The organism is Sphaerothrix gracilis Ecp01 (genome assembly GCF_030405905.1).
In the GTDB taxonomy this organism is placed as follows: Bacteria; Cyanobacteriota; Cyanobacteriia; order Phormidesmidales; family Phormidesmidaceae; genus Sphaerothrix; species Sphaerothrix gracilis.
Window position 1 is genome coordinate 115344 of the sequence record NZ_JASATW010000014.1, and the last position, 42624, is coordinate 157967.

A 42624-nucleotide genomic window follows, 5' to 3' on the forward strand; every position below is an offset into this window, starting at 1 on the left:
GACTGCTGCTGAATCTTACCTGCAGGTACGTCTACCACCAGCGTGCAGCCTAACCCAGGCCGACAGATTACCTGGCGCTGAGCCACCCCAAAAACCGAAGCCGTTACAGTTTGAGCCTGCCAGTCAATCTGAGTCTGGACGTATTTCAGCAGAGCCAGATTATCAACGGCAAGGTCTTCGGCTAAAACCGCTTCCGGCTGGCGCTGAGCTACGAAAATGCTAGAGGCCAGCACCTTTGCCTTGTACGCTGCCGCTAGCAAGGCTGTGCGCCACAGAACATACAGAACTGCCCAAACTAGCAGAATGGCTAGAATGCTCAGCCCAGCTAAGATTGGAGCGGATAGAGTCGCCATTCATTTCAGTCCACACATCAGTTAAACCTTTTAGCAAATCCTCGCCTGAATTTTACCTGTCTATCGATACAAACCACGATATTGGGCTGATTTCCGCTTCAAGGTAGACCAATAAAATCACAAACCTTTTTACGATGAAAGGCGTGCAGCTAGGCAAATTCCTCAAAAAGGAGTGTTAAAAGCGCACTTAGGCTTAAAAAATAACGGAGATCTTATGCAGTTGGGGATTAAAGATAAAGTGGCTGTAATTACCGGGGGCGACTCTGGTATTGGCCGGGCTACGGCCAAGCTGCTGGCAGATGAAGGCGTCAAAATTGCGCTAATTGACAAAACGACAGAGCAGCTCCAGGAAACTGTCGAGGAAGTCAAAACAGTTGGTGAAGCCTTTGCGGTGAAAGCCGATCTCAGAAACCTAGAAGAAGTGGAGTCTGCTAAGCAGCAAATTCTCGATCGCTTTGGCGGCGTTCATATTTTGCTCAACGCGGCGGGCATCACCGGAGCTACGAAGCCGTTTTTAGAGCTAAGTGACGAAGACTGGTATGCAACCATTGAAACCGACTTTATGGCGGCGGTTCGCGTCTGTCGTGCCTTTATCCCCTGTATGCAAGCAGCCGGTTGGGGGCGGGTCGTGCTGATTGCCTCAGAGGATGCTGTCCAGCCCTATACAGACGAGATGCCCTACTGTGCTGCCAAGGCAGGGGTGCTGAATTTGGCCAAGAATCTATCTAAGGCTTTTGCTAAAGACGGGGTGCTGGTCAACTCCGTTTCTCCCGCTTATATCGCCACCCCCATGACGGACAAAATGATGCAGCAGCGGGCAGAAGAAAAGGGCATGAGTTTCGACCAGGCAATCGAAACTTTCTTGCAGGAAAAGCGGCCCCACCTGGAACTACAGCGGCGCGGTAAGGCTCAGGAAGTGGCGGCTGTCATCACCTTCCTCTGTTCCCAGCAGTCAAGCTTTGTCGTCGGTGCTAATTACCGAGTAGACGGTGGTTCCGTCGCCACAATGGGGATTTAGAGCCGAAGCGGGGCGATCGCGCGATCGCCCCGCTTCAGTTAAAAAGGGTCTGCTTTTATTGCAAAATCAAACTATATTCTTATCGGCTATACAAACACCTATGATTAAGCCCTGGATGATTATTGGCGGTGTGGCCTTGGGCATTGCCGTTTTAGGCAGCGCTCCGATTCCCCCGTCAGGGGCCAAGTGGTTCCGGCGACTGCAGCGGCCAAGCTGGCTCACCTTCGAGAAAGCTATTCCTGTTTTTTGGACGACTATTTTTATCTGTGGCGCTTGGTCAGCCTATAACGTTTGGCAACAAGACCCCGGCAGTTCTCGCACCTGGATTTTGATGGGCGTCTATGCCCTGCTCGAAGTCGTCACCGTGGCTTATTCCACCGTCATGCTGTGGGTAAAAAAGCTAACGGTGGGACTTGTCATCGGTGCCGCTGGTTTTGTGATCGCGCTCCTGCTGGCGATCGCAGTGCTTCCTATTTCTCTGGTCGCGGCAGCCCTGCTGGTGCCCTACCTAATTTGGAGTCCAATTGGCACTTACACCACCTGGGTGATGATGCAGCTAAATCCAGCGGAGACGTAGGCCAGGAGATAGGGCAGGCAAGATAGGGCAGCCGCAGCAGATCGAGGCAGTGGAAGAGCTGAGAAGTTCACTTTCCTGTTGACGACTTCATTCCCCATTAACCCGCTACGCTCTACGCCTCTTCCCAAAGCTGTGCAAAGATGTCTCCCACAAGCTGACTTGCTTTTTGATCAAGCTGATCCCAGTCCACGCTGCCAGTCGCCTGATCGATTAGCTGCCAGTCTAGGTCAACCGGAGACGCCTCTTGCTCAGCATCATAGTTTTGAAAGCACACCCGATAGCAGAGCTGCCAGATATCTACAGTCTGTTGGCGATCGCCCTTTTCCAGCTGCAGTTCGTATAAAGGGATAGCTGCGGGTAGCTGAGAGAGCTGCTGTTCAATTTCGTCTATCTCGGTTGGGGTCTGGGCCTGCGGGAGCTGGGCCTGTAGAGTTTCCACCTGCTGCTTTTGGGCGGCAGTAGTAGCTGTGGGCCAAACCTGTTGAGTTTTGTAGGAACCGCGCCAGCTGGAGGTTTCTAGCCGTTTGCGGATGTTGTCAATGACGCGAATCAGGGCGGGCTGCATCAGCACCTGGGCTAGCTGCCAGTCTCGCTGACTGTGAAATTTAGGCATGAAGCTTTGAGAATGTTTGTATGCTAAGGTGCATGAGTGCGAATAATTGATTTTCGGTAGCCCAGTTTGTCTTAAGATTTCATACTTTCAGGCGAACCTCCGAAATTTGAGCAAAACTGAATTTTTCTAGGCGGGAGGTTAGTCCATGACAGTTTATGTCGGAAACCTATCTTATGATGTAACGAGCGAGGATTTAGAGCAGGTTTTTGCCGAATACGGCAGTGTTAAGCGCGTAACCCTGCCCACCGATCGCGAAACTGGTCGTCCTAGAGGGTTTGGCTTCGTTGAAATGGTAGAAGAGTCAGAAGAAGGTTCTGCCATTGAAGCACTCGATGGGGCAGAATGGATGGGGCGCGACCTCAAAGTTAACAAGGCGAAGCCTAGAGAAAAGCGCAGCAATTCTGGCGGCGATCGCGGTTTTTCTCGCGGTTTCTAAGCTTGCACATCTGTTGAATGCTTTTGGCAGACGGATTGTCTGCTTTTTTTGGTCTAAATGGAGAAGACGATATGGCCCAAGTTACTCTGGAAGAAAACGAAGGAATCGAATCGGCACTGCGGCGGTTCAAACGCAAGGTTTCCAGAGCCGGTATCTTTCAGGACATGAAGAAGCACCGCTACTTTGAAACCCCGCCTGAAAAGCGTAAGCGCAAGCAGCTCGCCCGGCACCGTCAGCGGCGATGGTCTTCCAGACGCGCTAGGCAGTCTTCATAGGTAAAGGCGTGGCTGCGGACGTGTTGTAGTAGCGCTCCGTCGCTTTTGTGAGATCAGCGTCTTCAATTAGAGCAGGATGCTGTAGCAGCCAAAGCGTTTCTTTGAAATAACCATCTCCCATCTGCATGGGCGGTAGCTGGTGTTGTTTTAAAACAGCCTGTATTTGCTCAAAGGCCTGTGGCAACTGGTCAAAGGGAATGGTGGGAAAGGCGTGATGAACCGAGTGATAGTTCAGCCCGCCCATCAGCCAGCTGACGCATTTGGAAGTCTTGAGGTTGCGGCAGGCATAGAGCTGGGTGAGCTGGTAGCTGTCCGTCTGCTGCCATAGACCATAATGCTCTAGGTGATCGCGGGTTTGGGCAACGGCTCCGATAACACGCTCTAGCACCAGCCAAAAGAGCAGGTATTTCAGCACCACGCCGTAATAGGCAGCTAGGCTGAGCAAAGCGATCTGAGTCACTAAAATGCCGGTGCCATCAATGAGCATTTGTCGCTTAAGACGCGGACTGACCGAGCGCAACCGTAGCGCTTGATGGCAGGTTTTAGCGATCATTCCCAATCCGGCCAGCAGAAAGATATCAATTTGCCACTGGTGACGTACATACCAGCGCTGCCAGGCCGATGCGGCCTGATATTCTGCCTCAGTCCACTGGACCCTTTCCGGGTCTTGAAGATTGATGCCGTTCCAGCCGTGATGTAGGCGATGCAGCTCAGCATATAGGCCATAGGGCCACAGCATCGGCCAGCTCAGCAGACGGGGGATGACCGTCTCAAACCAGCGCCAGCCCGTCAGGGTGTGGTGCATCATGTCGTGGGTGCAGATGAACCCGAAGGCATAAAACAGCCCAGCGATCGCGCTGAGGCTAACAAAGGCTAGCCAGGTCTGACTTTGCCAAGCCCAAATCGCGAAGCCGAGCTGTATAGCGCTGATAACGCTGAAGCGAAATAGCCCAGTGCCAGCATGAACCTGATGGTAATCAGCCGTAGCAGTTTGCAAGTCTCGCTTCAGGTCTTGAAGCGAATGAGCGGGACAGTGCATTCACGAACACCCCCTTTAATCACAGGTAGGCATGTTTCTAGAATAGCGAATGCCTTATTCGAGTTGGCGAAACTCAACATCAAGATTAACGACTGTCGGATCTACGGCCTGCAGGTTGGGATTGTCCGAGTCAAAAACCCGGTCTCCCGAAACGGCTATCATGTCTGCCTCATTCACTGCCGTAGTTGAGGCGGGCGATAAACGGATATAGAGATCTCCCTGGTATTCGGCTAGTTCAGTCCCTTCTAAAAAGGCATAGCCGCCATAGTCCCAACCAAAGCCGCTGAGCTGAAAAGGCCCCAAAACCGCTTCTAGCTCAGACAGAGGCATGCCGACATGAATGCCTTCTGGGGTTTGCCAGTCGCGACCTAGCTGAGTAATGCTGAAGAGCTGCGATCGCGCCTCGTCGAGCCAAACCGCTAAGAAAGATTGATCAGGCCCTAAATCAACCTCAGTGGCAGGTAGGTTAAAAGAGCCTTCTGGCCCCGGCCAAGTGGTATTAGTCAGGGCGGCTTCGCCAAACAAAGTAACGAGATCGTCATAGGTGGTAGCCTCTGTAATCGGGCCTACCCGTTCACCCGGTACGATTAAAAAGTCATTGGCTTCAGCAGTTTCCGCAGTCGCAGAGGTGTCTGAATCTGCGGCGGGGGTAGAAATGTCTGCAGACATAGGGGAACTATCAGCAGCATCTGGCTCAGTTTCTGCAACATTGCAGCCAATCAGGCTCAGACCCACCAAAAACGCGAAACTAGCAGCGGCAATTTTCATCTTTAAGTCTATAAAAGGCGTGGGAAAAGGACGGCGCAAAAGCTATTTGATTTGGTGACTCCGGGGGACAGCTTTTGGCTGATGGGCGATCGCGGCAGGGGTTTATAGACAATTACTATATCGCTGTTAAAACAGCTCGAACTGAGCAGTATGCCAGATTTCAAAGCTGAACCTGGTTAACGGGCTTCCACCAGACTATGCCTGATCTGAAATCTTCCCTCAGAAAGAATTTGTGCCAGAAATAAGCATCCAGAACTGACAGAGTTGCGTACATTCAATAAGAGCGGCAAATTAAGCAGCTTATCAACTTCTATCACGAGCAAAGACTGTGTTGAGACAGAATCAGAATTTACGGCTGTGGGGGCTATGGTGGCGTCAGTGTTGGGCATGGCAACAGGGTGCAGGCAAATTCAAACCGCTCAGATAAATTATCTAGGCTGTAGGATAGTTCAGAAGACAGTGTCCGGGTGTCCTCATATTTATGGATTCTGAGCGGTCTAACCTTGCTGGAGACGACGCTGCTACTGATAAAGAACTTTGGCTAGCCCTCAAATCTGGGCAAACAGAGGCTTTAGGTCAAATTTATGACCGCCATGCTGGCCTGGTGTATGGCATAGCGTCAAAAGTGCTGACAACCCAGGAGGCCGAGGATTTGACCCAGGATATTTTTATTAAACTGGCGCAAACCGATGCCTACAATCCTCAGCGCGGTTCGCTCAGAACCTATTTGGCTATCCTGACCCGGTCGCGAGCTATTGATCGTCTGCGATCGCGGCGAACCGGGCAAACCGCCCTGAAGCGCCAGCAGGCTGACTACGGGCTGATGTCTGCTAATCCTCCTGTTGAAGAAATGGAGCAGGAGGAGCAATCTCAGGAAATTAGAGCAGCGCTGGCAGGTCTTTCGGAAAATCAGCGACAGGTGCTGCACATGTCCTATTACGAGGGACTGACTCAGGCCACTATTGCTGAGCAGCTTCAAACTCCCTTGGGTACGATCAAAGCTAGGGCGCGACGGGGACTGCTCAAATTGCGACAACTGCTACAAGATAATTTGGATTAAATTCAGAATGACCGGGTCTGTATCTTCAGAACATCAACAGCTTTTGATTGCAGGCTATGTCCTGGGCGATCTCAGCCCGAAGGAAGCAGCCATCTTTGAACAAATGCTAGCGGGCAATCCGGACCTGATGCGGGAAGTTGAGCAGATGCAGCGAATTTTAGAGATGGCTTATGTCAATGAAACACCGCCCCCCGCGCACCTAAAAGCCTCTATTTTGAGCGCTTATGAGCTGGCACAGACAGCTACCATGCCCCAAAAGTCCGCTAGCGTCATTTCTTTTAGCAGTTGGCAAAAAGCCTGGGGGGCGATCGCGGCGGCCTTAATTGTCGCCCTCGGCATCAGCAACTATACCCTCTGGCGATCGCTCCAGACCGCTAGCAGAGAAGAGCTACCCGCCACCGCTCTTACCTTTGACCTAGAACCGACCGAAACGGCGACTGTCTCTGGCTCCGTCAGCCTCACGATTGATCCAGACAGCTTAGAAGGCAGCCTGAGCGCAGAAAACCTGCCGCCACTGCCGGCTGATCAGGTCTATGCTCTCTGGACGGTAGTCGCACCGGATGCCGTCGTCACGGCTGACGAGAAGAACGCAATTTTGACCGACACCTTTACCGTTGATGAAACAGGGGAACTGGCTAAAACCATTACAGTGCCGAGCATTTTCCGCGATCGCAGTCAGGTTGTGGCTGTGGCCGTCACGATCGAAAATGCCGCAGCGCCGCAGCAGCATCTAGCCTCCCCCATCCTGATTGAGCCGATTTAAGCTGCCTCTTAGCTAAAGAGATTTTGCAGCATTTCGGGCGATCGCCACAGAAAATAGGCCACCGAGCCAAACAGCGCCGTATTCAAACCGACCAGCCCATAGCCAACAAACATCAGCAATCCGTCGGCTTCCAGGGTGGCAATTGACAGCAGCAAAATACCTGCTGTCGGTACTGGATTGGTAAACGGCACAGGAGCCATCAGCAGCAGAGTCAGCCAGGTAATACAGATACCGTTGAGCTGCCAGACGTGTCTGCTTTCCGCGATGCTCAACCAGCGAGGTTTGGCCACTTTTTCCAAAATCTTGGTGAGCTTCTCCAGATTGACTAAAAGCTGAGCTACAAACGGCTGGGGAAACTGAAAGCGTGCAACTCGCTGAGGTAGCCAGGGAACTTTGCGGCCAATGGCCATCTGCGCCGCTAGCAGCAGACAGGCTGAACCTAAAATCGTCGTGAATCCCGGTGGCATGGGAAACAAAAACGGCATCACCAGCAGACCGATGACCAGACAGAAGCCTCGTTCAGAGGTTTCTTTGAGAATATCGGCTATTGTCAAGGGCTGCGCTGCCAGCTTTTCTAGCAGCGCTTTTAGGTCTTTGGAGAAACGCAGGTGCATGGAGAGCTTACTGGATCCTGATTAATACTGCGGGTCAGTCGCGCTTTTGGGAGCTGCCAAGGGAGCGGGCGTCGGCTTTTCAGACATTTGACTAGCCCAAAACAGACTGCCTGACAGCACTGTCAGGCTGCTCAAGGCCATGACAATAAACAGGGGCCAGGGACTTAGAAAAAACTGCCGTACAGATTTCATGACCGGGTTCCTCCAGCGATACAAGCTGTAAGTAGAGACGTTGGCATGTGAGAAAGTTTTTGCAGCGCGTTTCTGTTGGGTTTGAATTTTGCCGTGCAGGCGGCTGCGGCGCTAGCCTTTTGGATTTAGCTGGGTTAGTCCGCTAAGCTGTGTTGGCCGAAAACAGGACTGTTGAGCAGGTTAGCTTTTGCATCAGCGACAGGGTGAGGTCATCCGGCGTGAGTCCGGCTAGGACGTGAGTTCGAGAGTCCGTCAGCATAACAATGTCAAAGGGCTGAGATACCCGCAAAATAGTGGCAGTTGTGTCGGTGTGAGATACCACTTTCAGTCTGCTGGTAGGCAGTAGCGACTGAGTATCCACTAGCTGCCGCTTGAATTCGTGACGCTTAGCCTGAGAGGTGGTTGGCGGGCAAATGTGCAGTACAGTCACCGTTCCTTGATTGGCGTGGGCAAGCTGCTGGGCCAGGCAGACAAGCTGTAGGCTAGGGGCTAGCAGGTCTTTAATCGCGACTAGGATACGCTTGAGGGCGCGGGGAGAATCTCGGAGCTGCATGACGGCTACGGGACAGTGGCTAATTCTAAACACCTGATCGATCACATTGCCCAGCAGGCGGGCCTGCAGCGTCGTCATGTCGCCATAGCCCATAAGAATGAGCCGGGCGTCTTCTTCTCTGGCTGCGTGACAAATGCCCAGCGCCACATCGCTGTCAATCCGCAGCAGCGGCCTGGTTTCTAAGCCTAGACTGTGGCTAATTTCTGCCGCCTGTTTCAGCAGCTTGCGGCTGCGCCAGATGGTTTCGCTGAGCTGAGCTTCGTTGAGATGGGTAGAGGCTTGGGCGATCGCTAAGGGGACAATTTTTTCTCGCTCCTGGGCTAGCAAAGCCGCCATTTCAATCAGATAAGGCTCTGTAATCGGGTTATAGACAGAGACAAGAATTGAGCGATCGCCGGTGGGATCCTCAGCAGGCGGTGACGCTGCCGCCGCCGCGTCAGCTTCCGAGAATGGTAGCTGACTGGCAAAGCGCTGGGTGAGAACTGGTCCTAGGATTGAAGTCACCAGCATCAGCACGATGATGCTGTTAAACAGGGCTTCGCTCAGCAGCCCCACCTCTAGCCCTACCAGTGCCGCCGCCAAAGTTGCCGCTACCTGGGGTAGGGACAGCGACCACATAGTCAGGGTTTCACTCCAGGTATAGCGATAAAGCCTTTTGACAGACAGGGCGGCTAAAAACTTGCTGCCAATGAGGCTGGCGACAACAGCGGCGACCAGCAGTAGCTCGCTCAGCAGCGTTTGCGTGAACACCGGGATGTCAATCAGCAGCCCCATCGCCACGAAGAAAAAGGGAATAAACAGGACACCGCCAACAAACTCGATTTTTTCCTTGACTGCGCCCCGGCCTAAAACGTCATTAACCGCCAGCCCTGCCAAAAAAGCCCCAACAATATTTTCTGTGCGAATCAGTTGGGCACCGACAGACGCTAAAAAGAGAGCCAGCAGGATGAACAGAAACTGGTTGCCTTCATCGTTGCCCGTACGGCGAAAATAGGCGCGGCCCAAGCGGTCTAATCCCCAAAGCACTGTAGTGGCATAGGCCGCCAACAGACCGAGCTGCAGCGGCAGGCTATACCAGGAAAATTCTCCCTGATGGATAGAAACGCAGATGGCCAGCACCATCAGGGCGCTGATGTCGGTGAAAATTGTGGCGCCCACGGTGACGGTGACGGCCTCGTTGCGGACGACGCCCAGCCGCTGAATCAGCGGGTAGGCTAGCAGCGTATGGGAAGCCAGCAGCGAGCCAATCAAAATCGAAGCGTTCCAGCCAAAGCCAAAAAGTCTGCCCGTGAGGGTGCCAAAGATTAGCGGCACAATAAACGTAGCAAAGCCGAAGCTGAGAGAGCGATCGCGGGTTTTGCGAAACGCCTGCATGTCAATTTCTAGTCCGGCGACAAACATCAGATAGATTTTGCCAATGTCGGAGAGCAGCTTTACCGTCTCCGTTTGCGGATCTAAAAGTCGCAACCCATAGGGACCTAGAATCACCCCGGCAATCAGCAGCCCCACTAGCCCTGGCAAGCGCAGCCGCTCAAATAGAGGCGGCACGGTCAGGCTGGCGAGCAGCAGCAGCGTGAACGAGGCAATCGGGTTAGCGGCAATCCAGCTCGGAAACTGTTCCATCAGCTTATTCTCTAAGAGGAGATATGCTTATTTTGACGAAACCGCAGGCGAATCACGAGCTTTTCAGCTTCCAGCCAGACAAACATCAATACGCTGACCCCCACACAGATTAGTAGCTCTGTGGGGCTAAGCCAGTAGGTATTGAAAAAGTCGCGCAGAGCCGGGACATAAATCAGCAGGAGCTGCAGGACGGTGGTGAGGGCGATCGCCCCCAGCAGAAAAGTATTGGAAAAAGGATTCATCTCAATCGTGAGCCGGGTTTGAGAGCGAATTGCCAGGGCATGTCCCATCTGGGCCAGGCAGAGGGTGGTAAAGACCATCGTTTTCCAGGTATCGGGGTCGCGGCTATAGCCGGGCGCGTGGGTATGGGCATAGCTCCAGACCATCAGCGCGATCGTCAAGATAGCCAGAATCAGGCCGACCCGAATCATGTACAGTCCCAGCCCCCGGGCAAAAATATTTTCGCGGGGCGGATAGGGGGGGCGGCGCATCACATCGGGTTCGGCCTTTTCCATTGCCAGGGCGAGAGCAGGCAGACCGTCCGTCACTAAGTTCATCCAGAGGATTTGCAGGGGGGTGAGGGGAACCCCTGCCAGTCCCAGCAGGGGCGTAGCGGCAATGGTCAGCACTTCGCCAATATTGCTGCCCAGAACATATTTGATAAAGCGGCGGATATTGTCGTAGACAATCCGGCCCTCTTCAGTAGCGGCCACGATGGAGGTAAAGTTATCGTCTAGCAGCACCATGTCTGCCGCCTCTTTGCTGACATCGGTGCCGGTAATCCCCATCGCAATGCCAATGTCGGCCTGCTTCAGCGCTGGAGCATCATTGACGCCATCCCCGGTCATCGCCACAATTTGACCGTGCTGCTGCCAGGCTTTGACAATTCGCAGCTTGTGCTCTGGCGCAACGCGGGCATAGACGCTGACGGTATCAATCTGGGCTTTGAGGTCTGCTTGGCTAAGCTGATCAAGTTCACGTCCGGTGAGGACGCGATCGCCCGTTCGCAAGATGCCTAGTTCCTGGGCGATCGCCTGGGCCGTCAGCTGATGATCGCCGGTGATCATCACCGGGCGAATGCCAGCACTCTGACAGGCGGCCACAGCCTGTTTCACCTCCAGTCGCGGCGGGTCCATAATGCCTACCAGCCCCAGCCAGATCAGGTCCCGCTCGGCGATCGCTTCCGAACTGGCGTTAGCCGCCTCCTCCAAAGGTTTGTAGGCCAGCCCTAAAACCCGTAGCCCTTGACTGGCAAAGCGATCGTTCTGTTGCAAGATCAGATCCCGCTCTGCGGCGTTAAAAGCCGCAACGGTTTCGCCTGTCTGATAGTGAGTACAGCAGCCCAGCAATAGCTCTGGCGATCCCTTGGCAAACGTGAAATAGGCAGCAGTCAGCGACGCTAAGGGAGCCTCAAGCTGGTTATGGCAAACAACGCTCATGCGTTTGCGCTCAGAGGAAAAGGGAAACTCAGCCACTCGCGGCAAGTTCCGTGTCCACTCGTCCCTGGAAAAGCCTGCTTTGGCTGCCATCGATAGTAACGCCCCCTCAGTTGGATCGCCCAAGATGGCCCACTCGCCCCACTCCTTCTGCAGAACGGCGTCATTACAAATCAAGCTGGTGAGGCACAAAAGCTGCAGCTCGGCGGAAAAAGCATCCGGGGCCAGCGGCGCGGTGGCGTCTGCCCCTAGCGGCAGAAACGCACCGGTCGGGGCGTAGCCTTCGCCAGTAACCTGAAGGGTCTGTGAGTGAGTATGAACTGTCTGCACCACCATTTTGTTTTGGGTGAGGGTACCCGTCTTGTCCGAGCAGATGGTGGTCACAGATCCCAGGGTTTCCACTGCTGGCAGTTTGCGAATCAGGGCGTGGCGCTTGACCATGCGCTGCATTCCCAAGGCTAATGTCACGGTGATGACAGCGGGCAGGCTCTCTGGCACCACCGCCACCGCCATGCTGAGAGAGACTTCCAGCAAATCGGCTAGACGATCCCAGCCCAGGGCAAAGCCGCCTCCAATCACGACCAAAGCAACTAGAACTAGGGAGCCGCTCACCAGCGTATTGCCTAGCTGGGTCATGCGCTGCTGTAGCGGAGTCGGTTCAGATTCTACCGACTGCAGCAGATTGGCAATGCGGCCCAGCTCGGTCTGCATGCCCGTAGCGGTGACCAGCACCTCTCCCCGGCCCTGGATCACCTCGGTGCCTTGAAAGACTAAATTGAGGCGATCGCCCAAATCAGCCTCTGGCGGCAGGTCCAGTTCAGCCTGCTTCAAAATAGCGATCGCCTCTCCCGTCAGCGCCGCTTCTCGCACCTGCAGGTTGACCGCCTCTAGCAGCCGCCCATCAGCCGCAATTTGCACCCCTGCCTCCAAAAACACAATGTCACCGGGCACCAGCTCCCGCGCTGAAATATCGGCCATCTTGCCGTCCCGCAGCGCCCGCACCTTGGGTGAAGACATCTGTTTCAGGGCAGCTAGCGCTTTCTCCGCCCGGCTCTCCTGCAGATACCCCAAGATACCGTTGAGCAGCACAATGGCGAAAATAGCGATCGCATCTTTAGGAAACTGCTGAGTCTGCCAGTCCAGCACTGCTGAGACAATGGCGACGGCCATCAGCATCAGCAGCATGATGTTGGTGAACTGGTCGTAAAAAATTGCCCAGGCGCTGCGTCCGGCTTTTTCCTCTAGCTCGTTCGGCCCGTACAGACTTAACCGCTGTTCAGCCTGAGCCTGGGTAAGACCCGTGTGGCGATCGCTTTGAAGCTGACTGAGACTGACTCCGGTATCGAGCGTATGCCAGAGCGTATCGTCTGCAGGCGGCTGAAAATTAGTCTGTACGGATGGGGTGGTGGCTGACGTCATTGAGTTCAATTAGAAAACGTAAAGAAAACTGAACGCTAACTAGATTCAAAAAAATCACCCCAAAGCTGAGGTGAAGTAGGCTTTGAGCCGATTGAGACTGCAGGTACCTGGCCCAAACTGAAGCTATTTGAAGCTATTTATTTAGCTTAGAAGGAATGAAAGGCCAGCAGGTTGACTCAAAACGTCAATAAGACTGACCTAAAATGTCAGCTATCCCCCTCTTCGAGCGCTACGTGGACACCTGCTACTTAGTTTCGGTCAAATTGATTCACGGAATTTTGGCAGCCGCAGAGCGAGCCGATCTGCCTGTAGGGATTTTACTGAAAAAAGCAGGACTCACGGCTGAGGGGCTAGCAGATGCAGATAGTCGGCTACCCCATGCCAAGCTAGCAGCCCTGTGGCAGGCGATCGCCCAGGTTGCTCCAGATCCCTGCATTGGGGCGATGTTAGCGGAGCTGACTGAGCTAGAAGCCTTCAACGTTACCGGCTATGCCATGACCCACAGTCCCACGCTGGCGAAGGCTCTCGATCGGCTCGTGCGCTACAGTCGGCTGCTGCATGAGGGCCTCACGTTTGCCCTAACAGTTGAGGCTAAAACGGCTTGCCTCACCCACACGGCAATTAATCCGACGCTGATGCTGCCTGCCATCAGCGGTAGCTGGACGCTGGCTAACTTAGTGCTGTGGGCGCGGCGGAGTTTGGGCGATCGCTGGTCGCCTATCAGCATTAGGCTGCAGCAGGTTAGGCCGTTAGATCTGTCGGTTTATCAGCGGGTTTTTAAGTCCGACTTGGCGTTTAGCTGTGCTGAAAACAGCCTGGTATTTGATGCCGACTGGCTGGAAGCGCCGCTGGTCAATGCCAATCCAGGACTGTGCGACCTGCTTGATCGCTACGCCGAAACGCTGCTGAGCCAGCTCCCCCAGTCGGATACAGTACTCAATCAAATCCGTCACCTAATGACGGTAGAACTACGAGGCCGTGAACCCAGACTAGAGGCGATCGCCCAGAAGTTGGGCTATTCTCCCCGCACGCTGCAGCGTAAGCTGGAGCAGGCCAACACCTCCTTCCAGCAGCTTTTAGATGAAATGCGCCGCGAACTGGCGTTTCAGTATTTGCGAGATCCTCAGCTCACCACCAGCGAAATTGCTTTCCTGCTGGGGTTTTCTGAAAACAGTGCCTTCAACCGGGCCTTTCGTCGCTGGACAGGCCATACGCCCGGTGAATTTCGGCTCGCCTGCCGCTGAACCATGCCATCATCTGCAAGCTAGGGCAGCTCTCCAAAATAAACGCCGTAGGGTGGTAATTCTATGCGATCGCCCTGCCGCTGATAGTCAAAGCCGGTTTCAGGCTTGTCCTGACAGTCAGGGTGCTGGGCTAAGCTCAGTTCTACAGGTTCAAAGCTGAGATTAAAAGCGCACAGCAGTTTTTGTTCGTCGCTGTGACGGACGAAGGCCAAGACCGGCTCTGCTGTTTCTAGCAGGGTAAGCTGGCCCTGGCGCAGGGCAGGCTGCTGGCTACGCCAGCGAATCAGTTGCCGGTATTTGTGCAGCAGGGAGTTAGGATCGACCTCTTGGACATTTACGGCATGAGCCAAATGCTCAGCCGGGACGGGCAGCCAAGGGTCAACCGCCGTGGTGAAGCCGCCGTGGGGCTGGTCTTTGTGCCAGGGCATGGGCGTGCGGGAACCATCACGACCCAGAATTGAGGGATAGCCAGCAATGCCAAAGGGATCCTGCATTTTCTCAAAGGGAATGTCCGCCTGGGTCAGCCCCAACTCGTCCCCCTGATAGATACAGCAGCTACCACGCAGGGAAATCAGCAGCGCCACAAACAGGTGATCAAATTCTTCCTGAATATCCTCAGAGACATGAAACTTGCTCCAGCGGCTCTTGAGCCGGGGGAAATCGTGGGTACCGGCTGTCCAGCAAATCACGCCGTCCGCAAAAGCTGCTTCAACCCGCGCAATCATCTGGTGGAGTCGTTCCTGGGTCAGCGGCTCATCGTTCATCAGGGATGAGTTGTAGGCCATGTGGAGGCGATCGCGGCCCTGTACGTATTCGCTAGAGGTCGCGATGGTGTCCTCGGCGCTGCTAATTTCGGCCAAGGTGGTAGTGCCTGGATATTCCTCCATGAGCTGCCGAATCGGCTGCAGCACGTCATCAATATTGGGCTGGCAGAAATTGTAGAGATTGAGCTGGGAAAAGAAAGGATCGCTGGGGGAGGCTCCAGCCGGTCGTGGCTTATCCGGGGGCCGCTGGGGATTGTCTCGCAATTGGCGATCGTAGAGAAAGAAGTTGACGACATCCAGGCGGAAACCATCGACGCCCAAATCTAGCCAGAAGCGACCTACCTGTTTAATTGCCTCAATCACCTCCGGGTTATACCAGTTGAGGTCGGGCTGCTCCACCAGGAAATTGTGCAAATAGTACTGCTGGCGGCGAGGTTCCCAGGTCCAAACGCTACCACCGAAAGTGGCCAGCCAGTTGGTAGGGGGCGTACCGTCCGGCTTGGGGTCAGCCCAAACGTACCAGTCAGCTTTGGGATTGTCTTTGCTGCTGCGGCTTTCCTGAAACCAGGGATGCTGGTCGGAGGTATGGTTCCACACCTGATCAATCAGCACTTTCAAGCCGCGATCGTGGGCTGCCGCCAGGATGTTTTGAAAGTCTGGCAGCGTACCAAATATGGGATCAACCGCGCAGTAGTCAGAGATGTCGTAGCCAAAGTCTTTCATCGGCGACTTGAAGAAAGGCGAGATCCAAACCGCATCAACCCCCAGAGACGCCACGTAGTCAATCTTCGCTAAGATACCGCCGAGATCTCCCACCCCATCGCCGCTGCTGTCCATGAAGCTGCGGGGGTAAATTTGGTAAATTACCGCGCTGCGCCACCAGTCGGGCGACTGCTCACGGCTAAGAACGATAGGAGATTGTGATTCAACGACCATAGGCTTGAATTGACTAAATAACTGCTTGTTTTTCTAGAGGTGCGCCCAAGATTCTGGCTGCTAAAGCTGCTGAGCCAGTCGGATTCCCTGACGCACCATCTGGCTGGCATAGCCCCACTCATTGTCATACCAGCTCATAATCTTGACTAAATCGCCATCGACCACCTGAGTCATGGTTAAGTCTACGATGGAGGCTCTGTCATCTTGAATGATGTCGGCAGAGACGATTGGATCTTCAGAAACACCCAAAACGCCCCGATAGCGATCCGTTTCGGCCTCATCGCGGAAAATCTGATTCAGCTCTTCTACCTGTACCGGGCGATCGCAGACGAAAACCATATCAGAGATAGAGCCAACGGGCACCGGGCCGCGCACCGCAACGCCGTTGAACTTGCCTTTGAGTTCAGGCAGGACTTCTGTAGTGGCGATCGCCGCGCCGGTACTGGTCGGGACGAAGTTAGCCGCCGCTGCCCGTCCCCGCCGATACTTAGAGCTGGGCGCATCCACAATCGCCTGACTGGAAGTGTAGGCATGAATTGTGGTCATAATTGCCTTTTTGATGCCGACCCGTCGCTGCATTACCTCTACAACCGGGGCGATGCAGTTAGTGGTACAGCTCGCACAAGAAACCGTTTTGGCCTCATCGGCGCTCTGCTGATTAATTCCGTAAACGACGGTGGCAATGCCCTCGCTCTTGGCTGGAGCCGATAAGACAACGCGCTTAGCTCCGGCCTGCAGGTGCTTTTCGAGCCCTTCCTGCTTACGAAAGACGCCGGTGCATTCAAACACGACCTCGATCCCCAGATCGCTCCAGGGGAGCTGGGCCGGATCTTTCTCGCCAAAGACCTTATAGGTTGTATCCCCAATCGTCAAGCTGCCTTCATCTGCCGTCACCGACTGGGAATAGCGTCCGTAGACGGTATCATATTTCAGCAAATAGGCCAGATTGCTGGGATCCACCAGGTCATTGATCGCAACCAGCTCTAATTCTGGCCGCTCTACAATAATTTTCAGCGCTGCCCGACCGATGCGTCCCAGGCCGTTGATTGCCACACGGACCATAAGCTCCCCTTCAAACTCGCTATACTTTAGTCCTGCTTACTGGCGATAATCTGGATCTGTCCAGCAAACGGGTAGCTGCTCTCCAGACGGAAAAACTAGCTTGGTTTTGCTGACGCTCTCTGGCGGCTGCTCTTCCTGTCCGGCTTGAGGCTGACCAGTGACTTCGTTCTCAACCGGATTAAATAAGGCTTCCGTATCGGTGACCTTAAACAAAATCCCGGTTTCTTTGTTCTGCATAAGCATGGTAAAACTCCTCAAACTTGCTAAATTTAGACGCTGATCTGGCCGTGTTTTAAGCTGCATCGCGCTCGTGGGCGCGGGCAGGAGGGCTGGTAGCCTCAACGGCGGTGAAAGCCTCTAAGATGCGATAGGTATGAGAAGCCTGCTGCGGTACGACCCAGGAATCACCGGGCTGAAGCTGAGTTACTTTGCCTTCCAAATGCAGCTCGGCCTTACCTGCAATCACGTAGCCGACCGTTTCATAGTCGCGCCGGGTTTCAGGTTTGGGTTCGCTGGGAGCTTCTTCTTGCCACAGGCGCATCGCGAGCTTGTCGCCTGCCGCTAGGTAAGCCTGACCCATTTTGCCGGTCGTGGCGTTTTGCTCGTTAGTTTTTGAGATGGAAGCCTCTGGCATATGAATTTAATTCCTTCAAAATGTAATTAGAACAGTTGCCTCACAGAGCGTCGTCAACGCACGGGCAATCTGACTCGACCATAAAAAAAAGCGGGTGCGCTGGCGTCCTTCTGTAGAGAGAACTTGCCCCGGCAGGAAAGCAAATATCAGTAGCTAGTTAGAGTACATAGAATTGTTTTTTGGCTAGGGTGGCAATGACAGCGATCGCAAAGTAGCTTTCACAGCAGGCGATCGCCAATACGAATTTCGCTGACGGTTTAAAAATTTATATGACTCATCCAAAATCCCAATCTGCAGCAGACGAGCAGGCAAAGCAGCAGGCTGCTGACGAGAAAACAGTTGATCCTCAAGACTTGGTCTACAACAGCGAAACTGGCCAACATCCTCAAGAAGTCGTTGAGAATCCGGCTGTCACCCCGCAGATGCTCAACGATCCTGAGACTTCCAGAGCGGGCTTTATTCGCGAAGACCGAGACGAATAACTAATCATCTGCGATCGCTCCGATCGCTCCGCAGATTGCTCTGTTGCAGTTTGGCCTTTTGGCGCAATTCTGCGGCAGCTAATGAAGCGGGATCGTGGCGGAGTTCGCAACAGAAATATTCCAAATATTCCAAGTAAAGTAAGGAGCTTAGATGGCAGACCAGCGACCCCAAGAACAACAGCAAGGACACAAAACGGCAGGCAATCCAGAACAGCCGAATACAGCTCCCAAACAGCAGGCGGAAGCGGCTTCTATGACGGAAGCTGTTCGCGTGGGCGCAGAGGATAACAGCGTTGCTGCAGGTGCTGCCGTTGCCAATAGCCATGAGTACAGCGCCGCTGGGGCTTCCACGGTGGGCGGCGACCCAGACGCCATGACCGATCAGGCCAAAGTGGTAGGAGAAGAAGCGGTGGGCGGCACCACGCCAACGCCTGACCAAAACGTAGTCGATGACATTGGCGAAGCGATGGGCATTGAAGCGGTGGACGAAAAACCGCTAGAAATTACCGAGCGGATGCACGCCCGCGATCGCGAACGAGCTGAGCTAGATCCCCTAGCACGGGGTAATAATCCCCCAGTTTAGTCCAAGCGTAATGCTCACCTCAATTCAGTATGTGTATTAAGGAGTATGCTCATCCAACGGATGACTTCAGACTTTAATTCTTATCATTGCAACGAGCCAATCCTAGATTCCTTTTCGGAAACCTGGGATTTAGGGTTGGCTCTCTTGAGCATTAGATATACCCGCAACAACAGACACTAAAATGCTTCCCAACTCCCGGTAAACCCGTTTACCCATTTCAGTTTGCTTGAGTGAATCTGCTTCAACTAAGTCTGTTAGATTACCATCAGCATCCGTAAAATATATAAGCTCATGCTGGTGTAAAGCTTCGTACATGCGCGAATCATCGGCGGAGAGAGTTGTGCTTTTCAGATTGACGCCTATTCCCGCTAACCACAGAACACACTCGAGTTCGTCTCGATTTAGCTTCTTGATAAGTTTATATGCGTCAGGATCTTGTACGCTAAAAAGATCGCTAGGGATTAGAATCTCGTTGTCCCCAACTCTAATTATCGTTGTCTTAGAAAGACGATATAGAATGGTACTTAACTCTGTACTAAAAGAAATAGCTAAAATTAAGACAACAAAGGGCCAAAAGATCTTCGATACAAGCGCTGTTGTAATATCGTACTTATCAATAAAAGCAGAGTTTAGAAGCCGAGATGAGAAAGATGTATTACTCGCAGGAATTTCATGCTCCTTCTGATTGGCTTCTTTTTGCTTGTCCATAATATTTAGACTAATTCATTTTTGAATAGCCACTGTCAGAATCTAAAAGCTCTTATTTTCAAAGATAAATCGCCGGCTTTACGCAAAGCACGAGTTAACAATTCCTATTCGTTACTGCTGAGATTCGCTTATAGAGGCTTGCATACCTTCTCGCCATTAACTATTTCCCATTCACCTGGCTTCCCGTTTTCCGTCACACATTCTCCAGCTACTGCTAGATGCACTCTACCAGTGGTAACTTCTCTGATACTGATTTCAACTTCATAAGTGTCTCTTTCAGGCGTTACATTTGACTCTACAATTTCTCTAACTAAATCGTTTATTCTAATGCTGACGATTGGATCCAAACTAACAATTGAATCCAGCGAAGTCTCATTTGTCATCTCTATAAACCCTGATTCAGTACTGTAAATAGCCTCAATACTACCTAAGTTTTAGGATATCTCGCTCTCAGTTTTTCTCAGAGTTTTTAAAGAAAAATTTACTGCACCGTCAGGATACTGTTATTTAGCGATAAGAATAGAATCAAGCACTTCCTGCTTAAGAACCGCCAAGTGAGTTAGGGTAAGTGACTAATGTCAAGGAAATGAGCAAACAGTAACTCTTGTAAAGCCATCTCGTAATGATTTATCCTCGACTCTCTTCTTTAGTACTGCCCCTACACAAAAGCCGATTTAGAGGGGGAAAGGATTAAGCGCCAAATTTCTGTAGCCGTCCCGCGTTGGCTAGCGCTAGCCCAATTAGGTGCAGCCCCGGACGAATGCCCAGCATTCCCTGGCGGCAATTGTATTCATCATAGTGGGCCACGCCGTCTACCCGCACATGGGGACTATAAATCATCAGCGGTACCGGGTGCCAGCTATGTTTGCCCATTGTCGCTGGCGTTGAGTGATCTGCCGTCACCACCAGTACGTCAGGCACCAGCGTCGTGATTAGCGGCAGCAACCGATCTACCGTCTCAATCAGCGAGACTTTGCTGTCAAAATCGGCATCTTCTCCCAGGCTGTCAGACTTTTTCACATGGACAAAGAAAAAGTCGTAGTCCTTGCTGTAGTGAGTCTGTAGCGCTTTAAAGCGAGCCTCAATGCCGCCGGGCGGATCGACTAAATCCATGCCGACCATGCGACTGACGCCGCGATACATGGGATAGTCAGCAATGCAGAGTCCTTTGAGCTTAAAGCGCTCCTGCAAAGACGGCAGCGGTTCATAGCGCTCAAATCCGCGCAATAAGACCATATTGGCTGGGTCTTCATCTGCTAAAACTTCTCTGACCTGTTCAAGGAAGGAGCGCACTAGCTTTTCTGTAAGTACCGCATCTTCGTCTTTAGCCTTTGGTTCAGCCGGAGGTATGCCCGTCTGCTGCGGATCGGTATCTCGCAGGTTTCCGCCTAAATTTTTACCCCGCAGGACCAGTACGGCGCGGTGTTCGCTGACGGTTTCAAAGAAAAAAGTGCCGTCAAAGTCAAGGCTGACGCGATCGCGAATTTTTTGAGTGAGCTTTTTATTCAAGTCGGTGGCAATGCGGCCCGCCCGGCGATCGCTCACCTTGCCCGCTTCATCCACCGTGGCAAAGTTGACCCGCGCCGCTACGTCGCCCGCCTGTAAATCAAAGTCAATGCCCAGAGCCGACAGAACCCCCCGGCCAATCCGATAGGCTAGCGGGTTATAGCCAAACAGGGATAGGTGGCCTGGCCCGCTGCCGGGGGTAATACCTGGCCCGACAATTTCTAGTAGACCGCAGCTCGACTCCTTGGCTAGCTGATCTAAATTACGGGTGTCAGCCACCTGTAGCTCAGTGCCGCCCCGCTCAGCGTCTGGGAGTCCGCCAACGCCGTCTAAAATTAGATAGACAATTTTTCCGCCCCTTTCCCAAGCAAGATCTTCCCAAATTTTTGTAATATCCATATTTGTGAATAGGGCTGGCTAATATGACACGTCGCTCATGCCTCGCGTTATACCAGATCTTAGAGGCGCTAAAGAAACTCCCAAAGGATAGAGGTCTTTACCTAGCGCCTAATCTTTCGCTCAATTAATTCGTCGTTAGAGATTTTTGAGGCTATAACCATGTCGCCCAACTCCGATTCGGACAGTCCCAATTCAGGGACAACTCGCTCTGCCGACGTTTGGTCTGATCTGCGGGCCGTCAAGCGCCTAGAACATACGCAGCAAGACGTCAGCTCTTTGCAAACGGCTATTCACCACCTGCAACAGCGCTGGCTGATCAGCGTGATTCTGTTAGGCACAGTTGCGATCGCTTTGGGAATTGGTCTAGCGTTTACCTACAGCCAGGTGCGCTCACTGCAGCAGCAACTGCAAAGTCAGGCTGAGCTGACTGAGACGCCTTAGCTGAGGTTTAGCTGCGATCGCCCCTGACAAAAGCTTGTGTAGAAATTCTGATTTATCATGTCTGATTCGACCGTCTCTGACTCAACCGCTGCCGACAGCGCTGCCCCATCTGTGCCCCCTGCCAGCGAGTCTTCTAGCAGTCTGGTACGGGCCTCGACTGCCGACACCCACCTAGAAGAACTTGCCCGCGAAGTGCTGGAGCTGAAGCTAGCAGCGCTCTCCGAAACTAATACGGCAGAAAAGTCTGTTCAGCAACTGCGGCGGCGCTTAGGTCGGCTCAGAATTAGCCTATTGTTGACGTTTATTTTGTTTGGCGGCCTCGTTACCTGGCAGCTCTTTAGCTCCCGCAGCCAGCAGATTCAAATTGCCCAAATGCAGGCTCAGCTGGCGGCGATCGATACAACTCAGCCGGAGCAGGTCGCGGCGATCGCCAACCAGGTCACCACCCTACAGCGGCAGGTACCCAACAATCTGCCTAATGTTCTAGAGCGCTATCAGCAGGATATTCAAGCCCTACAAACGACAGTTGAGGAACTGGACGAAAACGTGGGCGATCGCCAGCGCACCCTGGTCGTATTGACCCAAGCGCTGCAGGACATCTTGGCAGAAGATATCGCCACCCCCTCTCCCGAACCATCCCCCCCAGCAGCTACTGAGGAAACAGTAGAATCTGAAGAGTAAAACCTTATGGCTCGAACGTTAAGCCAAGTAAGTATAGCGGCTGAGGCTGTGCTCGTAGTTTTGTAGCAGCATTTGAGACTCCTGCAGGGTAATTTTTTGGTCCTGCAAGGCCCGCTCGGCGCGGCGACGGAGCTGTTCAATCAGATCCTCAGAATCGTACTGCACATAGCCTAGCACCTGGTTCATCGTGTCTCCTTTGACGACATGCTCCACCTGATAACCCTTCGGCGTCAGGTGAATGTGTACCGCGTTGGTATCGCCAAACAGGTTGTGCAGATTGCCCATAATTTCCTGGTAGGCTCCATTGAGGAACATGCCCAGATAGTAGGGTTCGTGGGGCCGCAGCGGATGCAGCTCTAGGACCGGCTTCACGTCCCGCAGATCGATAAACTGCTCAATTTTGCCGTCGCTGTCACAGGTGAGGTCGGCGAGGGTGCCCCGGCAGGTGGGTTCTTCGTTCAGGCGATGAATTGGCAGGATGGGAAAGAGCTGGTCAATGGCCCAGCTATCGGGGGCCGACTGAAAGACTGAGAGGTTGACGTAGTAGATCGAGGCCATGATCTTTTCGAGATCTTCGAGATCGTCTGGCACGTAGTCCTCATGGCGCACAATCCCTAAAATCCTCTCACAGCAGGCCCAAAACAGCCGCTCGGCCTTGGCCCGCTCCCGTAGCCCCAGATAGCCAAAGCTAAAGAGGCTCGTGGCCTCTTCTTTGAACTGCACCGCGTCGTGGTAAGCCTCTTGGTAATTGCGGGGACTGATTGAGGTATAAGTTTCATAGAGGTTGCGGACAATCAGGTGATCGTCTTCGCTGGCGGGTTCTGGGGGGCCGCTGGGGACATCGCTGGTGCCCAGCACGTCGAAAACCAAGAGCGACTGATGAGAGGCGATCGCCCGGCCACTCTCACTCACTAACGTCGGCAGGGACACGCCGCTGGCCTCGCAGGCTTCTTTCACCTCGGCCACAATGTCATTGGCGTAGTTTTGAATGCTGTAATTTTTGGAGGCGTGGAAGTTGGTCTTAGAGCCGTCGTAGTCTACTCCCAGACCGCCGCCCACGTCCAGGTAGCCCATCTTGGCCCCCAGCTTGGCTAGCTCCACATAGATCTGCGCCGCTTCCCGCAAAGCATCTTTGAGGGTGCTAATGGCGGAAATTTGGGAGCCAATGTGAAAATGGAGGAGCTGCAGGCAGTCCAGCATGTCGGCTTCTCTCAGCCGCTCAACCGCCGTCAGAATTTCTAGCACCGTCAGGCCAAACTTAGCGCGATCGCCTGCTGAAACGCCCCAGCGCCCCATGCCTCGGGTACTGAGCTTAGCCCGCACCCCCAAAATTGGCTGAATTCCCAGACGGCGCTTAGCCTCAATTACCAGCTCCACCTCTTCCAGCTGCTCCAGCACGATAATCGGGGTTTGCCCTAGCCGCTGGCTGAGCATGGCGGTTTCAATGTATTCCCGGTCTTTATAGCCGTTGCAGATCAGCAGCGCCCCCGGCGTGTCCAACATGGCTAGGGCAATCATCAGCTCCGGCTTGGATCCCGCTTCGAGGCCGAAACGATGAGGCTTGCCGAAGCGCACCAAATCTTCGACCAGGTGACGCTGCTGGTTGCACTTGACCGGAAACACGCCACGATACTCACCGCTGTAACGATAGCGGGCGATCGCTTTGGCAAAGCAGGCATTGAGCCGTTCTAGCCGGTCTTCTAAAATATCGGAGAAGCGAATCAAAATCGGCAGGCTCAAGTTACGCTGCTTCAGCGCTTCTACCAGCTCAAACAGGTCAAGCGAGCCGCCGCGATCGCCCCTGGGTGAAACTGTAATGTGTCCGGCAGCGTTGATTGAAAAATAGGGATCGCCCCAGCCACGAATGCGATAAAGCTCTTCGCTATTTTCTAGCGTCCACATCGGTTTTAGGGCTGAAGGAGGGGCTAAACGCTCACTAGAAGCCTGATATTTTTCCCGCAACAGTTCTACCCGCTGTTCTACTTCCATGAGTGACTCCTCCTTAAGTATGCCTACCGAATAGACAGTTTATCTGCCTAAACTGCCCAAAAACCACCCCACTGCGAAGGATCCTCATGCTGAGGTATTTCACGGAAGTCTGATAGCAGCCGATTGGGGAGATGAGTAATTCCAATCAGAGGCTACGTAGATTTACTCTATCTAAGTCTAAAAAGTTGCCGTTTAACTAAAAGAAGCCGCGGCTATTTGATGAATTTTCGGTGAACCCACTTGTAGGCTTTGGTCAAATTTCCATAACCTTAAAGAAAGTATCATCTAAAATTCATACAGAAGACCTGATCAATTCGTCATGGTGCCTGGATAGCTCAGTGAGTTTACCGGCACCCTTTAAAAGCAGCATTTTTATGACTTCTCCTAAAGTTTCTAAATCTCGAACGCTAGTGGCTCATCGCCCCGCTGCTACCGCTACCCGGCAGCAGGGAACCGCTCGCGGCGGTCGGATCGCTGGCAGTTTGCTGCTAGATATCGCCTGGATTTTAGCCACAGCGGCGATCGCTTACGGCATTAGCAGCGTCATTGCCTTGGTAGCAACGCTCGGTCTTGGCAGCAGTGTCTCTGTCACAGCCCTGCAAGGAATCTCAGTTTTTGCGCTGGTTGCCAGTGCCGTGGTTTTTCTGCTGCAGGATATTCTGCGTCTGTTTAGTCCTCGCCTCTGCCTGCCGCTGGAATACTCGACGGCTAAGGCCAATAGCATTTACTGGCAGCGGCTCCAGATCTCTCTGCTAGCGGTTTCCTTTAGCCTGATTCTGATTACCGTTGGCGTCGCTTTCCCGCGCATGGTCTTAGTTTCACGGCTGTTTATTGCTGCCATCTTTGCCCTGACAATTCTAGCGGTCCGTAAAAGCATTCCTGCCGCCAAGGTCGGTTTTATCACCTCTGTCGGCATCTTCATTGCCACCGTTGTCACTATCTTTGTAGTTAAAGCGACCGTCGCTTCTGAGGCTCAGTCTAACGCCGCGCCCTATCCCAGTCTGCCAGCAGAGCGTTTGAGCTAAGATTCGCGCTGCTGCCGCTCCGCTAGCTTCAGCAAAATCTCGGCGTGAACTGTGCGGGTAATGGGATAGAAATAGGCCAAAATCAGGCCGATAATCAAGCAAATGGTGGGCAGCGGGCCGATGGCAATACGAATCGCTAGCAGGGCTGAGTCGGGCTGTACGGGGATGGGCTGTCCGGCGACGCTTTCCTGAAAGCCGGAGAGTTCCAGCGCCTGTCCCACCAAAAACAGGCCGATGGCTAAGCCAAACTTCTGCAGCAGCACCATAAAGCCGTAGAAAATGCCCTCCCGCCGCTTGCCCGTCTGCAGCTCATCAAGGTCAATCACGTCCGGCATCATCGACCAGGGAATCAGGTAGGCCGTGGAAACGCCCAGTCCGGCAATAACGGCTAGTCCATACATCAGGCCAACCTGACCGGGCTGTAAAAAGAACAGGCCAGCCTGTGCCCCAATCCACAGCACCATGCCCATAAAGTAGACGGCCTTTTTCCCTACCCGGTTGCTAATCGCCCCCCAAATAAACAGCATGATCAGCGCCGTTCCCTGGACTGCTAGAGCGACTTGGGTAAACACGGCCTCCGGCTGGCCCATCCAGTTGACCACAAAGTAGGGAATGATGGCCGCCGTCACCTGCACCCCCAGCCAGGAGCAGAGATAAATACCAATGACGTACAGAAAGGGGCGATTGCGTAAGGCAATCCGCAACTGCTCGGTAAACGGGGTATCGTCTACGGCCTGCTCTCCACGATCGCGGCCCGTAGCGGCATAGCTACGGCTCCAGGTTCCCCAGACGCACCAAAAGAGAGAGGCCACTGACAGCACCGCACAGATGCTGGCCAGCAGCGTATACTGGCCGACCGGATTACCGGCCATCTGAGAAAAGATGATCTGGGCCAAAACCAGAGAGAGAATGCTGCCGCCTAGCGAGAAAGCAAAGCGAAAGCTGTTCAAGCTGGTGCGCTCGTTGTAGTCTGACGTTAGCTCTGGGGTGAGGGCGGTATAAGGCAGGTTAACGGCGGTGTAGGCAATATTGAACAAGACTGAAACCAGCACGTAGTAGGCAAACAGCACCCAGGCATTAGTCGAGGGCACCAGCCACTGCACGATAAACAACAGGCCAAAGGGCACCGCGCCAAACATCATCCAGGGGTAGCGCCGACCCCAGCGCGACTGGGTGCGATCGCTCAGCACGCCCACAATCGGGTCATTGATGGCATCCCACACCTTACCAATCAGCAGGATGCTGCCCGCGAGTGCTGGGTTGAGGCCGGCTACGTTGGTGAAGAAAAATAGCAGGAAAAAAGCCAGAACATTGGCGGTCATGGCGGGGCCAAGATCCCCGGCCCCATAGGCCAGCTTAGTGGGGAAGCTGAGTTTTTCACTGCCTGCTGGAGTTTTGTCGGCTGGGGAAGGGGTCATAGACTTAAGCCATAAACAATAGCCTGCCAGCGCGATCGCCTTTTATGCCGAGCAGCTACACCTAAATTCACTGCTTTCGGATAAGATCGGGATTTATGTCGCTCTCTGGCGCTTCACCATTATCAATAGACTATGTCCGATCTGTATATCACCTGGTCAGACTATCACCAGAAAATTGAGCAATTAGCAATTCAAGTTTACGAGTCAGGGTGGCAGTTTAACCAAATTGTCTGTTTAGCCAAAGGCGGCGTGCGGATTGGAGATATCCTCTGTCGCCTATTTGATCTGCCTCTGGCTATTCTCTCTACGGCTTCCTACAGCGGCCCCAATAATCAGCAGCGCGGCGCGATCACTTTTTCGCGGGATCTCAGCATGACGACGGCGAGCTTGGGGAGCCGGGTACTGGTCGTTGATGATCTGGTGGATTCGGGCCTGAGTTTGGAGCGATCGCTGGTGTGGCTCGATCGCAAGTATGGTTTTTATATTGACGAAGTGAAAACGGCAGTGCTGTGGTATAAGGACTGCTCGGTGATTAAGCCGGACTTCTATGTGGACTACCTGCCGGATAATCCCTGGATTCATCAGCCGTTTGAGAAATATGAGCGACTGGAGCTGAGCCAGCTCGCAGCAAACCATCAGGCGGCTGCCACGGCGAAGACCTCTAGCGCTTCTTGAAATCAGCTGCCCCGTTTAAATCCGCTAGGTTAATTCTTGCCAAAATCGACGCTCACTCAGTAGAAGGGGGGCCGCAACTGGAAAATACCGCAGGGTGTGCTGCCAAAAAACTACCCGGTAGGTTTTACGCTACCGGGCGCTGGCATAGGTTCCTGACTTTAGCTTTAGGCAGTCGCGTGTTGCTCTAGCAGCTCCGCGATCGCCTGATGTTCCAGCGGCGGCTCGGCCGGAATTGGCTGGCGGGTATCGGTGATTAGCCAGTCAAGGGCTGCTGCCTGCATGTCGATGGAAGCGCCGAGCTTATCAACGCAGTAGCGGCCAAACACCAGCTTATCGATGAGGCGGACGCCGGAGCCGATGCGGGAGTACTCAAAAATGACGCTCTTATCCACAACGGCGCCGCTGCAGATACAGCAGTTGCGGCCAATGGCGCTAGGGCCAATGATGGTCGCGCCGTCTTCGATGTGTGCCATACCGCCGATAAAGACTGGCCCTTCCACATGTACCTTATCCCAATTGACCTTAACATTCAGGCCCGTAAAGACGCCGGGTTTAACTTCCTGTCCCGGAATTTTGACGCCTTTCACTTTGCCAGTCAGCACGTCCTGAATTGCCTGCCAGTAGTCAGGCACTTTGCCAATGTCCACCCACTCAAAATTCATGTTGATGCCATAGAACGGGGCACCGGCTGCTACCAGCTTCGGAAACAGATCGCCGCCGATGTCGAATTCTTGACCGGAAGGAATGTAGTCAAAAATTTCGGGTTCAAAAATATAGATACCCGTGTTGATGTTGGTGCTGAGAGCCTCTTCAACAGCAGGCTTTTCTTGGAAAGACTGAATTCGCCCCTCCTCGTCAGTGACAACAACCCCATAGCTAGGCACCTGCATCAGGGGAACCGACTTCATCACGATGGTAGCGACAGAGCCTTTTTCCCGGTGCTGGCGCACGGCCTCGGTCAGATCCAAATCAATCAGGGCATCTCCGCAAAGCACGATGAACGTATCGTCAAAGAAGGGAGAAAAATCCTGAATTTTTTTCATGCCGCCGGCAGAGCCAATGGCCTTACCGACTAGCTCCCCTTCTTCGATGACGCCTTCAAAAGAGTAAGCAAGCTGAACCCCAAATCGCTGACCGTCCTGAAAATAGCCTTCGATTTCATGGGCGAGGTGGCTGACATTCACCATGATTTGGTCAAACCCGTGATTGCGCAGCAGCTCTAGCAGAAACTCCATCACGGGCTTCTGCAAAATGGGAATCATCGGTTTGGGAATCGTGTAGGTGATAGGACGTACACGAGTCCCCTTGCCCGCTGCCAAAATCATGGCTTTCATAGAAACTTCTCTCTGTTGCAATCTGCTATTAGTACACGGTTAGAAAAATTTGAGCTGCTAATTCGCAGTCCTGTAAAACAGGAAACCCACATTCAAGCTAATGCTATCAGTGCCTATACGGATCTGCCCAGATTCATGGGGGTGGTTTAAGGACTCATTACAGAGGGCTTACTTTTTGCAAACGGGCTGCAAACTCTATTCCCAAACCCTTCATAACTTCCTCAGATTTTTTGCCTATAACCATAAGTGAAGGGTTTGAGGTCAGGTTGTTCCCAGTCTGTCTCAGGTTTGTACGTCCAGTCCTACAGACCTTCTTCCCCTCAAAAAGGAGGTTATTGATGAAACGCATTCTAGCCGCTATAGAAAAATCAGATCTCAGTCAGGCTGCTCTCCAAGAAGCGATCGCGCTGGCTAAAGCACTCTCCGCTCGGCTATTGCTGCTGCACGTCTTATCCGGCAACGAGTCAGGCTATCCAGAAACGCCAGCCTTGCCTAGCTTGCCCTACTACTCTGAGTTTGATGAAACGCTGTGGCGCAACTATCGCCAGGATTGTCAGACCTTTTCTAACCGTTACCGTGAATGGCTGGGTCGGGAAGCTGAAACAGCCCGTGAAGCGGGTATTACCGTGGACTATGACCAGCTTTCGGGACAGCCTGGACGAGCCATTTGTGATTTTGCCAAAAGCTGGAATGCAGATTTGATCATTCTGGGAAGTCGCCGCCGCACCGGCCTGAGCGAACTGCTGCTAGGTAGCGTCAGCAACTATGTCATGCATCATGCGTCCTGCTCGGTTCTCATCGTCCATCCCCGCCAGACGGTAGCAGCGGCTCGAACAGCGACGCCAGCTTCGGCGGCAGCCTAATGCATAGCCCAAAATTATCGTCAGATAGTCGCTAGCTCAGTTTCAGAGGCCGTATGTTTCAAAAAATCTTAGTCGCTGTCGATCGCTCCTCAGCCAGCCAGCCCGTCCTGGCCGAGGCGATCGCCCTAGCCCAGGCTGTCCGCGCCAGCCTCATGCTGCTGCATGTGCTGGCACCTGATGAAGAAGGCAGTCCCGGTTTGCCCGTGCATCCTTATGCGTCCTACTATCCGGTGATGAACGACTCGGTTTGGCAAACCTATCGCCGTCAGTGGGATGTCTACGAAGCGGAAATGCTGGACTGGCTGAAGCAGCAGGCCGACATAGCGATCGCGGCTGGAATTAGCACTGAATTCAGCCAGAGTTCGGGGAGTCCTGGCAAGATTATTTGTGAGGCTGCCCACAGCTGGGGGGCTGAGCTAATCATTGTCGGCAGCCGTGGTCGTTCGGGGCTGCAGGAACTGCTGCTGGGCAGCGTCAGCAATTATGTCATGCATCACGCTGACTGCTCGGTTCTTGTCGTGCATCCTGAAAATCAGACGACAGCATCGGCCAGTCAGGCTGAACAAGCTGAAGCGATCGCTTGACGGAGCATTTTCTACTTTTCAGACAAATACTTTTCAGACAAAAATGGAGTTGCGCAGCAGCACAACTCCCATAGCCTCAGACTCTAAATGTTGAATAAGCTAGAACTTATCGAGGCGTAATCGCATCACCGGCGCGATTTGGACCACGACTGGCTTCATCGCCAATGAAGTCTCCAGCTTCTTCAAACGCTTCCCCAACCTTCTCTAGGATATTGGCGTTGGGATTTGAGCGATCAATTACGTCTTGACGCTGGGCAGGAATCTGAGTGGCCTGACGCTTCAGCTCTTCCTGGCTGACATCGCCAATGTCGTATTGAGTCTTTTCGCCATTAGAGTCGGGGTAAATCAGGTTCAGCTCGCGGGCGACCAGCGTTCCTGAGGGCAGATCCGCCGCTAGGCTAGCAGCGGGCAGAGCCAGCAGGCTCAGGAGGCCGACTAAGGTAACAGAAAACATAGCCGCTAAGGGCAAACGCCGTACAGCTTTAATTAACCAGTTCATAGATGAATTCCTCTAAGTTTTCAGAATTTAGCAGCAAGCTCAACTAACTAACTCGCCTTTGGTAGTGTAAAAACTTGCGCCTCTAAAAAGCTTCCGGCAGAAGAAAGACTTTAGCGTCGATTGCCAAAGTCCCGTCAGCAGCGACTTTAGGGTGTTTGAGACGGTTATCCTACCCTCAAATGGGCAGACATCCCGGTAGCGACATCCCCCAGAAAGATTTGTATCTGCGTCAAGATCAGCCTAGAGGCTATGTCTTTTGAGAGAATTCAACCCCGCTATGAGATGCCAGCTCTGCGATCGCGACTGCGAAAAGATCACGCTGCACCATCTTGTTCCTCGTCAGCAGACCAAACGCAAAAAGCAAGACCCCGGCCCCACTGCCGAAATTTGCGCGCCCTGCCATAAGCAAATTCATACTTTATTTGCAAATGCCTATCTAGCCCGCGAATTAAACACCCTAGAAAAACTAGCTGCCGAGCCACAAATGGCCCGCTTTTTAACCTGGATACGCAAGCAAGATCCCAATAAGCGGGTCAAAGCCAGTCGAGGGCGCTAGCCGCCGCTGGCAAGAGAGCAGCTTTTAAGCAGCTTCAGCAGGCTGCGGCTCGTCCCAGTCGGGCGATAAGCCTTCGGGTGAAACCAGGCGGCGATCGCCTCGCAGCTTGCTAATCGCTGTCATCTCATCGGCTGACAGCTCAAAGTTGAAAATGTCAAAGTTTTGGCTGACGTGCTCTGGATTGGCCGAGCGCGGAATAGCCACAATGCCTTGCTGAATCAGCCAGCGCAGCGTCACCTGGGCCGCGTTTTTGCCATGCTGCTGGGCAATTTGGCTTAGGGTTTCATCCTGAAAGATGCGGCCCTTGGCGATAGGGCGATAGGCCGTAACCATCATGTCTAGATCGTGGGCGGCTTGAATCACGCGATCCTGATTGAGGTAGGGGTGATATTCAATCTGGTTGGTAATCAGCTTGCCCTGACCGCAAATCTCGACGGCCTGCTGCATCAGGTCAATGGTAAAGTTGCTGAGGCCGATGAAGCGAGTTTTGCCAGCGTTTTGCACCGTCATTAGGGCCTCTAAGGTTTCGGATAAAGGCACGTCAGGATTGGGCCAGTGCAGCAGCAGCAGGTCGATATAGTCTATGCCTAGCTTTTGCAAGCTGTCGTCTACAGACTGGATTAGCTTTGGGCGGCTGAAGCGATCGGGCCAGACTTTGGTGGTGACAAAGACGTGAGCGCGGGGCAGCCCTGAAGCGAGGATCCCGTGACCGACAGCGGCTTCGTTGTCATAGGCTTGGGCGGTGTCAATGTGGCGGTAACCAAGGCGCAGAGCGTGCTTAACGATTTCAGTGGCGGTGTTGCCGGTGAGCTGGTAGGTGCCTAATCCTATCAGGGGAATATTTCCGGTGGCGGCGGCGCTAGTCATTTCTAACCTGAGTGTGTGCTACAGGGCCGATAGTAGCGCTGGGCAAAAAGCGATCGCATCCCCCTTTAGATCACAGGAGCAGCGATCGCTCGGTTGAAACCCGGTAATTTTTCCTTGACGCTTGCGCTCTAACTGCCTAAAATCACCCGCCTGCCGCCCGTTATTCGGGAGCAGTATTCAGGGAAGCCTCTTGAGGTTCGCGCCAGAACGTTAGCTCGCGGCTGATCGGCTTCAGCTCCGTGTTGGGATAGTAGAACTGCACGATGCGAGCGGCATTCCAGCCCAGCTCACCTAAATGATAGGCTCCTGTTTGACTCATGCCAACCCCGTGCCCCCAGCCACCGCCGACAAATCGGTAGCCTTTAAGCACTGGAGGAGCGCTGCTTGCGCCTTCACTGGCTGGCGTTTCGTAGACAGGATCAAGATAGAACAGCAGGCTACGAGGCGCAGACAGCGCCCGAATAATCTCGTCTTTTTCCAGCTCAATCACGCCCAAGTCGCTCTGTACAGCCAAGCGCTGAATCCGGCCTCCGGCAGATCGCTCCGCCACCTGTAGCTGGCTAACTTGGGTGAGATTCGCCAGCGGGTGCTGCCGCCTTTGCAGATAGGTTTGCAAATCCTGGGTGATTTCGGTCAAATCGCTCTCTGCCTGCCAGCGAAACAGCTCCCAGTCGTCTTCGTTGAATCCCTGCTCGATAGCCAGAAAAGCCCGAATATTGGCCTCCTCAGACAGGGGCTTTTGGCTCAAATCCCAAACCCCTTGCACAGAGTCGATTACAGATCGCAGATAAGGCCGATCGGGGCCGTTCCAAACGTCGCTAAACTTGGCGGTAACGCCGCCGGTGGTAGAGGAGTAGAGGGCGTCAATCAGCTCGTCCTCATAGGTCAAGACTAGCCCTTGGGTAGCCGCGATGGCGCGATCGCTGGCCGTGGCTGCCCCGCTGATGCCGAAATAGACCTGGCACTGGGTATCGGCGCAGAGATGGTAGTTATCAACGGCAAACCGACGCAAGTTCCGCAGGGCGTAGGTGCGGGCGAGAATAGCCTGCGCCTCAATTGTGGCGGGCGGTGCCCCTAGGCCAATTTCATAGGGTACGACGCCCCGCAGGTAGGTTTCAATCGGCACCTCGTTGACTAGGGTATAGGTGCCATAGGTGTTGGGCTGCAGCACCAGGTCGCCGCCATAAAGCTTGCGATCGCGGCTTCCTTCTCCTGCCACCACGCGAATGCGGCGATTAGGGGCGGTAATTTCAAGGCGATCGCGGCTGTAGCGATAGCCGTTGGCGATAAAAGCCGCTTTGGGAATGGCCGTGACCACTTCGCTGTCGAGAAAAACCTGATCAAAGCCACGGGACTGCACGTTCTTGATCAGCAGTCGCCGCAGCAAGGGGGTAGCATAAATTTCCCGCTTGGCCCAAACTTCCCAACCGTTGGGCTGGGCAACTTCTACTTCAATACCGCGATCGCGCCACTGATTAGCGCTGTCCTCGGCGCTTTCAAAGCTGCGGTGGGTGCTGAGAACGACCCGCTCCTGCAGGGCCGGTTTAGGCAAAGGCTGGAGGCCAATATCGAGCTTAACCTGATTAGTCGTGACGGTTTGGGTTTGCCCCCCCGTCTCGAACGTGAGCGTGAGGGCACCCTCGAGCGGCTCAATCATCAGCTCATCGTCCTCAGCTTCCCCAAAGCGCTGGACAATACCGACGCGGATTTCCGGGTTCTGCGGGGTTTGAGCCGCGACCGGACAAACGCTGGTGGCTAACCACAGGGTTGCTCCAGTCAGCAGCCAGCGCAGCGGTTGAGGTCGGGTTGGTTGAGACTGCCCGTTCAGCATCGCCACCATATCCATCAGAGCATTCAGCAAAAAATATCGTTAGTCAGCAAAGGCTGAGATAGCAGCATTCTAGCCTAGCGATCGCCCCCCGTGTCAGCGGATATAACCACCGCAAAGCAGCGGCTTCAAATAGGCTTGTTGGGATGGGGCGCGGGAGAGGGTTTCTGCTCTTGCCGGAGGCTAAAGATCATCTGTTCACCTAGAAAATGAAAAAAGTAGAGGAGATGGGGACGCGGGGAACTAGAGATGCGGCGATAGGTTTTTAGGCTTTTCCTGTCTGCCACCCTGAACGCTGACGAGATTACGACGGACGTTTCAGCTCAAAGAGGCTCAGTTCTGCGCCTTCATAATAGCGATGGGTGAGGCCGAGCGGTGTCATCCCCAGGCGCTGAGTGACGCGGATAGAGCGGTGATTGTGCGGCAGGGTGACCGCATAGAGGGCATCGAGTCCGAGCTGCTGAAAGCCGTAGTTGATGATGGCCTCGGCAGCTTCGGTGGCAAACCCTTTGCCCCAGCTTGCCTGACCAAAATGCCAGCCAATCTCAAAATCCTGGGTTGGCTCTCCCTGGGCGTCAGGAAGCTCCTTCAGCAAAATCGTTCCAATCGCTCGGGCGCTCGCCTTTTCAACCACGGCCCAGGCTCCGGTACCGTCCTGATGAGTGTAAAAGCGATCGCGGTATTGCTGCAGGCGATCTCGGGCTGCTGCTAAAGTCTGAACCGTTCGGCGATCGCCAATCCACTGGGTAACGGCTGGATCTGCGTAAATTCGGTAGCCCTGTTCGGCATCAGTATCGGGTGCCCAGTCTCGAATAATGAGACGAGAAGTTTCTAAACGCAGACCTGCCATAATGCCCTACTCTCTTCTCAGCGCTTTCCCTGGCTGAAGGCTAAAGATGACCCGTTCTCCCAAAAAATAAGTTAGCCCAGCCCCCAAACCAATACCCATGAGGGTATTGGCTAGGTAGTGAACACCCAGCCAGTCTAAAACCGGAAAAATGAGAAAGCTGCGCAATAGGATAATTCCTGCCATGGATAGATGGTACATCGGCAACTGGTAGAGCAAAACAGGCTTTAGTCGCCAGCTTGCCTGGGGCCAGACTCCCAGCCGATAGACTAAAAAGCTGAACAGCAGCGAAATTTCAATCGCCGTCACGTTTGCCAGATTACGCAGCAGCGGCGTTTTAGCTTCAAACAGGGCTACAAGAACCGATATTGCTACCAGATTAAAAGCGGCTGTAATGCCACCGCATATCAAAAACCGAATCTTCTTATCTTTAAGCAAGGAGCCGCTCATGCAGAAAAGCGATTGACAACCTCAGTAGCATAGCGGCTAGCGCCAGTGTGTTGAATTCGCGCAGTCTAAATCAGACATTGGGCAGTCCTGAGCCAGATGCTCACGCTTTTTCCTGCGCAGCGCTAGGCTCACAGCGACAGCAGATTGCAAAGCTTGTAAACAATCCGAGCGCCGACATTGCCGTCCCATTCGCCGCTGCCCACCTCGCAGACATCAAAGCCGATAATTTGGCGATCGCTGCGGCTGACTTCCCGCAGCAGGCAAAAAACCTCTTCTAGCTCCAGCCCTCCCGGTACGGGCGTGCCGGTACTGGGACAGAGCTTGGGATCTAGCCCGTCTACATCAAAGCTGACATACACCTGACGCGGCAGCGCCGCCACGATCTGCTGGCACAGTTCTAGCCAGGGCACGCCCTCATAGCGCCGCTGCTTTAGCGTCGCGTCGTAATGAGTGACCACGCGGCCGTTTGAGCGGTCAATCAGCGCCACTTCGTCATGACAAATATCCCGAATCCCTACCTGCACCAGACGGCTGACCTGGGGAAGCTGCAGCACGTTGTTCATAATCGAGGCGTGGGAAAACTGGAAGCCCTGATAGGCGTGGCGCAGGTCGGCGTGGGCATCAATGTGGAGGATGCCAAAGTCAGGATACTGCGCCGCGATCGCCCGCAGGCTACCCAACGGTACGCTGTGATCACCGCCGATTACCCCTACCTTTTTTCCCTGAGCGAGGGCTGTCTGGGTCTGGGTATAGAGCCAGTGGTTGACGGCCTCACACTCAGCGTTGATTTCTGCGAGAGCTTGGGCCAAGTCTGGACGCTCTGCAATGGGATCGCCCCGCTCGGTAGCCTCAATAATCTGCTGAGCCTGCTGGCGCAGCGCCTCATTTTTAGGCTCAATCCAGTCGGGGGTAGGGACGAGAAAAATGCCCTGCTGCCAGCCGTCTGGATTATCCAAATCATAGAGGTCAAGCTGGGGAGAGGCTTGCAGGACAGCGGCTGGTCCCTGCGCGGTACCCTGATGGTAGGACACGGTCACTTCCCAGGGCACGCCAAAAATAATGATATTGGCGCTGTCATAGTCGAACGGCAGGCCATAGAGATTGCCGTTGTCTAGCCCGACTCCGCTGGGGTCAAAGTTTCGGATGATTGCTTTGCGGCTTGGCATCGCCCCCTATACCCCAACGCTTTCAAACAGCATGTTGCGGATGAAGGTGGGCAGGCAGAAGGCTGCCGTATGCATGTCGGCGTTGTAGTACTGCAATCCTTTCGCCTGGGCAAACTGAGCCGCGCGATCGCGGTCGAGATTGCGCACCGGATGGGGCCCGTCCTTGGCACAGTAGCTAAAGCTCCACATGCCTGTGGGATAGGTGGGAATAAAGGCCAGATAGCACTGCACCTGATCGACGCCAAAAATCTGCTTCAGACAGCGGTTGAGATCAACAAAGGCTTTTTGGTTAAAGCGGGGCGATTCGCTCTGGGCCGTCATCAGCCCGCCTGGACGCAGGCAGCGATAGACCTGCTGGTAAAAGTCGGCGCTAAAGAGTCCTTCCGAAGGGCCAACCGGATCGGAAGAATCGACCACGATCAGGTCATAGCTAGCCTCTGGAGCCTGGGCCACAAAGTCAATGCCATCGCCAATGATCAGGTTTAGCTTGGGGTCGTCTAATGCCTTAGACAGAGTAGGCAAAAACTGCTGCGACGCCTTTACCACTACCTCGTCAATCTCCACCATCGTTACCTGCTCTACCTGGGGATGCTTGAGGATTTCCCGCACGCTGCCGCCGTCACCGCCCCCAATCACCAATACGTCTTTAATAGCAGGCTGGCTCAGCATCGGCACATGGATAATCATCTCGTGATAGGCTTTTTCATCCTTCTCACTGCACATCACCATGTTGTCTACGGTCAGCATTTTGCCGTATTCAAAGGTGTCGAAAATCTCGACAGTTTGATAGGGCGATTTCTCGCGAAAAACCCGCTCTCCTTTGTGGCGAATTGAGAGCGCCATGTTTTCGTTGCGATCGGTGAACCAAACGCTGCGGCTAAATTTGGGTAGTACCAGAGCTTTTGTAGCTTCATCTCGTAGCTCACCTAATTCAATTTCCGAACGCTCCAGCAGGTCTAGCTGGCCTCGATTTAGCTCGATGGCAGAGCCATGTTCTGCCCGAAAAGCCTGCTTCAGTTTGTCATAGGAAATCCAGGGGTTGACGCTGTAGCCGCAGGTGAATAAATCCACGGCAGCATAGCGATATTCCGGCCAGGTATGAATGGCTAAATGACTCTCTTGAATGACGACTACGCCCGAAACGCCAAAGGGCGAGAAATGGTGAAAAACGGAGCTAATTAAGGTCGCTCCGGCCTCTTTAGCCGCCTCAATCATGCTCTTTTCAATCAGCGGTACGTCGTTAAGAATTTCGGTGGAGCAGCCGTGAAATTCGACCAGAATGTGTCTTCCAAGTGATTTCATCGTCAGTGTAGAAATAGCGGTAAAAGCGAAATTTAATCAACCAAAACAGTTTTCTTAAAGGCAGCGATCGCCCAGAGTTAACTCTAAAAAACTTGACTTAAGTTCGTTTTTACAGAGCAGTTCGACTCAAGTTCAAATCTGTATAAATATCTTCAAAAGCAAGTTTCTGCCACCAAAATCTCGGCGTTTAGTTTTAGCTGATTAGTTCCAGCCTTTTGATTTTAGGACTAAAGCAGCGACTTTGTAGCAAACTAGGCTTGAATCAACCCAGTTTGCGGCGCCGAAATGAGACCACTTGCTCCCATGGCTGGGCCTGGGCTAGCGCAGTTAGCTGTCGCCAGGGGAGAGGCTGGCGTAGTCGCCGCATAGGCAATGGCTGAGCTTTTTGCAGACTTAGGGCTTAACTTCCACTCCCTAGCCTTCTCCTGCCTAAGATAGAGTGTTCAGCCTAAACATAAATAGGACTGAAGACAGAGGCTGTAGCAGCTGGAAAAATCTACTATGAATTCAACAGCGTTAGACCAACTGCAGCGATCGCATAGAGCGCCAGCCTGGTCCAAGGCTCTAGAACAGTTCCCTGTCGCCCAGGGTTGTTTGAGTAACGCTGTTGCTATATCGAACCCTCTATATTGAATCCAGGATTACTTATTATCTGATCCTGGTCTATGTTTTACTCACTGAAGCGAAAGGGCACCTCCTGGGTGCCTTTTTGCTTAGAGGCTGTATTTAGAAGCCACAATCATTGAACCCATGCCGGAGTCGGTAAAAATCTCCAGCAGCAGGGCGTGGGGAATGCGACCATCGGCGATCGTCGCTGAGCGCACACCCTGGGCCAGCGATCGCACGCAGCAGGTAACTTTGGGTATCATGCCGCCGGCCACGATACCGTCATCAATGAGCTGCCTGGCTTCTTGAATGTTGAGCCGGGGAATCAGGGTGGAAGGATCTTTGTAGTCTCGCAGGATGCCAGCCGTATCGGTTAGTAGCACCAGCTTTTCAGCACTGAGGGCCGCCGCCAGTTCACCCGCCACCGTATCGGCATTGATGTTGTAAGCCTGTCCTTTTTCATCCGCCGCCACGCTAGAGATGACAGGCACATAGCCCGCCTCCACCAGCGACTTCACCAGCCGCGCATCAATGCTGTTGACTTCGCCCACAAACCCCACTCCTGCATCGCCCTGGGGTCGGGCTTTGATCAGGTCGCCATCCTTGCCGCAAAGCCCGACTGCTGAGCCGCCTGCCTGGTTAATCAGCGAAACCAGCTCTTTATTGACCCGGCCCACCAGCACCATTTCAACCACGTCCATTGTGGGCGCATCGGTGACTCGCAGCCCGTTTTTAAACTGAGGTTCAATACCAAGCTTGCCCAGCCAGGTGTTAATCTCAGGGCCGCCGCCGTGGACGACCACTGGACGAATTCCCACGCAGGTCAGAAATACGATATCTCGAATCACTTTGGCCTTGAGGCTGCCGTCTTTCATGGCAGCGCCGCCATATTTAACGACGACGGTTTGGCCGCGAAACTGCTGCATGTAGGGCAGGGCTTCGCTGAGGACACGGACGCGGGTCGCTTCGGCTTCGACAATATATTCGCTTTCGTTGAGCATGGATGAGGATACTGAGTAAGGGAGCAAAAGAGGGTGGGCAATGCCCACCTTACGAAAAGTTTCTATAAAACCATCTGCCATCCTAGTTCTTATCGGCGGCATTCGGGGGTTCTATTCCGTGGATTTTAATCTCTGGCGGCGTGGTCGGGACAGGATTTTCCAAAATGAGCTGGTGTACTGAAATGAGAGCAACATCAGCTACAGTTTTTGGAGATTGGCGCGCGGTAATTTCTACCCGGACGTCGGCTTGGGCGTAGAGTGGTTGGCGCTGCTGGCTGAGGGATTGCAAATGTTCTATCCAGTCTGCTCGCTGCAGGAGCGGTCGCTGAGTGTCGTTCTGCAGCCGAGCCTGCAACAGCGCTAGCGGTACGTCTAGCCAAACCACGATGCCGTGGTGCAGATAGCTCCAGTTTTTAGGCCGCGTGACGATGCCGCCGCCGGTGGCGATGACGAGGCGCGTATAGGGGGCGACCTGGCTCAAAATCTGGGTTTCAATTTCCCGGAAGGCGGCTTCTCCTTCGGCAGCGAAGATTTCAGGGATGCTTTGCTGAGTGGCCTGCTCGATCAGGGCGTCGGTATCGACGAAGCGGTAGCCCAGCTTTTTGGCAATGATTTTACCGACGGTGGTTTTGCCAGTGCCCATCATGCCAATCAGGTAAAGATTGGTGCCTTTTAAGAGATCGCTCACGGTTCAAGATTGCTTAGTTGCTGCTGTCTTATTGTCGGGTGTTTTGGCCTATCGAACTAGCAGCTAAAAACTATGCCAATGTCAATGCTGCGAGGTTATCCTGAGAGCAGCTTTTTACTATCCGGTAGCAGCAATGCAGGTTTTGCAGGGATTTTGGCAGTTTCTCAACACGGATGTGAGAGAGATTCCTTGGGGAGAACTGGCTGAGCGGGGCATTGATGCGATTACGACGACGAACGATGTCAGAGAGGAACTGAAGGAACAGGCCCCTGCGATCAAACAGCTCCAATCTCACTGGTCGCAGATTGAACCGTTCCTGCAAACTTTGGACTCTCCAGTAACACAACTGGCGATTTCAGGGCTGCCGTTTGTCTCGGTCGGGATTGGGCTGCTGCGGGTTTACCTAGATCTGGTGAAAATTGAGCCGACTTATGAAAGCGCGATCGCTATTGCAGCGCAGCTTGCCTATTTGCAGAGTTTGGAAGCGGTGCTGAGTCAGGTGAGTGATGAGGCGATCAGGGCCAAGCTGGAGCAGGTGTCGCTGAAGCGGTTGGTGGAAAAGCAGCTTGCTCGCCTTGAGACGGCGCAAATCAGCTCAGCAGAGATGAAAGCTGTTACCAGTCGCTTTCGGGAATCAGAACTGGCGGCTGCGTTCAGCGAAGTGCTAGCCGAGCAGATGAATCAGGCTGGTCTTGATCAAAGTGAAAGCCGCCGACTGGTTGAGCAAGTGGCGTGGGGGACGCATCGCTATCTGCATCAGGCCGTGGCTGAGGCGGGTGAGAGCGCGGAGCCGCTGGCGGAGTTTTACCGCACAGGCGGGCAGGCAGTACAGGATCGCTATGACAGTATCAACGAATATTTAGAAACGAAGATTGCACTACTGCCCAAGGAGCAGGTCTTTGACGAGCGCGATCCGCTGATTCGGTTTGAAGATATCTATGTGTCGCTGGACGTGCAGCCGCTGACGCAGGCGGGTGAAAAGCTGCCAAACGAGAGGCCGATTAATATTCACGACTGGGCTAGGCGATTGCTGGAAAACCCGAACGAACCGCGTAAAGTGATGTTCGTGGAAGGGGATGCGGGCCGAGGGAAGTCGGTTTTCTGCCGCATGTTGGCCGACTGGGTGCGGCGAGAACTGGCGTTTTCCTACATTCCGATTTTGATCCGACTGCGGCATATTCGAGCGCTGGCGAACAATCTAACGGAGACGCTAGAAGATTGTCCAGATTTAGAACAGGTGAGGTTTGTCCGGGGTGATTCTGACTGGCTGGCGGATCGGAATACTCGGTTTTTAATTATCTTGGATGGCTTTGATGAACTACTGCTGGAAGGCCGGGCAACGGGTGGCCTAAAAGAGTTTTTGCAGCAGGTGGCGGATTTTCAGGCGCGCAGCCATCATCAATGCTTGGTGACGGGGCGACCTTTAGCCTTACAGAATGTGAATCAACTGATCACCCAGACAAAAGGCTTAGAGCGGGTACGGCTGGAGCTGATGAGCGATGGGTTGCGGGAGCAGTGGTTAGCGAATTGGCAGGCGATTTTTGGCGAAGCTGAGGTTAATCAGTTTCGTGAGTTTATCCAGGCGTGTCCAGATGAGATTGCCGATAACCTAGCACGGGAGCCGCTACTGATCTATCTGCTGGCGCGGCTGCACCGGGAAGGCCATCTGACTCGTGAGATGTTTGCCGATACTGCAGGGCAAGTCAACCAGCGGGTGCAGGCTAAGCTGCGAATCTACCGCGAGTCGGTGAACTGGGTGCTGGAGAAGCAGCGGCAGGATGAAAACTTGCGGCTGGCGGGGCTGGAAGATCTGCACGATCTGCGGGAGGTGCTACAGGAGGCGGCACTGTGCGTGGTGCAGTCGGGCAATGAAACGGCGCGGCTGGCAATGCTGAAGGATCGGTTTCAAGATACGGCAAATCCGATCGCGGCTTTGCTGAAGCAGTCGCAGCAGACAACGGGCCAAGCTGAGGATAAGGCGTTGAACAATCTGTTGACCACGTTTTACCTGAAGCCGGGGGAGGGAGACAAGCGCGGCTCGGTGGAGTTTGCCCATAAGAGCTTTGGTGAATATCTGTTTGCCGAGCGACTGGTAGCAGCTTTTGAGGAGTGGACAAAGTTAGATGATCGAGGCAGGCGATTTCGCCTGGATGACCGGACGGTGAACGGGCAAATCTATGATCTGCTGGGCTATGGCGGGCTGAGCGTGGAGATTGTGGAGTATCTGTTTGAGCTGCTGGCGGAAAGTGAGTTAGACCGGGTACGGCTGTTTGAGCGGCTGCATGAGTTTTATCTGCGCTGGTGCGAGGGGGAGTTTCTGGATCAGCCGCCGACGGAGAATCTGCCGCAGAAGAAGATGCTAAAGCTCAAAGAACAGGCAGTTCCAACTGGATTGAGGCAAGTAGATATCTTTGTCGGATTAAACGCGCTGATTATGTTGTTCAAACTGCACGCAGCGGCCCAGCCTGAAGAATATTCAAACCTGCCTAAAGATGCGCCAAAGTCTGATATTTCATTTCATCCTTGCGGTGAACCGGGGACGGAAACGTTTGATAAGGAGAAACTACTTAGAATCATTCACTATGCGGATTCTCTAGGCACTGGTACTTTCACAAAAGTAGTTGGCCCTCACTGCTCTAAAGCCAACCTCGCCAGCGCCGACCTTGCCAGCGCCGACCTTGCCAGCGCCGACCTTGCCAGCGCCGACCTCGCCAGCGCCAACCTCGACAGTGCCGACCTCGCCAGAG

General features: G+C 53.6%; 44 protein-coding genes (1 of these 44 cut by a window edge). 17 read left to right on the forward strand and 27 right to left on the reverse strand.

Going from position 1 to position 42624, the window contains the following annotated elements; genetic code table 11:
- Nucleotides 1–353, reverse strand: the start of a protein-coding gene (locus QJQ48_RS16700) for a serine hydrolase domain-containing protein (protein ID WP_346292377.1). It extends 1060 nt beyond the left edge of the window; 353 of the gene's 1413 nt are visible here — the first part of the coding sequence; it begins with the start codon at nucleotides 351–353; the stop codon falls past the left edge of the window.
- A 214-nt stretch (nucleotides 354–567) separates the two neighbouring features.
- On the opposite strand from QJQ48_RS16700, the gene QJQ48_RS16705 reads away from it, so the two are divergent.
- A complete protein-coding gene (locus QJQ48_RS16705; protein WP_346292378.1) occupies nucleotides 568–1371 on the forward strand; it encodes an SDR family NAD(P)-dependent oxidoreductase in 804 nt (267 codons plus the stop codon).
- Nucleotides 1372–1471: 100 nt separating this feature from the next.
- Nucleotides 1472–1948 (forward strand): TspO/MBR family protein, encoded by a 477-nt coding sequence (locus QJQ48_RS16710; RefSeq protein ID WP_346292428.1) that lies wholly within the window; start codon nucleotides 1472–1474, stop codon nucleotides 1946–1948.
- A gap of 112 nt (nucleotides 1949–2060) precedes the next feature.
- On the opposite strand, the gene QJQ48_RS16715 is transcribed toward QJQ48_RS16710, so the two are convergent.
- Entirely contained in the window at nucleotides 2061–2561 is a 501-nt protein-coding gene (locus QJQ48_RS16715) for a hypothetical protein (RefSeq protein WP_346292379.1), read from the reverse strand.
- Between the two features lie 145 nt (nucleotides 2562–2706).
- On the opposite strand from QJQ48_RS16715, the gene QJQ48_RS16720 reads away from it, so the two are divergent.
- Together QJQ48_RS16720 and rpsU are read left to right on the forward strand one after the other, a co-directional pair.
- Nucleotides 2707–2997 carry an RNA-binding regulator gene (locus QJQ48_RS16720; protein ID WP_346292380.1) on the forward strand — a complete coding sequence of 97 codons (291 nt, stop codon included), beginning with the start codon at nucleotides 2707–2709 and terminating at the stop codon, nucleotides 2995–2997.
- 71 nt (nucleotides 2998–3068) lie between these two features.
- Nucleotides 3069–3272, forward strand: a complete 204-nt coding sequence (gene rpsU, locus QJQ48_RS16725) for a 30S ribosomal protein S21 (RefSeq protein ID WP_346292381.1) — start codon at nucleotides 3069–3071, stop codon at nucleotides 3270–3272.
- On the opposite strand, the gene QJQ48_RS16730 is transcribed toward rpsU, so the two are convergent.
- Both QJQ48_RS16730 and QJQ48_RS16735 read right to left on the reverse strand, forming a co-directional pair.
- Complete coding sequence (locus QJQ48_RS16730; RefSeq protein ID WP_346292382.1) at nucleotides 3256–4311, reverse strand: fatty acid desaturase family protein; 1056 nt, start codon at nucleotides 4309–4311, stop codon at nucleotides 3256–3258. The two genes, rpsU and QJQ48_RS16730, sit on opposite strands and share 17 nt — an antisense overlap.
- Nucleotides 4312–4365: 54 nt before the next feature.
- Nucleotides 4366–5079: a hypothetical protein gene (locus QJQ48_RS16735; RefSeq protein WP_346292383.1), complete on the reverse strand. Its 714-nt coding sequence runs from the start codon at nucleotides 5077–5079 to the stop codon at nucleotides 4366–4368.
- 481 nt (nucleotides 5080–5560) lie between these two features.
- On the opposite strand from QJQ48_RS16735, the gene QJQ48_RS16740 reads away from it, so the two are divergent.
- Complete coding sequence (locus QJQ48_RS16740) at nucleotides 5561–6139, forward strand: sigma-70 family RNA polymerase sigma factor (RefSeq protein WP_346292384.1); 579 nt, start codon at nucleotides 5561–5563, stop codon at nucleotides 6137–6139.
- A gap of 7 nt (nucleotides 6140–6146) precedes the next feature.
- Nucleotides 6147–6902: an anti-sigma factor domain-containing protein gene (locus tag QJQ48_RS16745; RefSeq protein WP_346292385.1), complete on the forward strand. Its 756-nt coding sequence runs from the start codon at nucleotides 6147–6149 to the stop codon at nucleotides 6900–6902.
- A gap of 8 nt (nucleotides 6903–6910) precedes the next feature.
- Here the strand turns inward: QJQ48_RS16745 and QJQ48_RS16750 are convergent, their stop codons facing one another.
- From QJQ48_RS16750 to QJQ48_RS16765, 4 genes are all read right to left on the reverse strand, one after another.
- On the reverse strand, nucleotides 6911–7516 hold the full coding sequence (locus QJQ48_RS16750; protein ID WP_346292386.1) for an exopolysaccharide biosynthesis protein: 606 nt from the start codon (nucleotides 7514–7516) through the stop codon (nucleotides 6911–6913).
- Nucleotides 7517–7537: 21 nt separating this feature from the next.
- Nucleotides 7538–7708 carry a hypothetical protein gene (locus QJQ48_RS16755; protein ID WP_346292387.1) on the reverse strand — a complete coding sequence of 57 codons (171 nt, stop codon included), beginning with the start codon at nucleotides 7706–7708 and terminating at the stop codon, nucleotides 7538–7540.
- Nucleotides 7709–7850: 142 nt separating this feature from the next.
- Complete coding sequence (locus QJQ48_RS16760) at nucleotides 7851–9884, reverse strand: cation:proton antiporter domain-containing protein (protein WP_346292388.1); 2034 nt, start codon at nucleotides 9882–9884, stop codon at nucleotides 7851–7853.
- A gap of 11 nt (nucleotides 9885–9895) precedes the next feature.
- Nucleotides 9896–12739: a cation-translocating P-type ATPase gene (locus QJQ48_RS16765; RefSeq protein WP_346292389.1), complete on the reverse strand. Its 2844-nt coding sequence runs from the start codon at nucleotides 12737–12739 to the stop codon at nucleotides 9896–9898.
- Nucleotides 12740–12942: 203 nt separating this feature from the next.
- Between QJQ48_RS16765 and QJQ48_RS16770 the strand changes: the two genes are divergently transcribed.
- On the forward strand, nucleotides 12943–13983 hold the full coding sequence (locus QJQ48_RS16770) for an AraC family transcriptional regulator (RefSeq protein WP_346292390.1): 1041 nt from the start codon (nucleotides 12943–12945) through the stop codon (nucleotides 13981–13983).
- Nucleotides 13984–14003: 20 nt separating this feature from the next.
- Here QJQ48_RS16770 and QJQ48_RS16775 read toward each other — a convergent pair whose 3' ends face one another.
- The 4 genes from QJQ48_RS16775 to QJQ48_RS16790 are packed head-to-tail and all read right to left on the reverse strand — an operon-like array spanning nucleotide 14004 to nucleotide 17379.
- A complete protein-coding gene (locus QJQ48_RS16775) occupies nucleotides 14004–15683 on the reverse strand; it encodes an alpha-glucosidase family protein (RefSeq protein ID WP_346292391.1) in 1680 nt (559 codons plus the stop codon).
- A 60-nt stretch (nucleotides 15684–15743) separates the two neighbouring features.
- Nucleotides 15744–16745: a type I glyceraldehyde-3-phosphate dehydrogenase gene (gap, locus tag QJQ48_RS16780; RefSeq protein WP_346292392.1), complete on the reverse strand. Its 1002-nt coding sequence runs from the start codon at nucleotides 16743–16745 to the stop codon at nucleotides 15744–15746.
- A 36-nt stretch (nucleotides 16746–16781) separates the two neighbouring features.
- Complete coding sequence (locus QJQ48_RS16785; protein ID WP_346292393.1) at nucleotides 16782–16988, reverse strand: acetyltransferase; 207 nt, start codon at nucleotides 16986–16988, stop codon at nucleotides 16782–16784.
- 49 nt (nucleotides 16989–17037) lie between these two features.
- Complete coding sequence (locus tag QJQ48_RS16790; protein ID WP_346292394.1) at nucleotides 17038–17379, reverse strand: cupin domain-containing protein; 342 nt, start codon at nucleotides 17377–17379, stop codon at nucleotides 17038–17040.
- A 269-nt stretch (nucleotides 17380–17648) separates the two neighbouring features.
- Here QJQ48_RS16790 and QJQ48_RS16795 point away from each other — a divergent pair, with 269 nt between their 5' ends.
- Nucleotides 17649–17861 carry a hypothetical protein gene (locus QJQ48_RS16795; RefSeq protein ID WP_346292395.1) on the forward strand — a complete coding sequence of 71 codons (213 nt, stop codon included), beginning with the start codon at nucleotides 17649–17651 and terminating at the stop codon, nucleotides 17859–17861.
- A gap of 151 nt (nucleotides 17862–18012) precedes the next feature.
- Nucleotides 18013–18444, forward strand: a complete 432-nt coding sequence (locus QJQ48_RS16800; protein ID WP_346292396.1) for a DUF6335 family protein — start codon at nucleotides 18013–18015, stop codon at nucleotides 18442–18444.
- Between the two features lie 129 nt (nucleotides 18445–18573).
- Here QJQ48_RS16800 and QJQ48_RS16805 read toward each other — a convergent pair whose 3' ends face one another.
- The 3 genes from QJQ48_RS16805 to QJQ48_RS16815 all read right to left on the reverse strand — a co-directional run bounded on the left by QJQ48_RS16805 (nucleotide 18574) and on the right by QJQ48_RS16815 (nucleotide 21057).
- Nucleotides 18574–19152: a hypothetical protein gene (locus QJQ48_RS16805; RefSeq protein WP_346292397.1), complete on the reverse strand. Its 579-nt coding sequence runs from the start codon at nucleotides 19150–19152 to the stop codon at nucleotides 18574–18576.
- 128 nt (nucleotides 19153–19280) lie between these two features.
- A complete protein-coding gene (locus QJQ48_RS16810; protein ID WP_346292398.1) occupies nucleotides 19281–19535 on the reverse strand; it encodes a hypothetical protein in 255 nt (84 codons plus the stop codon).
- Between the two features lie 307 nt (nucleotides 19536–19842).
- Nucleotides 19843–21057, reverse strand: coding sequence for a 2,3-bisphosphoglycerate-independent phosphoglycerate mutase (locus QJQ48_RS16815; RefSeq protein WP_346292399.1), 1215 nt, complete (start codon nucleotides 21055–21057; stop codon nucleotides 19843–19845).
- Between the two features lie 159 nt (nucleotides 21058–21216).
- Between QJQ48_RS16815 and QJQ48_RS16820 the strand changes: the two genes are divergently transcribed.
- Nucleotides 21217–21498: a hypothetical protein gene (locus tag QJQ48_RS16820; protein ID WP_346292400.1), complete on the forward strand. Its 282-nt coding sequence runs from the start codon at nucleotides 21217–21219 to the stop codon at nucleotides 21496–21498.
- A gap of 57 nt (nucleotides 21499–21555) precedes the next feature.
- Nucleotides 21556–22179 carry a hypothetical protein gene (locus QJQ48_RS16825; RefSeq protein ID WP_346292401.1) on the forward strand — a complete coding sequence of 208 codons (624 nt, stop codon included), beginning with the start codon at nucleotides 21556–21558 and terminating at the stop codon, nucleotides 22177–22179.
- 18 nt (nucleotides 22180–22197) lie between these two features.
- On the opposite strand, the gene speA is transcribed toward QJQ48_RS16825, so the two are convergent.
- On the reverse strand, nucleotides 22198–24168 hold the full coding sequence (gene speA / locus QJQ48_RS16830; protein WP_346292402.1) for a biosynthetic arginine decarboxylase: 1971 nt from the start codon (nucleotides 24166–24168) through the stop codon (nucleotides 22198–22200).
- A 374-nt stretch (nucleotides 24169–24542) separates the two neighbouring features.
- Between speA and QJQ48_RS16835 the strand changes: the two genes are divergently transcribed.
- Complete coding sequence (locus QJQ48_RS16835) at nucleotides 24543–25193, forward strand: hypothetical protein (RefSeq protein ID WP_346292403.1); 651 nt, start codon at nucleotides 24543–24545, stop codon at nucleotides 25191–25193.
- Here QJQ48_RS16835 and QJQ48_RS16840 read toward each other — a convergent pair.
- Nucleotides 25190–26611, reverse strand: coding sequence for an MFS transporter (locus QJQ48_RS16840; protein ID WP_346292404.1), 1422 nt, complete (start codon nucleotides 26609–26611; stop codon nucleotides 25190–25192). The two genes, QJQ48_RS16835 and QJQ48_RS16840, sit on opposite strands and share 4 nt — an antisense overlap.
- A gap of 132 nt (nucleotides 26612–26743) precedes the next feature.
- Between QJQ48_RS16840 and QJQ48_RS16845 the strand changes: the two genes are divergently transcribed.
- On the forward strand, nucleotides 26744–27286 hold the full coding sequence (locus QJQ48_RS16845; protein WP_346292405.1) for a phosphoribosyltransferase: 543 nt from the start codon (nucleotides 26744–26746) through the stop codon (nucleotides 27284–27286).
- Between the two features lie 164 nt (nucleotides 27287–27450).
- Here the strand turns inward: QJQ48_RS16845 and QJQ48_RS16850 are convergent, their stop codons facing one another.
- Nucleotides 27451–28620: a nucleotidyltransferase family protein gene (locus QJQ48_RS16850; RefSeq protein ID WP_346292406.1), complete on the reverse strand. Its 1170-nt coding sequence runs from the start codon at nucleotides 28618–28620 to the stop codon at nucleotides 27451–27453.
- 338 nt (nucleotides 28621–28958) lie between these two features.
- On the opposite strand from QJQ48_RS16850, the gene QJQ48_RS16855 reads away from it, so the two are divergent.
- Together QJQ48_RS16855 and QJQ48_RS16860 are read left to right on the forward strand one after the other, a co-directional pair.
- A complete protein-coding gene (locus tag QJQ48_RS16855; protein ID WP_346292407.1) occupies nucleotides 28959–29483 on the forward strand; it encodes a universal stress protein in 525 nt (174 codons plus the stop codon).
- A gap of 53 nt (nucleotides 29484–29536) precedes the next feature.
- A complete protein-coding gene (locus tag QJQ48_RS16860; RefSeq protein ID WP_346292408.1) occupies nucleotides 29537–30067 on the forward strand; it encodes a universal stress protein in 531 nt (176 codons plus the stop codon).
- Between the two features lie 106 nt (nucleotides 30068–30173).
- Here the strand turns inward: QJQ48_RS16860 and QJQ48_RS16865 are convergent, their stop codons facing one another.
- The gene (locus QJQ48_RS16865; RefSeq protein WP_346292409.1) at nucleotides 30174–30566 is read right to left on the reverse strand and encodes a hypothetical protein; all 393 of its coding nucleotides are present in this window, start codon (nucleotides 30564–30566) and stop codon (nucleotides 30174–30176) included.
- Between the two features lie 277 nt (nucleotides 30567–30843).
- Between QJQ48_RS16865 and QJQ48_RS16870 the strand changes: the two genes are divergently transcribed.
- Nucleotides 30844–31122 (forward strand): HNH endonuclease, encoded by a 279-nt coding sequence (locus QJQ48_RS16870; protein WP_346292410.1) that lies wholly within the window; start codon nucleotides 30844–30846, stop codon nucleotides 31120–31122.
- Between the two features lie 24 nt (nucleotides 31123–31146).
- Here the strand turns inward: QJQ48_RS16870 and QJQ48_RS16875 are convergent, their stop codons facing one another.
- The 8 genes from QJQ48_RS16875 to QJQ48_RS16910 all read right to left on the reverse strand — a co-directional run bounded on the left by QJQ48_RS16875 (nucleotide 31147) and on the right by QJQ48_RS16910 (nucleotide 39877).
- Nucleotides 31147–31989, reverse strand: coding sequence for an aldo/keto reductase (locus QJQ48_RS16875; protein WP_346292411.1), 843 nt, complete (start codon nucleotides 31987–31989; stop codon nucleotides 31147–31149).
- 160 nt (nucleotides 31990–32149) lie between these two features.
- Nucleotides 32150–33850, reverse strand: a complete 1701-nt coding sequence (locus QJQ48_RS16880; RefSeq protein WP_346292412.1) for a SpoIID/LytB domain-containing protein — start codon at nucleotides 33848–33850, stop codon at nucleotides 32150–32152.
- A gap of 271 nt (nucleotides 33851–34121) precedes the next feature.
- Nucleotides 34122–34667 (reverse strand): GNAT family N-acetyltransferase, encoded by a 546-nt coding sequence (locus QJQ48_RS16885; protein ID WP_346292413.1) that lies wholly within the window; start codon nucleotides 34665–34667, stop codon nucleotides 34122–34124.
- A gap of 6 nt (nucleotides 34668–34673) precedes the next feature.
- The gene (locus QJQ48_RS16890) at nucleotides 34674–35114 is read right to left on the reverse strand and encodes a GtrA family protein (RefSeq protein ID WP_346292414.1); all 441 of its coding nucleotides are present in this window, start codon (nucleotides 35112–35114) and stop codon (nucleotides 34674–34676) included.
- Between the two features lie 128 nt (nucleotides 35115–35242).
- Nucleotides 35243–36280, reverse strand: coding sequence for an arginase family protein (locus QJQ48_RS16895; RefSeq protein WP_346292415.1), 1038 nt, complete (start codon nucleotides 36278–36280; stop codon nucleotides 35243–35245).
- A gap of 6 nt (nucleotides 36281–36286) precedes the next feature.
- On the reverse strand, nucleotides 36287–37582 hold the full coding sequence (speE, locus tag QJQ48_RS16900; RefSeq protein WP_346292416.1) for a polyamine aminopropyltransferase: 1296 nt from the start codon (nucleotides 37580–37582) through the stop codon (nucleotides 36287–36289).
- Nucleotides 37583–38295: 713 nt separating this feature from the next.
- Entirely contained in the window at nucleotides 38296–39189 is an 894-nt protein-coding gene (gene argB / locus QJQ48_RS16905) for an acetylglutamate kinase (protein ID WP_346292417.1), read from the reverse strand.
- 82 nt (nucleotides 39190–39271) lie between these two features.
- Nucleotides 39272–39877, reverse strand: a complete 606-nt coding sequence (locus tag QJQ48_RS16910) for a shikimate kinase (RefSeq protein ID WP_346292418.1) — start codon at nucleotides 39875–39877, stop codon at nucleotides 39272–39274.
- Between the two features lie 133 nt (nucleotides 39878–40010).
- Here QJQ48_RS16910 and QJQ48_RS16915 point away from each other — a divergent pair.
- The coding region (locus QJQ48_RS16915) for an NACHT domain-containing protein (RefSeq protein ID WP_346292419.1) at nucleotides 40011–42624 on the forward strand (2614 nt) is incomplete at its 3' end.

What these genes read in the sequence shown, in the direction of transcription:
- QJQ48_RS16820 (WP_346292400.1), top strand. Translation starts at nt 21,217, where the DNA reads ATGTCGCCCAACTCCGATTCGGACAGTCCCAATTCAGGGACAACTCGC.
- QJQ48_RS16730 (WP_346292382.1), bottom strand. Translation starts at nt 4,311, where the DNA reads ATGCACTGTCCCGCTCATTCGCTTCAAGACCTGAAGCGAGACTTGCAA.
- QJQ48_RS16845 (WP_346292405.1), top strand. Translation starts at nt 26,744, where the DNA reads ATGTCCGATCTGTATATCACCTGGTCAGACTATCACCAGAAAATTGAG.
- gap (WP_346292392.1), bottom strand. Translation starts at nt 16,745, where the DNA reads ATGGTCCGTGTGGCAATCAACGGCCTGGGACGCATCGGTCGGGCAGCG.
- QJQ48_RS16805 (WP_346292397.1), bottom strand. Translation starts at nt 19,152, where the DNA reads ATGGACAAGCAAAAAGAAGCCAATCAGAAGGAGCATGAAATTCCTGCG.
- QJQ48_RS16720 (WP_346292380.1), top strand. Translation starts at nt 2,707, where the DNA reads ATGACAGTTTATGTCGGAAACCTATCTTATGATGTAACGAGCGAGGAT.
- QJQ48_RS16705 (WP_346292378.1), top strand. Translation starts at nt 568, where the DNA reads ATGCAGTTGGGGATTAAAGATAAAGTGGCTGTAATTACCGGGGGCGAC.
- QJQ48_RS16855 (WP_346292407.1), top strand. Translation starts at nt 28,959, where the DNA reads ATGAAACGCATTCTAGCCGCTATAGAAAAATCAGATCTCAGTCAGGCT.
- QJQ48_RS16755 (WP_346292387.1), bottom strand. Translation starts at nt 7,708, where the DNA reads ATGAAATCTGTACGGCAGTTTTTTCTAAGTCCCTGGCCCCTGTTTATT.
- QJQ48_RS16795 (WP_346292395.1), top strand. Translation starts at nt 17,649, where the DNA reads ATGACTCATCCAAAATCCCAATCTGCAGCAGACGAGCAGGCAAAGCAG.
- QJQ48_RS16895 (WP_346292415.1), bottom strand. Translation starts at nt 36,280, where the DNA reads ATGCCAAGCCGCAAAGCAATCATCCGAAACTTTGACCCCAGCGGAGTC.
- QJQ48_RS16815 (WP_346292399.1), bottom strand. Translation starts at nt 21,057, where the DNA reads ATGGATATTACAAAAATTTGGGAAGATCTTGCTTGGGAAAGGGGCGGA.
- QJQ48_RS16810 (WP_346292398.1), bottom strand. Translation starts at nt 19,535, where the DNA reads ATGACAAATGAGACTTCGCTGGATTCAATTGTTAGTTTGGATCCAATC.
- QJQ48_RS16885 (WP_346292413.1), bottom strand. Translation starts at nt 34,667, where the DNA reads ATGGCAGGTCTGCGTTTAGAAACTTCTCGTCTCATTATTCGAGACTGG.
- QJQ48_RS16800 (WP_346292396.1), top strand. Translation starts at nt 18,013, where the DNA reads ATGGCAGACCAGCGACCCCAAGAACAACAGCAAGGACACAAAACGGCA.
- QJQ48_RS16860 (WP_346292408.1), top strand. Translation starts at nt 29,537, where the DNA reads ATGTTTCAAAAAATCTTAGTCGCTGTCGATCGCTCCTCAGCCAGCCAG.
- speE (WP_346292416.1), bottom strand. Translation starts at nt 37,582, where the DNA reads ATGAAATCACTTGGAAGACACATTCTGGTCGAATTTCACGGCTGCTCC.
- QJQ48_RS16750 (WP_346292386.1), bottom strand. Translation starts at nt 7,516, where the DNA reads ATGCACCTGCGTTTCTCCAAAGACCTAAAAGCGCTGCTAGAAAAGCTG.
- QJQ48_RS16870 (WP_346292410.1), top strand. Translation starts at nt 30,844, where the DNA reads ATGAGATGCCAGCTCTGCGATCGCGACTGCGAAAAGATCACGCTGCAC.
- QJQ48_RS16735 (WP_346292383.1), bottom strand. Translation starts at nt 5,079, where the DNA reads ATGAAAATTGCCGCTGCTAGTTTCGCGTTTTTGGTGGGTCTGAGCCTG.
- QJQ48_RS16710 (WP_346292428.1), top strand. Translation starts at nt 1,472, where the DNA reads ATGATTAAGCCCTGGATGATTATTGGCGGTGTGGCCTTGGGCATTGCC.
- QJQ48_RS16765 (WP_346292389.1), bottom strand. Translation starts at nt 12,739, where the DNA reads ATGACGTCAGCCACCACCCCATCCGTACAGACTAATTTTCAGCCGCCT.
- QJQ48_RS16890 (WP_346292414.1), bottom strand. Translation starts at nt 35,114, where the DNA reads ATGAGCGGCTCCTTGCTTAAAGATAAGAAGATTCGGTTTTTGATATGC.
- QJQ48_RS16790 (WP_346292394.1), bottom strand. Translation starts at nt 17,379, where the DNA reads ATGCCAGAGGCTTCCATCTCAAAAACTAACGAGCAAAACGCCACGACC.
- QJQ48_RS16775 (WP_346292391.1), bottom strand. Translation starts at nt 15,683, where the DNA reads ATGGTCGTTGAATCACAATCTCCTATCGTTCTTAGCCGTGAGCAGTCG.
- argB (WP_346292417.1), bottom strand. Translation starts at nt 39,189, where the DNA reads ATGCTCAACGAAAGCGAATATATTGTCGAAGCCGAAGCGACCCGCGTC.
- QJQ48_RS16850 (WP_346292406.1), bottom strand. Translation starts at nt 28,620, where the DNA reads ATGAAAGCCATGATTTTGGCAGCGGGCAAGGGGACTCGTGTACGTCCT.
- QJQ48_RS16760 (WP_346292388.1), bottom strand. Translation starts at nt 9,884, where the DNA reads ATGGAACAGTTTCCGAGCTGGATTGCCGCTAACCCGATTGCCTCGTTC.
- QJQ48_RS16840 (WP_346292404.1), bottom strand. Translation starts at nt 26,611, where the DNA reads ATGACCCCTTCCCCAGCCGACAAAACTCCAGCAGGCAGTGAAAAACTC.
- QJQ48_RS16785 (WP_346292393.1), bottom strand. Translation starts at nt 16,988, where the DNA reads ATGCTTATGCAGAACAAAGAAACCGGGATTTTGTTTAAGGTCACCGAT.
- rpsU (WP_346292381.1), top strand. Translation starts at nt 3,069, where the DNA reads ATGGCCCAAGTTACTCTGGAAGAAAACGAAGGAATCGAATCGGCACTG.
- QJQ48_RS16740 (WP_346292384.1), top strand. Translation starts at nt 5,561, where the DNA reads ATGGATTCTGAGCGGTCTAACCTTGCTGGAGACGACGCTGCTACTGAT.
- QJQ48_RS16835 (WP_346292403.1), top strand. Translation starts at nt 24,543, where the DNA reads ATGACTTCTCCTAAAGTTTCTAAATCTCGAACGCTAGTGGCTCATCGC.
- QJQ48_RS16715 (WP_346292379.1), bottom strand. Translation starts at nt 2,561, where the DNA reads ATGCCTAAATTTCACAGTCAGCGAGACTGGCAGCTAGCCCAGGTGCTG.
- QJQ48_RS16745 (WP_346292385.1), top strand. Translation starts at nt 6,147, where the DNA reads ATGACCGGGTCTGTATCTTCAGAACATCAACAGCTTTTGATTGCAGGC.
- QJQ48_RS16825 (WP_346292401.1), top strand. Translation starts at nt 21,556, where the DNA reads ATGTCTGATTCGACCGTCTCTGACTCAACCGCTGCCGACAGCGCTGCC.
- QJQ48_RS16770 (WP_346292390.1), top strand. Translation starts at nt 12,943, where the DNA reads ATGTCAGCTATCCCCCTCTTCGAGCGCTACGTGGACACCTGCTACTTA.
- speA (WP_346292402.1), bottom strand. Translation starts at nt 24,168, where the DNA reads ATGGAAGTAGAACAGCGGGTAGAACTGTTGCGGGAAAAATATCAGGCT.
- QJQ48_RS16875 (WP_346292411.1), bottom strand. Translation starts at nt 31,989, where the DNA reads ATGACTAGCGCCGCCGCCACCGGAAATATTCCCCTGATAGGATTAGGC.
- QJQ48_RS16865 (WP_346292409.1), bottom strand. Translation starts at nt 30,566, where the DNA reads ATGAACTGGTTAATTAAAGCTGTACGGCGTTTGCCCTTAGCGGCTATG.